The 57671-nt window shown below is 44.9% G+C and carries 46 protein-coding genes (1 of these 46 running past the window's edge); 18 read left to right on the forward strand and 28 right to left on the reverse strand.

The genetic code is table 11. The features are described 5' to 3' along the window. Positions 1–147 precede the first annotated feature (147 nt). The 5 genes from AB4517_RS02710 to AB4517_RS02730 all read right to left on the reverse strand — a co-directional run bounded on the left by AB4517_RS02710 (position 148) and on the right by AB4517_RS02730 (position 7174). Entirely contained in the window at positions 148–1203 is a 1056-nt protein-coding gene (locus tag AB4517_RS02710) for an MJ1255/VC2487 family glycosyltransferase (protein WP_372147860.1), read from the reverse strand. Positions 1204–1257: 54 nt separating this feature from the next. Next, positions 1258–1782 carry a phosphatase PAP2 family protein gene (locus tag AB4517_RS02715; RefSeq protein WP_136982218.1) on the reverse strand — a complete coding sequence of 175 codons (525 nt, stop codon included), beginning with the start codon at positions 1780–1782 and terminating at the stop codon, positions 1258–1260. A gap of 291 nt (positions 1783–2073) precedes the next feature. After that, on the reverse strand, positions 2074–5181 hold the full coding sequence (locus AB4517_RS02720) for an efflux RND transporter permease subunit (protein ID WP_372082793.1): 3108 nt from the start codon (positions 5179–5181) through the stop codon (positions 2074–2076). Then, a complete protein-coding gene (locus AB4517_RS02725; protein WP_372082792.1) occupies positions 5178–6515 on the reverse strand; it encodes an efflux RND transporter periplasmic adaptor subunit in 1338 nt (445 codons plus the stop codon). Before AB4517_RS02725 ends, AB4517_RS02720 begins: the two co-directional genes overlap by 4 nt. Further along, entirely contained in the window at positions 6515–7174 is a 660-nt protein-coding gene (locus AB4517_RS02730; RefSeq protein ID WP_017062933.1) for a TetR/AcrR family transcriptional regulator, read from the reverse strand. The genes AB4517_RS02725 and AB4517_RS02730 overlap by 1 nt, the downstream gene beginning before the upstream one ends. 568 nt (positions 7175–7742) lie before the next feature. Between AB4517_RS02730 and leuA the strand changes: the two genes are divergently transcribed. The 5 genes from leuA to AB4517_RS02755 all read left to right on the forward strand — a co-directional run bounded on the left by leuA (position 7743) and on the right by AB4517_RS02755 (position 13559). Continuing rightward, the gene (gene leuA / locus AB4517_RS02735) at positions 7743–9290 is read left to right on the forward strand and encodes a 2-isopropylmalate synthase (RefSeq protein ID WP_017061391.1); all 1548 of its coding nucleotides are present in this window, start codon (positions 7743–7745) and stop codon (positions 9288–9290) included. A 97-nt stretch (positions 9291–9387) separates the two neighbouring features. Continuing rightward, entirely contained in the window at positions 9388–10479 is a 1092-nt protein-coding gene (gene leuB / locus AB4517_RS02740) for a 3-isopropylmalate dehydrogenase (protein ID WP_372147861.1), read from the forward strand. A 111-nt stretch (positions 10480–10590) separates the two neighbouring features. Further along, a complete protein-coding gene (gene leuC, locus AB4517_RS02745; protein WP_372147862.1) occupies positions 10591–12003 on the forward strand; it encodes a 3-isopropylmalate dehydratase large subunit in 1413 nt (470 codons plus the stop codon). A 14-nt stretch (positions 12004–12017) separates the two neighbouring features. Continuing rightward, complete coding sequence (gene leuD / locus AB4517_RS02750) at positions 12018–12620, forward strand: 3-isopropylmalate dehydratase small subunit (RefSeq protein WP_017062937.1); 603 nt, start codon at positions 12018–12020, stop codon at positions 12618–12620. Between the two features lie 156 nt (positions 12621–12776). After that, positions 12777–13559 (forward strand): DUF547 domain-containing protein, encoded by a 783-nt coding sequence (locus AB4517_RS02755; protein ID WP_137001752.1) that lies wholly within the window; start codon positions 12777–12779, stop codon positions 13557–13559. 95 nt (positions 13560–13654) lie between these two features. Here the strand turns inward: AB4517_RS02755 and AB4517_RS02760 are convergent, their stop codons facing one another. Then, positions 13655–14200, reverse strand: a complete 546-nt coding sequence (locus AB4517_RS02760) for a DUF924 family protein (protein ID WP_017061386.1) — start codon at positions 14198–14200, stop codon at positions 13655–13657. 57 nt (positions 14201–14257) lie between these two features. Next, positions 14258–15112, reverse strand: a complete 855-nt coding sequence (gene djlA / locus AB4517_RS02765) for a co-chaperone DjlA (RefSeq protein WP_017061385.1) — start codon at positions 15110–15112, stop codon at positions 14258–14260. Positions 15113–15261: 149 nt separating this feature from the next. On the opposite strand from djlA, the gene lptD reads away from it, so the two are divergent. The 6 genes from lptD to AB4517_RS02795 all read left to right on the forward strand — a co-directional run bounded on the left by lptD (position 15262) and on the right by AB4517_RS02795 (position 22042). Next, positions 15262–17607: an LPS assembly protein LptD gene (gene lptD / locus AB4517_RS02770; protein ID WP_372082791.1), complete on the forward strand. Its 2346-nt coding sequence runs from the start codon at positions 15262–15264 to the stop codon at positions 17605–17607. Positions 17608–17650: 43 nt separating this feature from the next. Further along, on the forward strand, positions 17651–18949 hold the full coding sequence (gene surA / locus AB4517_RS02775) for a peptidylprolyl isomerase SurA (RefSeq protein ID WP_372082790.1): 1299 nt from the start codon (positions 17651–17653) through the stop codon (positions 18947–18949). Further along, entirely contained in the window at positions 18936–19928 is a 993-nt protein-coding gene (gene pdxA / locus AB4517_RS02780) for a 4-hydroxythreonine-4-phosphate dehydrogenase PdxA (protein WP_017061382.1), read from the forward strand. Before surA ends, pdxA begins: the two co-directional genes overlap by 14 nt. After that, positions 19925–20740 carry a 16S rRNA (adenine(1518)-N(6)/adenine(1519)-N(6))-dimethyltransferase RsmA gene (gene rsmA / locus AB4517_RS02785; protein WP_017062942.1) on the forward strand — a complete coding sequence of 272 codons (816 nt, stop codon included), beginning with the start codon at positions 19925–19927 and terminating at the stop codon, positions 20738–20740. The genes pdxA and rsmA overlap by 4 nt, the downstream gene beginning before the upstream one ends. An 88-nt stretch (positions 20741–20828) precedes the next feature. Next, complete coding sequence (apaG, locus tag AB4517_RS02790) at positions 20829–21209, forward strand: Co2+/Mg2+ efflux protein ApaG (protein WP_004735899.1); 381 nt, start codon at positions 20829–20831, stop codon at positions 21207–21209. Between the two features lie 29 nt (positions 21210–21238). Beyond that, positions 21239–22042, forward strand: a complete 804-nt coding sequence (locus AB4517_RS02795; RefSeq protein WP_017062943.1) for a symmetrical bis(5'-nucleosyl)-tetraphosphatase — start codon at positions 21239–21241, stop codon at positions 22040–22042. Between the two features lie 74 nt (positions 22043–22116). Here the strand turns inward: AB4517_RS02795 and folA are convergent, their stop codons facing one another. From folA to rplU, 6 genes are all read right to left on the reverse strand, one after another. Beyond that, the gene (gene folA / locus AB4517_RS02800) at positions 22117–22596 is read right to left on the reverse strand and encodes a type 3 dihydrofolate reductase (protein WP_017062944.1); all 480 of its coding nucleotides are present in this window, start codon (positions 22594–22596) and stop codon (positions 22117–22119) included. A gap of 36 nt (positions 22597–22632) precedes the next feature. Beyond that, positions 22633–23106 (reverse strand): threonine/serine exporter family protein, encoded by a 474-nt coding sequence (locus tag AB4517_RS02805; protein ID WP_017062945.1) that lies wholly within the window; start codon positions 23104–23106, stop codon positions 22633–22635. After that, a complete protein-coding gene (locus tag AB4517_RS02810; RefSeq protein WP_017061378.1) occupies positions 23106–23873 on the reverse strand; it encodes a threonine/serine exporter ThrE family protein in 768 nt (255 codons plus the stop codon). Before AB4517_RS02810 ends, AB4517_RS02805 begins: the two co-directional genes overlap by 1 nt. Positions 23874–24037: 164 nt before the next feature. Next, positions 24038–25210, reverse strand: coding sequence for an Obg family GTPase CgtA (cgtA, locus tag AB4517_RS02815; RefSeq protein ID WP_017061377.1), 1173 nt, complete (start codon positions 25208–25210; stop codon positions 24038–24040). 323 nt (positions 25211–25533) lie between these two features. Further along, positions 25534–25791, reverse strand: a complete 258-nt coding sequence (gene rpmA / locus AB4517_RS02820; protein WP_004735905.1) for a 50S ribosomal protein L27 — start codon at positions 25789–25791, stop codon at positions 25534–25536. 19 nt (positions 25792–25810) lie between these two features. Then, positions 25811–26122: a 50S ribosomal protein L21 gene (rplU, locus tag AB4517_RS02825; RefSeq protein WP_004740823.1), complete on the reverse strand. Its 312-nt coding sequence runs from the start codon at positions 26120–26122 to the stop codon at positions 25811–25813. A gap of 268 nt (positions 26123–26390) precedes the next feature. On the opposite strand from rplU, the gene ispB reads away from it, so the two are divergent. Next, positions 26391–27362, forward strand: coding sequence for an octaprenyl diphosphate synthase (gene ispB, locus AB4517_RS02830; protein ID WP_372082789.1), 972 nt, complete (start codon positions 26391–26393; stop codon positions 27360–27362). Positions 27363–27487: 125 nt separating this feature from the next. Here the strand turns inward: ispB and AB4517_RS02835 are convergent, their stop codons facing one another. Beyond that, positions 27488–27679 (reverse strand): hypothetical protein, encoded by a 192-nt coding sequence (locus tag AB4517_RS02835; protein WP_017061375.1) that lies wholly within the window; start codon positions 27677–27679, stop codon positions 27488–27490. Positions 27680–27803: 124 nt separating this feature from the next. Then, the gene (gene mdh, locus AB4517_RS02840; RefSeq protein ID WP_009847834.1) at positions 27804–28739 is read right to left on the reverse strand and encodes a malate dehydrogenase; all 936 of its coding nucleotides are present in this window, start codon (positions 28737–28739) and stop codon (positions 27804–27806) included. A gap of 332 nt (positions 28740–29071) precedes the next feature. Here mdh and argR point away from each other — a divergent pair, with 332 nt between their 5' ends. From argR to AB4517_RS02860, 4 genes are all read left to right on the forward strand, one after another. Beyond that, on the forward strand, positions 29072–29542 hold the full coding sequence (gene argR, locus AB4517_RS02845) for a transcriptional regulator ArgR (RefSeq protein WP_004740827.1): 471 nt from the start codon (positions 29072–29074) through the stop codon (positions 29540–29542). A 341-nt stretch (positions 29543–29883) separates the two neighbouring features. Next, entirely contained in the window at positions 29884–30852 is a 969-nt protein-coding gene (locus AB4517_RS02850; protein ID WP_017061374.1) for a TAXI family TRAP transporter solute-binding subunit, read from the forward strand. A gap of 255 nt (positions 30853–31107) precedes the next feature. Continuing rightward, positions 31108–33687, forward strand: a complete 2580-nt coding sequence (locus tag AB4517_RS02855; RefSeq protein ID WP_102428414.1) for a TRAP transporter permease — start codon at positions 31108–31110, stop codon at positions 33685–33687. A 104-nt stretch (positions 33688–33791) separates the two neighbouring features. Next, positions 33792–34229, forward strand: a complete 438-nt coding sequence (locus AB4517_RS02860; protein WP_004740830.1) for a universal stress protein — start codon at positions 33792–33794, stop codon at positions 34227–34229. An 84-nt stretch (positions 34230–34313) separates the two neighbouring features. Here AB4517_RS02860 and AB4517_RS02865 read toward each other — a convergent pair whose 3' ends face one another. Beyond that, positions 34314–35276 carry a D-2-hydroxyacid dehydrogenase gene (locus tag AB4517_RS02865; protein WP_372147863.1) on the reverse strand — a complete coding sequence of 321 codons (963 nt, stop codon included), beginning with the start codon at positions 35274–35276 and terminating at the stop codon, positions 34314–34316. Between the two features lie 36 nt (positions 35277–35312). After that, positions 35313–36047, reverse strand: coding sequence for a bifunctional tRNA pseudouridine(32) synthase/23S rRNA pseudouridine(746) synthase RluA (gene rluA, locus AB4517_RS02870; protein ID WP_017062951.1), 735 nt, complete (start codon positions 36045–36047; stop codon positions 35313–35315). Positions 36048–36205: 158 nt separating this feature from the next. Between rluA and AB4517_RS02875 the strand changes: the two genes are divergently transcribed. Further along, entirely contained in the window at positions 36206–37483 is a 1278-nt protein-coding gene (locus tag AB4517_RS02875) for an NRAMP family divalent metal transporter (protein ID WP_017061369.1), read from the forward strand. Between the two features lie 92 nt (positions 37484–37575). Here the strand turns inward: AB4517_RS02875 and rapA are convergent, their stop codons facing one another. Then, the gene (rapA, locus tag AB4517_RS02880) at positions 37576–40485 is read right to left on the reverse strand and encodes an RNA polymerase-associated protein RapA (protein WP_372082786.1); all 2910 of its coding nucleotides are present in this window, start codon (positions 40483–40485) and stop codon (positions 37576–37578) included. A 474-nt stretch (positions 40486–40959) separates the two neighbouring features. Here rapA and AB4517_RS02885 point away from each other — a divergent pair, with 474 nt between their 5' ends. Continuing rightward, positions 40960–42339, forward strand: coding sequence for a PhoH family protein (locus tag AB4517_RS02885; protein ID WP_017062953.1), 1380 nt, complete (start codon positions 40960–40962; stop codon positions 42337–42339). Between the two features lie 108 nt (positions 42340–42447). Here the strand turns inward: AB4517_RS02885 and tldD are convergent, their stop codons facing one another. The 10 genes from tldD to AB4517_RS02935 all read right to left on the reverse strand — a co-directional run. Beyond that, entirely contained in the window at positions 42448–43893 is a 1446-nt protein-coding gene (tldD, locus tag AB4517_RS02890; RefSeq protein ID WP_372147864.1) for a metalloprotease TldD, read from the reverse strand. Between the two features lie 19 nt (positions 43894–43912). After that, positions 43913–44725 (reverse strand): carbon-nitrogen hydrolase family protein, encoded by an 813-nt coding sequence (locus tag AB4517_RS02895; protein ID WP_017061365.1) that lies wholly within the window; start codon positions 44723–44725, stop codon positions 43913–43915. Positions 44726–44819: 94 nt separating this feature from the next. Next, positions 44820–48695, reverse strand: a complete 3876-nt coding sequence (locus tag AB4517_RS02900; RefSeq protein WP_372147865.1) for a YhdP family protein — start codon at positions 48693–48695, stop codon at positions 44820–44822. Positions 48696–48705: 10 nt separating this feature from the next. Then, the gene (rng, locus tag AB4517_RS02905; protein ID WP_017061363.1) at positions 48706–50175 is read right to left on the reverse strand and encodes a ribonuclease G; all 1470 of its coding nucleotides are present in this window, start codon (positions 50173–50175) and stop codon (positions 48706–48708) included. 20 nt (positions 50176–50195) lie between these two features. Next, complete coding sequence (locus AB4517_RS02910) at positions 50196–50819, reverse strand: nucleoside triphosphate pyrophosphatase (protein WP_372147866.1); 624 nt, start codon at positions 50817–50819, stop codon at positions 50196–50198. Between the two features lie 7 nt (positions 50820–50826). Beyond that, complete coding sequence (mreD, locus tag AB4517_RS02915; RefSeq protein ID WP_017061361.1) at positions 50827–51315, reverse strand: rod shape-determining protein MreD; 489 nt, start codon at positions 51313–51315, stop codon at positions 50827–50829. Continuing rightward, positions 51305–52192: a rod shape-determining protein MreC gene (gene mreC / locus AB4517_RS02920; RefSeq protein ID WP_004735927.1), complete on the reverse strand. Its 888-nt coding sequence runs from the start codon at positions 52190–52192 to the stop codon at positions 51305–51307. The genes mreD and mreC overlap by 11 nt, the downstream gene beginning before the upstream one ends. 94 nt (positions 52193–52286) lie before the next feature. Then, entirely contained in the window at positions 52287–53330 is a 1044-nt protein-coding gene (locus tag AB4517_RS02925; protein ID WP_017062957.1) for a rod shape-determining protein, read from the reverse strand. Positions 53331–53480: 150 nt separating this feature from the next. After that, entirely contained in the window at positions 53481–57395 is a 3915-nt protein-coding gene (locus tag AB4517_RS02930) for a DUF6701 domain-containing protein (RefSeq protein WP_372082781.1), read from the reverse strand. 3 nt (positions 57396–57398) lie between these two features. After that, a protein-coding gene (locus AB4517_RS02935; protein ID WP_029235849.1) for a hypothetical protein crosses the window boundary here: on the reverse strand, positions 57399–57671 show its 3' portion. 171 nt of this gene lie beyond the right edge of the window; only the last 273 of its 444 coding nucleotides appear in the window; its start codon lies beyond the right edge, outside the window — the gene reads right to left on this strand; it ends in the stop codon at positions 57399–57401.

Below are 57671 nucleotides of genomic sequence, written 5' to 3' on the forward strand. Positions count from 1 at the left end.
TTTACAGAGTTATAAAAAAACATAAAATGCGTCACTTATGAGTTTAATTTCGACTTATTTAGCTGTTCTATCGTTTGGTTACATTTGTTACAATTTATTGAGCCCGTGAATTGTTCAACTGGTCAATTCAGAAATAGCACTTATGAGTTAGGTGAGCGATGCATAACTTGGAAAGTCGACCTTGTCCCAAAGTTGCTTTCTTAAATCATCTTGATTAGACCAATTCCCTGCTAATACCCACTCAACGAGTGCACTTGCCACGTCTGGATAGGTGACCACTTCGGCCTGTTTTTCACTGAGCCAAGCGCGCAAGATAGCCGCATCTAAAAACGTCATGGTTTGAGCTAACCCAAGGGCCTCTAGCGTCGCCACATTGCTCTGTTGTTCGAACTGTCCTTCGAGTGGTTTGAGAAGCAATTTCTTCCCCAAAGTTAGGGCTTCAGATGGCAATTCAAAGCCGCCATTTGCGACCACACCAGAGCACTGATTGAGGTCGAATTGAAAGCCCGCATGACTCAGTGGTTTGAACTCAATATTTTCAACTCGGCTATGCTCAATCACATCCGGGTGGTAACAGACAAAGTTTTGCGAAATGAACTTCATCAGCAGCTCTGAGATCGACTCAAGATCCTCAAATGGCAAATAGACCAACGTAAAATCTTGTGTTGTTTTTATTTGTTGATCACCAACCAGCGTGTGAACGATAGGCGGCAAAATCGGCTGTTCAAAGTGATACCAGTGCAAGCCAATAGAGTGCTCGGTTGGGGCGAAATGTTGAATCACTGAATGTTCAATCCAGTTGCCCCCTTCTTTGGGTACATCATAACGAAACGCATTCTGGTGGCTTATCCCAATGCATGGCACACCTTGTCTCTTAGCCGCCCATGCAGTGACAGGCTCAAAATCATTAATCACTAAATCATAAGGCGTAAGATCGATCTGGTTAATCTCACGGAGAAATCGCCAGATGTTGTTCTTCATGAATGTTTTGCCGTATTTAACCTGCCCCTGCTCGCTGTAAAAAGTTAAGCCGCTGCGGGTCTGATAGTTGCCAAACGCTTCCATCGAAAAGTATTTGCTCTCATCTCGCCCAGAGAACAGAAAATCGACATCAATATTTTGCTGACGAAAAGCGACGGCCATTGCTCTCGCTCGAGTGATGTGCCCATTTCCTGTGCCTTGTACGCCATATAAAATTTTCATGCATGTTCCTTTAAATTTACCACTTAAGCTCGGCAGTGGTTGCCAACAAAATAATTACAGGATGAAGCTGATAGCTAGGCTGGTACAAGCGATGCCCAAGGCTGCGCCAATCAGTACGTCCGTTAAAAAGTGCACACCGAGCAGGATTCGAGAGCCTGCAATCGCAGTTGCCCACACCAAGCTAAAGAGGTACAAGCTCGGATAGAAATGCCCGATTAGGGTCGCCATAACAAAAGCAGCAGCGGAATGCCCTGAAGGCAGACTGTATTTATCGGATGGCACAATATGAGAGTGAAGTAGTGAAGAGAATTCAGCTGGTCGACGGCGCTTGAGCGTATTTTTAGCAAACCAGTAAATAGGCAGTTCGATTGCGAAGGCGGTTAAGCCCACCAAAAGAAAGTCTCGACCGGTGTTGCTATCGACCAGCAGTGCAATCAAGGCAATCAAAACATAAAGGTGTCCATCTCCAGTATGAGACACCGCCTTACTGAGTGTCGCCTGTTGTCCGCTATAACGGCTCTTTAAACAGAAAACAGAAAATGCCACATCCCAGCGGACAATAGGTTCGATAGTACGCATACAATCTCCTTAACAATCCTTATTCAGTTAAGGCTCAAGTTATGCTCCTGAAATGACAGTTAAGTGACGTTTTGAATGAACTAAAATGAATTTTGAGGCGAATTGACCGCTTTCGCTAAGCAAGCTGATGAGGCCTAGAAACTGTCGATAAAAATAAAGCGACCCAAGGCCGCTTTATTCTTCTATGTTTTTACTTCTTAGTATAAGTAAGCAAACCCTACTTCTATCGTGTTAATGGTTATAGCGTTCGCTAATAATAGTAGTACTCGCAAATGATAATAGCGCTAAAGGCTATAGGGCTAATGGCTCGTGCTTTTTCACCAAACCGAAATCCGCCAATATTGCGTAAGCCGCTGGGATCATAAACAGCACCAGTAAGGTCGAGGCAAATATGCCGAATACGATCGAAATAACCAATGGCTGGATAACCTGAGCCTGTAAGCTAGTTTCCGTCAACAGCGGTAGCAAACCTGCCGCAGTCGTCATTGAGGTCAAGAATACCGCTCGGAAACGCTCACGACTGGCTTTTACCACCGAGTCATGCACGCTATCTCCCTCATCGACATGGTGACGAATGTACTGCACCAACAAAATGGAATCGTTGACCACAATCCCAGCAAGCGACACAAAGCCCATCATGCTTGGCATACTCAAAGAGTGCCCAAGTATCCAGTGTCCAACGACCACCCCAATAAAAGCGAGTGGAATCGCCAACATCACGACCACAGGCTCTAAGTAGCTTCGGAATTGATAGCTAAGAATCGCAAACACGCCAAATAAGCCGAGTAAGAAGCCTTTGCCCATAGAGGCTCCAGTCTTAGCCGCATCTTTGGCCTCCCCTTCGAAATCAAAGCGTAGACCCGGGTACTTCTGAATAAGTTTGGCGGCTTCATCTTTTTGGAACTGAGCCAAGATCGCGGATGAACTCGCTTTCTTGTTATCAATATCACCAAAGATACTGATAGTTCTCAGCCCATCAATACGCTGAATTCGCACGTAATTACGTTGGAAATCTAACGTCGCCAACGTTGCTAGCGGGATCTGACTGCCATCTGCGGTGATGATCGGGAAGTTGGCCAGCTGCTGTATGTCGCCCGCTTGCTCTTTATCAAGACGCACTTCAATCGAGATATTCTCAACACCGATTTGAATCTCATCCGCTGTCTGACCAAAGAAAGCCGCACGCAATTGGGAAGCAATCATCTGCCCATTCACATTGTAGGTTTCAGCGCCCGGACGCAGCTTCACCAAGATCTCTTCTTTACCCATGCGCATATCATCAAGCACGCCATGCACCCCATCGAACTGATTAAGGTACTCCTGAATATCCAAAGAAGCGGATTTCAATGCGCTCAGGTCATCGTGTTTGGCGCGAATTTCAATAGCACGACCGCCCGGCCCCATAGTAGGTTGCTTGAACACCAATGAAATAGGATCCGCCAAGTCACCGATATCCTCTCGCCATGCATCAATGAAATCATCGATAACCGTGTTACGGCTCTCTGCTCCACGCAGATCTAAACGCACTGTGGCTAAGTGTGGGCCTGATTCGTTGGCATCTGCGTTGGCATTAAATTGGCTAGTAATGTGCTCAACCAAGGTGTTGCCTTCTTCGACCTCTTCGCTCCACTGCGCATTTAAACGCTCGGCTGATGCAACAATCTTATCGACCACTATCTCGGTTTGAGACAGTGACGCCCCCGGCGGAAGAATAATACGCGCCTCGGCAATATCACCATCCAGCTCTGGGAAAGGTTGAAACTTAACAACACCACCAGCAATCAAGGCGACTGAAAGCAACAACAGCGTAATCACTCCGCCCATAAAGGCGTAGCGGAAGGTCACGACTTTCTCAACCATGTTCATCAAAGTGGTATTACGGAAGTTCTCAAACTTCTCAAGCAACACCACTTTAAAGCGCAGCGCTGGCTTGTCATTTTTTTCTTTGTGTAATGAATGAGATAGGTGATTAGGTAGAATCAGGAAGGCTTCAATCAAGCTCAACGACAGCACCAAAATCAATACTTGAGGAACGGCCTTAAGCACAGCGCCCATCTCGCCATCAAGAAACAGTAAGCTACCGAAAATACACACCGTGGTTAAGAAAGAAGACAGTACTCCGGGAAGCACTTTCTTAACGCCGTTGTACACCGCATCATCGACGCTTTGTCCCCTATCTAAGTGGGAGGCTATCGATTCGGCTATCACGATGGCGTCATCCATCATAATACCGATTGCCATTAACAACCCGACCAGCGACATAATGTTGATCGACAAACCAAGGTTGGCCATTAAGAACAAGCCACCAAGGAAGGCCACTGGCAACCCTGCCGCCACCCAAAATGAATAACGTAAGCTGAAGAACAGCCACATGGTGGCGAACACCAGCACAATACCTTGCCAGCCATTGCTCACCATCATGGTTAGACGATCCCAAAGCACAGATGAGAGATCGTTGGTCATTTGTAGTGTCACGCCATCAGGAGCAATCGCGCTTTGATCTTCAACGAATCGTGTTACGTTCTCTTTGATTCGCAGCGCATCGTCTTCTTTGTTCTTACTGATCTTAAGCAGCGCCGAAGGCTTGCCATCAAATAACACCTTCTGTTCATCCAGCTCAAAGCGGTCGGTTATTTTGGCTATGTCTCTCAAACGGATCACCGAGCCATTAGGCGCAGAACCAACCACGATACTTTCAAGTTCAACCGGTGTGATTCGTCTCTCGTCGAAGCGAATCAGGAAGTTTTTATCTGGTGTTTCAACGTTACCACTCGGCAGTTTTACATTCTGTCGACCAATTTGATCCGCGATATCACCGACACTCAAACCCAACTGACGAATAGCTTGGGTATCCAGTTCCACTCGATATTGATGATCCGAGAAGCCGCTAACCTCGACCAAAGAGACATCGTAATCAAGCTTCATGGTGCGCTTAAGATCTTCCGCGTAGGCCTTAAGTTCTGGCCACGACGTTTCGGCTGTTATAGCGATATCGACAACCGGTTCATTCCAATCTAGTTCTTGAACAACAGGCGATTCAATCTCAGTTGGGAAATCATTGATCGAGTTGATCTGGGTTTGCACATCCACCAGCATTCGGCCGATGTCCGCTTTTTCATTTAACTTTAGAATTAAACGAGCGCTGCCTTCGATGGCTTCACACTGAGTTTCTTCAATGTTGGCTAAGCCGTCTACTGCATCTTCCATTCGCACACACAAGCTCTCTTCCACTTCTTGTGGAGAGGCGCCGGGATAAACAATCGCAGCCATAATGTAAGGCGGATCGTAAGCGGGGAAGGTTTCACGTTTGATGGTTGATAGTGAGCTTATACCCAAGATCAACAACCCAAGCATCAACAAGTTTGCTGCTGTTGGGTGCCGAGAGAAAAACTTGATCATGACGCACTCTCCTGAGTATCTGATTCAAGCTCAGCCTCTTCAGAGTTGGACTCTCTCAGTAACATGCCTTCAATGGCTGGTAATAAGTCATTGAGAACCAGTTTGTCGCCCGTTTGAAGCTCCCCGTTCACAACCACTTGGTTGTCTCTACGATAAAGCACTTCAACATTCACCATTTTCAGACGAGAGTTATCGTCCATTAGATAAATTTTGTCACCATGTAGCGCTCGTTCAGGCAACACCCAACTTAGATTCGCGACACCTTCAATCTCAGCTTTGACAAACATACCGTTAACCAAAGGCGTCGCGCTGTCTGGTTGCAATTGTGAGTAATCTTGAGCGATCTCGAGAATAATCCCCGCCGTCGCTTGGTTTTCATCAACTGTTTCGCTGATTCTTGCCACCTTCGCTGGCCAACTGAGGTTCAGGTTGCCGCTGTTAAGTTGAATGCTTGCTTTGATTGGCGCTTCATAAGGATTAGGGATTCCTGCAGCATCGCGAGGAAATTGGTTAAAGCTGGAGGCTAAAGTTTGCATATCGTGAATAGAAAGTTGCGCCTCTACTTCCATGACATTAATCCCGTGAGCAATAAACATCTCCTGCTGAAGGTTAACTACTTGATTTTGTTCGATATCAACCTGAGCAATTCGCATCGCTCTTGGCAAAGTGATCGTGGTCTTATCGAGAGAGCGCTGCGCCTCTTTTACCTTAGACACGTTGACCTTAATCACCGCTTCCGCAACACGCTTTTCATCTGGCATCAACGCGATTTGGTTCGCGATATCTAATACCAACTTCTGCTGAGACAATGCGCTTTGTTGTTGCAGGTCGACATCCGATTGAGAGGTGAGCCCTTTCTTACGCAGATCCTGTTTACGTTGTAGCTCTTTATTGCTGATCACCAAACGATTCTTTTCGATCTTAAGAGTCTGATTAAGGTTGTCTTCTTCTTGATTCAATTTCGCTAATGAGGTTTGGCTTGATTTTAGATCCGCCTCTGCTTGTATCAGTTTCAATTCGTAATCCAATGGATCAACCTTGAGCACGACCGTTCCTGCAGGGATCACCTGGCCTTTTTCAAGATCTGGATGTCGATACACGATCTGTCCTGTCACCTCAGCAATCGCTTTCCATTCAACTTTAGGCACTACTTTGCCAAAGCCGACCGCTAACGGCGCTATCAGTTGTTGTTCTAGGCTCACAGTATCAACTAAGCGAGCCCTATCACCCGCAGGTTTGGTTGGAAGATCCGGCTTCAAGTTAATCGCGGCGACAAGGCCAATAACACCAACCGAAAGTGCTGGAAAGAAGAGTAGTTTTTTATTTATTTTCATTATCTTTGGTCCTGCACGGAAGAAGGGCTCGGTGCGTTAATAAAGCCTTCAGTCATCAATTGAATGTTGTGTTCGATTAAACGATTAAGAAATTCTTCATTAATCTCAATCCCATGAATTGCCAATAAAGGCGGCGGAGCGATGAAAGGAAACACCATCAAGCTTACATACGAAATACGGCACAATTTTGGATCCATGTTCTGTTTTAAGATGCCTTGTTCAACCAACTTTTCAAAAATGACATCTTGGGCTGGCTTTGCAACATCGAGGAAAACCTTTTCGAGCAACTCTCTTTGCACTTCAGAGGGAGGCATATTCATCACTTGGGCTATCAAGCGAGGAAACTTCGGCACTTTGACCATCTCTTTGTAGTAAGTCCGCATTAAATCAAGAAAGTTCTCATGACTGCTTTCATCAACGAGTCTCTGCATTTGTAATTGCATAGGGCGTAATGTTTCACGCAGCATCGCCTCAAACAATCCGGCTTTACTGCCAAAGTAATAGCGAATCATCGCAATATTCACACCCGCTCGCTCAGCAACTAAGCGAGTCGATACCTTGTCGTACGGTTGAACCACGAACAGATCTCGAGCGTGCTCAATGAGTAACTGCCGTACATCTAGATTCTGTTGAGGTCGCCCTGCTTTACGCGCTGCCATCACTGAGACCTATCCCTATAATTAATCACACGATTAATTATAGGGATAAATCGACATGGTTGTAGAAGATTAATTACTCACTATTTAATCAAATGATTAATTAATTTAGCCGCCCTTTTAATTTTATTGGTGAATCGTTCCATCAAAAAGATTTACTACAAAGTTTTAACCTACACATAAGCCAAACGATAAACTAACCACCCAGTACGAAACACTCAATCAGCCGATAACACCAATAAACAACACGCAAGCAGCACAAACCAAACCAAAACACCGCTAATGTATGCTGATATTGGATTTTCTTGTTTGACGCTCAGAATAAATTACGGTACATATGGTGTTAACAGTTTATTTACGGATATTTGTGTAATGATTTTTTCTTCTTCTCGACTGCTGAAACTTCTCCTTATCGTGAACCAATCGCGCGGGTAAGTTGTGGGTCAAGAACTACACAAATATTAAAACCCGCGCTGAGCGGGTTTTTTTGTAACTGGCACTTTTAAAAGAACATCATTCTTAATAATAATTTGGATAGCAATCGATTCATTATCGATATAAGGAAGCACCCATGAACGATCAAGTGATAATTTTTGACACGACCTTACGTGATGGCGAGCAAGCGTTGGCAGCAAGCCTTACGGTAAAAGAGAAATTACAGATCGCTTATGCACTTGAACGACTGGGTGTAGATGTTATTGAAGCGGGTTTCCCTGTGTCATCGCCAGGCGATTTCGAATCAGTACAAACCATCGCAAAAAATATTAAAGATAGCCGTATCTGTGCGCTTTCTCGTGCAGTTGCAAAAGATATCGATGCCGCTGCAGAAGCGCTAAAAGTGGCTGAGCAGTTCCGTATTCATACCTTCATTTCTACATCGACGGTTCACGTTCAAGACAAATTACGCCGCAGCTACGACGATGTTGTCGAGATGGCAGTGAAAGCGGTAAAGCATGCGCGCAACTACACTGACGATGTTGAGTTCTCTTGTGAAGATGCCGGTCGTACACCTATCGACAACCTATGTCGTATGGTTGAAGCGGCAATCAACGCGGGCGCGAAAACCATCAACATTCCAGACACAGTGGGCTACACAGTACCTAACGAGTTTGGTGGCATTATCAAAACGCTATTTGATCGCGTTCCAAACATCGACCAAGCAATCATCTCTGTTCACTGTCACGATGACTTGGGTATGTCGGTTGCTAACTCAATTGCTGCGGTACAAGCCGGTGCTCGTCAAGTTGAAGGTACTATTAACGGTATCGGTGAGCGTGCGGGCAACTGTTCTTTAGAAGAAATCGCAATGATCATCAAAACTCGCCAAGAGTTACTAGGTGTTCATACTGGTTTGAATCATCAAGAGATTCACCGTACCAGTAAATTGGTTAGCCAGCTTTGCCATATGCCAATTCAAGACAACAAAGCAATCGTTGGTGCTAACGCGTTCAGCCACTCTTCAGGTATCCACCAAGATGGCATGCTTAAGAACAAGAACACTTACGAGATCATGACACCTGAGTCTATTGGCTTGAAAAACAAAGCATTGAACCTAACAAGCCGCAGTGGTCGTGCAGCCGTTAAGAGCCACATGGACGCAATGGGCTACAAAGACAATGAGTACAACCTAGATTCATTGTACGAAGACTTTTTGAAACTGGCTGACCGTAAAGGCCAAGTATTCGATTACGACCTAGAAGCACTAATGCACTTCGCAAATCTACGTGACGAAGATGACTTCTATAAACTTAACTACCTAAGCGTACAATCTGGTAGTGTTATGTCTACCACTAGCATCAAGCTGCAATGTGGTGATGAAGAGAAATGCGAAGCGGCTGTCGGTAACGGACCTGTTGATGCTTTATACCAATGTATCTACCGCTTAACGGGTTACGAAATTGCATTGGATAAATTCGACCTTACCGCGAAAGGTGAAGGCGAAGATGGCTTAGGCCAAGCTGATATTATTGCTAACTATAAAGGCCGTAAGTACCACGGTACGGGCGTTTCAACGGATATCGTTGAGGCCTCTGGTCAGGCGCTACTGCACGTTATTAATAGCATTCAACGCGCAGACACCATTGCTGAAATGAAACAGCAAAGAATCGCAACAGTTTAAACACCCAATAACAGAGCCCTAGAGCCGATGTTATTGGCTTTAGGGACAAAATTTAAAACGAGCGAAAGAGCTCAGTAACAAGAATTAAAGGATTAACATGACTGATAAATCATACAAGATTGCCGTACTACCTGGTGATGGCATTGGCCCAGAAGTAATGCAGCAAGCACACAAAGTGCTAGACGCGATTGAAAAGAAGCATGCGATTAGCTTTTCTCGTGAAGAGTATGATGTTGGTGGTATCGCAATTGATAACCACGGCTGTCCACTTCCAGAAGCGACAGTAACAGGCTGTGAAGAATCTGACGCAGTACTATTTGGCTCGGTTGGCGGCCCTAAGTGGGAACACCTGCCACCAAACGATCAACCAGAGCGTGGTGCCCTACTTCCTCTCCGTAAACACTTCCAACTGTTCTGTAACCTACGTCCTGCACAAATCCACAAAGGTCTAGAGTCTTTCTCGCCTTTGCGTGCTGACATTTCAGGTAACGGCTTCGACATCGTTGTAGTTCGTGAGCTAACAGGCGGCATCTACTTCGGCCAACCTAAAGGTCGTGAAGGCGAAGGCGCAACTGAGAAAGCTTTTGATACCGAGGTTTACCACCGCTACGAAATCGAGCGTATTGCAAAGATTGCTTTTGAATCTGCACGCCTACGTAACAAAAATGTTTACTCAATCGATAAAGCAAACGTTCTGCAGAGCTCTATCTTATGGCGTGAAGTGGTTGAAGAGATCGCTAAAGATTACCCAGATGTAACGCTAAACCACATGTACATCGACAACGCGACCATGCAGCTAATCAAAGACCCGTCTCAATTTGACGTAATGCTATGTTCAAACATCTTCGGCGACATCATTTCTGATGAGTGCGCAATGATCACTGGTTCTATGGGTATGCTTCCTTCTGCAAGCTTGAACGAAAGCAACTTCGGTCTATATGAACCAGCAGGAGGCAGTGCACCAGACATCGCAGGTAAGAACATTGCAAACCCAGTTGCACAAATTCTTTCTGCAGCGCTAATGCTTCGTTACAGCCTAGGCGAAGAAGCGGCAGCACAAGATATTGAAACAGCGGTATCTAAAGCACTTTCAGCAGGCGAGCTAACAGCTGACCTTGCAGGCGACAAACAAGCGCTAACCACCTCTGAAATGGGTGACAAGATCGCTGAGTACATCTTAGCTTCATAAGCATAACGCTCTTAAGAAAGTACATAAGAATAATATCAAGCCAAGTCATCCAGAGTGCCTGACTTGGCTAGAAACAAACACTGGGACTGATGCTCCCAAGGAAGAAAAGCTATGTCGACAAACCAGCACGCAAAAACCTTATACGAAAAAGTTTATGACGCTCACGTTGCGGTTGCAGCGAAGGGCGAAACACCAATTCTTTATATCGATCGTCACTTAGTTCACGAAGTAACGTCACCTCAAGCATTTGATGGCTTGCGTGAGAAAGGCCGCAAAGTTCGCCAAGTTGGCAAGACTTTCGCGACCATGGATCACAACGTATCGACACAAACTAAAGACATCAACGCTTCTGGTGAGATGGCTCGTATCCAAATGGAAACGCTATCGAAGAACTGTGAAGAGTTTGGTGTCACGCTTTACGATCTAAACCACAAATACCAAGGTATTGTGCACGTAATGGGTCCTGAGCTAGGTATTACGCTACCGGGCATGACCATCGTATGTGGTGACTCGCACACGGCTACACACGGTGCATTTGGTTCACTAGCATTTGGTATCGGTACTTCAGAAGTGGAGCACGTTCTAGCAACCCAAACGCTAAAACAGGCTCGCGCTAAAACCATGAAGATCGAAGTAAAAGGCAAGGTTGCTCCCGGCATTACAGCCAAAGACATCGTGCTAGCGATCATCGGTAAAACAACGGCGGCTGGCGGTACTGGCTACGTGGTTGAATTCTGTGGTGAGGCGATTACCGACCTTACAATGGAAGGCCGTATGACGGTATGTAACATGGCTATCGAGCTGGGCGCTAAAGCTGGCCTAATTGCACCGGATGAAACCACCTACGAGTACATCAAAGGTCGTAAGTTCTCTCCAGAAGGCGAAGACCTAGAAGCAGCAATCGAATACTGGGATACGTTAAAAACCGATGCTGATGCAGAATTCGATGCAGTTGTTACATTAGATGCGGCAGACATCAAACCACAAGTCACTTGGGGTACCAACCCAGGTCAGGTTATCTCAGTAGACACACCAATCCCTGCACCAGAAAGCTTCGCAGACCCTGTAGAAAAAGCATCAGCTGAAAAAGCGCTGGCTTACATGGGTCTTGAAGCCGGTAAATCTCTATCTGATTACAACGTAGATAAAGTGTTCGTGGGTTCTTGTACTAACTCTCGTATCGAAGACATGCGTGCAGCAGCAGCGGTAGCGAAAGGCCGTCAAGTAGCGAAACATGTTCAAGCGCTTATCGTTCCGGGTTCAGAGCAAGTTAAAGCACAAGCTGAGGCTGAAGGCCTAGATAAGATCTTCATCGAAGCAGGCTTTGAATGGCGTTTACCGGGTTGCTCTATGTGTCTTGCGATGAACAACGACCGTCTAGGTCCACAAGAGCGCTGTGCTTCTACATCAAACCGTAACTTTGAAGGTCGCCAAGGCCGTGATGGTCGTACGCACCTAGTTAGCCCAGCAATGGCAGCCGCAGCGGCTATCGCTGGTCACTTTGTCGATATTCGTGAACTTTAATTAGGGGATTTAACATGTCAGGTTTTCAACAACACACCGGATTAGTCGTTCCTCTAGATACGGCCAACATCGATACTGATGCGATCATTCCAAAGCAGTTTCTACAGAAAGTAAACCGCATCGGTTTTGGTAAGCACTTGTTCCACGATTGGCGCTTCCTAGACGATGCAGGCCAACAGCCAAACCCTGATTTTGTAATGAACGAAGCTCGCTACCAAGGCGCTTCAATTCTTTTAGCTCGTGAAAACTTCGGTTGTGGTTCATCTCGTGAACACGCACCGTGGGCGCTTGCCGATTACGGTATCCAAGTAATGATCGCACCAAGCTTTGCCGACATTTTCTACGGTAACTCGATCAACAACCAAATGGTGCCAGTTCGATTGACTGAGCAAGAAGTGGATGAGCTATTCCAATTCGTTGAAGCGAATGAAGGTGCAGAAATTACGGTTGATCTAGAAGCAATGAAAGTCAGCGCGAACGGCAAAGAGTACTCGTTTGAAATTGATGAGTTCCGTCGTCACTGCTTACTGAATGGTTTAGATAATATCGGCCTTACACTTCAACATGCCGATAAGATCTCAGAGTTTGAAGCTAAGATTCCTAGCTTCCTAAAATAATGAGACGTTTCTGAATAAATCTAAAGGTTGGCCAAGTGCCAACCTTTTTTATTTGGCTAAGCTTTTAACTTAACTTCATATGTTTATTTAAATGAAGGGCAATGAAAGAAAATGGTAAGCCTTAAGGTCTTAGTAGTCAGTCATCAGGAGAATGCCATGAAACAACTACTTTTTATTGTCAGCCTACTTTTCTCAACCTTAGCTTGGTCTGCGCCTAAGTCCGATCTTTGGCCATACTGGAACCAAAGCGACGAAACCAAACTAGAACAGGTATCTCATCAAGATTGGCAGCAATTCCTCGATAGCTACTTGGTTAAACAGGGGCAAAATACGTTAGTTCGCTATAAAGCAGTGAACACCGCCGATAAAACAAAGCTTAAACAATACATCAAGCAACTCGAACAGGTGAATCCGCTCGACTATTCAAAAGCGGAGCAGTATGCCTATTGGGTTAACCTATACAACGCCGTGACTGTCGATTTGATTCTTGATGCCTACCCGATCAAATCCATAACTAAACTTGGCGGACTATTTAGTTTCGGTCCGTGGGGAGATGATGTGGTAGTCGTTAATGGGAAATCACTGACACTCAATGACATTGAACACCGAATCCTAAGACCAATTTGGCAAGATCCTCGCACGCATTATGCAGTGAACTGTGCCAGCCTAGGTTGCCCTAACTTACAACCTGACGCTTTTACCTCTAAAAATACTGAAGCCTTGCTAGAGCAAGCTGCAACTGAGTTTGTAAGCAGTGACAAAGGCGTGATGGTTACAAACAATAAGCTTCAACTATCATCGATTTACGAATGGTTTGCTGTGGATTTTGGTACGAAGAAACAGCTTATTCAGCACTTAGAACAATATCGAATTGAAGCAGTAACCAATACTCAAAACATCAGTTATGAATACGATTGGTCGCTCAACCAAGCAAACTAGCTCTAAGGCTAAAGTTGATCACTAAAGTAAAAAAGAGGCGAGAGGTTTTTATTAACCTCTAGCCTCTTCTCAATTCTTTGACCGTATTTCTACAATTAAAAGCTTGAGCCCGGTTGCTGCAAGAACTCAATCTCTTCGGGAGTCGAAGCTCGCCCTAACACCTCATTACGGTGCGGATAGCGACCAAATCGCTCAATGATAACCTTGTGCTTAAACTCAAAGTCCAGATTATGCTCTAATCCCGTTTGAGAAAAGAGTTCCACGGCTTGTTCATGGACTAACAAAGATTCACTGTGCATATAAGGCATATACAGGAAGCTTTTCTGTTGCTCGTTAAGCTGGTGATCAAAACCACCCGCTACCGCCTCTTGGGCTAGAGCCAACGCCATCGGATCAGCAGAAAATGCTGTCGGACTTTTTCTACCAATATTTCGAGAAAACTGATCAAGTACGATAATCTCAGCCAATCGTCCTTGCGCAGTTTGGCGCCACTCAAATAGCTCGCCTTGAATGGCTGCTTTATGCAATTCAGAAAATCGAGACTCTATCAAAGTGTCAATCTCGGCGCCGCCAGTAAACCAATCTTTAGGCGTCAACTCATCGAACCAAAACTCTAGAACATCCTGATACGTTACCGTCATATAATTCCCTTTAATAAAAAACCGAGTAACTTTGTAATTACTCGGTTTAGTGTTCAATTACTTAAAACCTTTTACTTTCTTTATCAGGTCATAAGCATTCTGAATTTCTTGCGATTTCTCTTTCGCAACATTCATCATCTCAGGCGGTAAGCCCTTCGCCATCAGTTTATCTGGGTGATGTTCATTCATCAGCTTGCGGTAGGCTTTCTTCACCTCTTTACCGTCAGCACTTTCACTCACACCAAGAACCTTATATGCGTCGCCAAGTTGGTTCTGTTGCGAAGCCTGTTGCCAACCTGATGATTGCCCATGACCCTGATGGCCACCAAAGCTTCCACCTTGCTGTTGGAAACGGAACGCAGCTTCTTGCATCTGCAAGCGGCGTTCTAGTTGTGCTGCCGAAAACCCAAGCCCTTGCGCTATTTTATGCAGAACTTGACGTTCACTCGGGTGCAAACTTCCATCCGCAAATGCGGCAGATACCTGAAGCTCTAGAAAGAACTGCAGAAGATCAAAACGACCACCCGATGAGATTTTAACTCGCTCAAGTACGTCGTTCAGAGGGAAGTCGCTCTCTTTGCCGTCACGGAATGCATCTTGCGCTGCTTTACGCTGTTCGCCATGCAGGTTCATACGCTCCATCATGGTAGAAGCGAGTTGAATCTCTTCTGGCGTTACCTGCCCTTTCGCTTTAGCAACGTGCCCCATAACCGCAAAAGCGGATTTAAAAAACTCGTTCTGTCTTTCTGCTTGGCTTGGACCTCGACCAAAACCAGAGCTATTGAAGCCTGATTGGTTCAATCCGCGAGCTTTATCGAATTGGTGTCCTAAAAACAGACCAAAAACTAAACCGAGTGGCCCTCCAAATAAAAAGCCAAAAAACGCGCCCAAAATTTTGCCAAATATTTGCATTATGTGTTCTCTATCTATGAATTTTATCTGAGTAATGCTGTCTGATGATGCTGAATGCTATTATTTCCTTTATCATAAGGAAAATGCTTTATTAATTGGATTGATACTAGATCAACCCTTCACCTAGTGACACAGGATAGTTCAACTTCATGCAATCTTTTTCCCGCACCTTGTTAGCCGCGTCTATAAGTACGGCGTTATACGTGTCGACAACTCAAGCTGAAACAATCACCGATAGTAGTGTGCAGGAAATGCCCTCTATAGATCAATGCTTGATCGAGCCCGCTGCAGAAAACGAGACACAGCTACCCGCTCATGTTGAGTCAGAACGCTTAGAAGCTATCAATGGTGACAAGGCAATATACTCAGGTGACGTAGTCGTTACGCAAGGGAACAAGACCATCCTTGCAGATAACGTAACCCTGCACCAACAAGAAAATATCGTTGTAGCTGAAGGCAACGTAAACTTTAGTGATGGTCAAATCAAATCTATCTCAGACAGAGCGACCAATAATCTAAATACCGATCAAATCGAACTAGAGAACACCCAATACCAGTTTCTTTGTGAACCAGGCCGAGGAGATGCCCAATATATATCCCGCACTGGTAAAGCGGTTTATACCATGGAAGATGGATCTATCACTTCTTGCCCACTGGGTGATAAGTCATGGAGGCTAAAAGCTTCTAGTATCGAGCTAGACCAAGATGAAGAACAAGCCACATTCTACAACCCACGTTTTGAGATTCTAGATGTTCCTGTTTTCTACATGCCATATCTCACTGTTCCAGTAGGAGATAAGCGTAAAACTGGCTTTTTGTACCCTACGATTTCGTACGGTTCAAGTGACGGTTTCGAAACCGAAATACCTTTCTATTGGAATATAGCACCAAACTACGATCTACTTTTCACAACTAAATATATGGCCGAGCGTGGAACACAACTAAACAATGAGTTCCGTCATTTAAGTGATTTTGGTGAAAGTAACTTAAAGTTCGAGTTCCTAGAAAGTGATGATAAATATCCAGAACAAGGCAGTCGTTGGGGCGGGCAGTTCAACTTTGAAGGGATCTATCAACAAGCATGGAAGTTTGACATCGACTATTCAAAGGTTAGTGATGTTAATTATTTTTCAGACGTGGATTCGAACATAGGTAATCGTGAAGATGGTCAACTAATGCAGTCTGGCCAAATAAGTTATCGAGCATTGAATTGGGATGCTTCTCTCGCCGTTCGTGACTTCCAAGTACTCACCGATGGAAATACCCAAGCTTATCGCTTAATGCCACAGCTAACGTTTAACTATTACGCTCCTATTATATGGGACTCTGTAGAGGTTGATATGATTAGTCATGTCTCTCAATTTGATACAGATGCAAAAGGAAAACCGACAGCAACACGATTGCACATAGAACCAGGGTTAAAAGTACCACTAAGCACAACCTGGGGAACATGGACAACCGAGGCTCGCCTACTTGGAACATACTATAACCAAGATTTAAATGGCGTAGATGCAGAATATTTAGAGCTGGAAGAAAGCGTTAGCAGGGTTATTCCTGAGTTTAGAACTCACGCAGGTTTAGTGCTTGAGCGTGACACTAGTTACTTAAATGGTTATACACAAACTCTAGAACCTCAAGTTCAGTACCTTTATGTTCCAGAACAAGACCAAAGTGATATAGGCCTGTATGACACTACACTTCTACAAACAGATTATTATGGTCTTTTTAGAAGTCGTAAATACAGCGGCGTCGACTATATAGCAGCAGCAAATCAAGTCAGTTATGGAGCATCCTCACGTTTCTTTGATGACGAATACAAAGAACGACTTAATATCTCTTTTGGTCAAATTTTTTATATCGATAAAGAAACAAAGCAATCATCTGGCAGCAACGATTCATCAGAAAACTCTAATTATTCATCCTGGGCTGTTGAGGTCGATTTTAACTATGATGACTACCTTTTTTACCATGGCGGCGTTCAATACGATATCGACTCAGCAGAAATGCAATTAGCCAATAGTACGATTGAATATCGTATCGACAATAACGGTTTTGTTCAGGCTAATTATCGTTATGTTACTAAAGAGTATATTGATGCTAACGTTGGTGAATCAATCAACAATATCGATGATATTACACGTGAAGGCATTTCACAGGCAGGTATTGTGAGCGGATACCAATTTACTCCGAAGTGGTATGCAAGCGCTCAGTATTATCATGATCTGAATGAAAACATCGCTATCGAGTGGTTAGCAAACCTACGCTATAAAGATGACTGCTGGTATGTAGGAGTTACCTACAGCAACGAACTCCGAAGCTGGACTGGTAATGGCTACTCAGACATAAATGCTGATCCTGTTTACGAAAACAACTTTAGTGTTAATTTTGGTATTGTAGGCTTCGGTACATCTGCTGGATCTGGGTCAAACGTTTCGGGCTTCGATAGCTCAGGAAACTCTTTAGAGTACGGTCGCCCATTCTTCTTAAACAACTAATTTTCTTTACTGATAAAACATCAGTAAATTTAAAGGATTACACATGACATTGTGGAAACGCACATTAATTGCTATCGCAGCGACTTGTACTTTATCAACAAGCTTTGCAGCGCCAGTCGAGCTAGACAGCGTAAAAGTTATCGTTAACGAAGGCGTTATCTTACAAAGCGACATCGATGCTTCGATGAAGACGCTGCGCGCAAACGCTAAGAAAAGCGGGCAAACATTGCCATCGCAAGATGTGCTCAATGAGCAAGTACTAGAAAAACTGATCATCGATACTATTCAAACTCAAGAAGCAGAACGTATCGGTGTTCGTATTGATGATGCTCGACTTGATCAAGCAATTGAAGGTATCGCTAAAGACAACAACCAAACGGTAGAACAACTTACCGCATCGGTTGCTGAAGAAGGCCTTAGCTACAATGCATTTCGAGAGCAAGTAAGAAAAGAAATTGCGGCAAGTGAGGCTCGCAATGCTCTAGTTCGCCGTCGTATTAACATCCTTCCTGCAGAGGTCGATAACCTAGCGGATATCTTAGCGCGGGAGACTAACGCAACCGTTCAATACAAGATTGGACACATTCAACTTCGCTTCAATGATGACCAAACCAAAGAAGAGCTAGAAGCCCAAGCTAAAGAACTTGTCGAAGAACTGAACTCAGGCAAAGATTTCAGCACCATGGCATATACTTACTCTAAGGGTCCTAAAGCGCTGCAAGGTGGTGATTGGGGTTGGATGCGTAAAGAAGAGATGCCAACCATTTTTGCTGACCAGATCAAAATGCAAAATAAAGGCAGCATCATCGGTCCTTTCCGTAGCGGTGTAGGTTTCCACATTCTAAAAATTGAAGATGTGAAAGGCTTAGAAACCGTAGCAGTAACGGAAGTGAATGCTCGTCATATCTTGATTAAGCCAACCGTAATCTTGAGTGACGATGGCGCGAAAGAACAACTTGAAAAGATCACGCGCCGCGTAAACGCAGGTGAAGCGAGCTTTGGCGACCTTGCACAGCAATACAGCCAAGATCCAGGTTCTGCAGTACAAGATGGTGAGCTAGGCTACCAAACACCAGATTTGTATGTACCAGAATTCAAACACCAAGTAGAAACGCTACCAGAAGGCAAAATCAGTGCGCCATTCAAAACCGTACACGGTTGGCACATTGTTGAAGTACTAGACCGTCGCGAAGTCGACCGTACCGATTCAGCTTTGAAAAACAAAGCTTACCAAATTCTATTTAACCGTAAATTCAACGAAGAAGCTGGTGCTTGGCTACAAGAAGTAAGAGCAAGTGCCTTTGTTGAGATGGTTGAGGACGACCAAGATGACAACAACTAAACGTATTGTCATAACCGCAGGTGAACCAGCAGGGATAGGCCCAGATTTAACTTTGGCTCTATCTCAAGAAAGTTGGCCTCATCAACTCGTGGTTTGTGCTGATAAAACACTGCTATCCGAGCGAGCTAAAATTCTTGGTATCGAAGTCGATCTTCTGGACTACGATGCAAATGCAGCTAAGCAACCGCAACGCGCTGGCACACTGGTAGTGAAACACGTTCCACTTGCTAAAACGGCAGTTGCAGGTCAACTCAATGAGGCTAATGGTCATTACGTATTAAATACTTTAGAAACCGCAGCAATTGGCTGTATGAATGATGAATTTGATGCTATTGTCACCGGCCCCGTTCACAAGGGTGTAATTAACCGAGCTGGCGTTGCTTTTAGCGGCCATACCGAGTTCTTTGCAGAGAAGTCCAATACACCACTGGTGGTGATGATGTTGGCAACTGAAGGGCTGCGTGTTGCGCTAGTAACAACGCACATCCCACTAGCTTATGTATCTCAAGCTGTGACCGAAGACAGATTAGAGCAAATTATTGCTATTCTAAATAAAGACTTGGTTGAAAAATTTGCTATTGAGAAACCAACTATCTATGTGTGTGGCTTGAATCCACATGCTGGTGAAGATGGTTGTTTAGGGCGTGAAGAGATTGAAACTATCACCCCGACGCTAGAAAAAATTCGCCAAAAAGATGGCATCAATTTAGTTGGCCCATTGCCAGCAGACACCATCTTTAATGAAAAATATTTGCAAGATGCAGATGCTGTTTTAGGTATGTATCACGACCAAGTACTCCCGGTATTGAAATACAAAGGGTTTGGTCGCTCAGTGAACATCACGCTTGGCTTACCGTTTATTCGCACATCAGTCGACCACGGTACCGCCTTAGACTTGGCAGGGAAAGGCCAAGCCGATACAGGGAGCTTTAGAACAGCGCTCACGCACGCCATTGAATTAGTAGAGAAAAAGCAATGAGAAATGATGTCCACTTAGGGCACAAAGCGCGTAAACGTTTTGGTCAAAACTTCCTTAACGATCCATATATTATTGATGGCATCGTATCGAGTATTAACCCACTACCAGGTCAAAACTTGGTAGAGATCGGTCCTGGTCTAGGCGCAATTACTGAGCCTGTGGGTAAGCTTGTCGATAAATTTACTGTTATCGAATTGGATAGAGACCTTGCAGAACGTCTTCGTAACCATCCAGATCTTGCGGACAAGCTAACGATCCGTGAAGGCGATGCGATGAAGTTCGATTTCCAAGAACTGGTTAAGCCAAACAATAAGCTACGCATCTTTGGTAACTTGCCATATAACATCTCTACACCATTGATGTTCCACCTTTTTGAATTCCATAAAGACGTGCAAGACATGCACTTTATGCTTCAAAAAGAAGTGGTTAACCGTCTAGCTGCTGGCCCTGGCAGTAAAGCTTACGGTCGTCTTACTGTAATGGCTCAATACTACTGTAAAGTAACGCCTGTGTTAGAAGTTCCACCAACGGCCTTCGTTCCGCCACCGAAAGTAGACTCAGCAGTCGTGCGCCTACAGCCATACGAAGTGCTGCCTTATCCGGCAAAAGATCTGAAATGGCTAGATCGCGTATGTCGTGAAGGCTTTAACCAACGTCGTAAAACAGTTCGTAACTGCTACAAGAGCTTAATCGATAAGGAAGTGCTTGAAGAGCTAGGTATCAACCCAAGCATGCGTCCTGAGAACTTAACGCTCGAGCAGTTTGTCGACATGGCAAACTGGTTGTACGACAGTCATAACGCTGACAAATAAATAAAAAAGGCTCCTACACTTCGGTTAGGAGCCTTTTTTATGTAATACTTTAATTACATTAAGTATATCAACAACAAAAGGTGCGAATATGGATATATCTACGCCTTGTATCAAATGCCAGGTTCACTCTAAGTACATAGAAGAACAATCTGAGCCAACGAAGAATCGTTATGTCTTCGCCTACATTATTACCATCAAAAATCTAAGTAAAACAACGGTGCAACTTATGTCTCGCCGCTGGTTAATTACCGACTCTAACGGCAAGCAGCTCACCATTGAGGGTGATGGTGTAGTTGGCCAACAACCCGTGATTGAAGCCAACGACGAGTACACCTACACAAGTGGTACGGTCATCGAAACCCCTGTTGGCGTTATGCAAGGTCACTATGTGATGACCGATAACAAGGGCATTGATTTTATTACCGAAGTTGACCCATTCAGACTCGCAATCCCTAATATTCTTAATTAGCCGTACATCCGTATCTACAGGAAATTATTGTGTCGAATTACATTGTCGGAGACATCCAAGGGTGCTTCGACGAACTTCAAGGACTACTTGAAAAAATTAACTTTGATAAACACCAAGATACTTTATGGGTCGCCGGAGACTTAGTTGCTCGAGGCCCTAAATCATTGGAGACGTTACGCTTTATTCGTAACCTTGGTGACGCAGCTAAGGTTGTATTAGGCAACCACGACTTACATCTTCTGGCGGTGTCCTTAGGACTATTTCCAGCGAAACCAAAAGATAAGACTCAAGCGATTCTTGATGCTGAAGATCGTGAACTGCTAATCGAATGGTTAAGACAACAGCCTTTGCTTCAAGAACACCCAGAGTTCGTGATGTGCCATGCGGGTATCTCACCGCAGTGGAATCTAGAAAGAGCACGTGTTGAAAATCGAGAGATCGTATCCTTGTTAAAGTCCGATAAATGGCAATGGCTAATCGAAAACATGTACAGCAACGCGCCTGATTTATGGCATCAGGATTTACATGATATTGAGCGCTATCGCTATGCGATCAATAGCCTGACAAGAATGCGTTTCTGTTTTGAAGATGGCCGTCTCGACATGGCATGTAAGCTACCACCGAATGAGATTACCGATGAACCATTAGTGCCATGGTTTGACCTTCCGCAACGCATAAAGCTCGATAAAACCGTTGTTTTTGGACACTGGGCTGCGCTTGAAGGCTATAACGGAAAAGACGTAATTGGACTTGATACTGGATGCGTCTGGGGAGGTGAATTGACAATTCTTCGCTGGGAAGATAAACAGTTTTTCACTCAGAAAGCGCTATAAAGATACGAGAAACTTGCGCTACCTTGGTAGGGTAACGCAAGCATTTTTCAGAGACTAGCTATTGATAACCACAGTTAACGCTCGAGAATCACAAACTCCATGTTGTGTTTGTTTTTCTCGTCAGCTTGATAGCTCTCGTTAAAGCTCTGCTTCCAACCTTCACCCCAGTCAGGAAATTGTGTATCTCCATCGACGGCGAAATCGATGTAAGTCAGATACAACTTGTCCGCTTTAGGTAAGCAGCTCTCATAAATAGAGCCGCCACCAATGATCATCACCTCTTCAACATCACTGAGTAGCTCTAGAGCCTGTTCAATAGAAGTTACCGTCGTTACACCTTCAATCTTTAAACTCTCATCACGGCTGATTACGACATTCAACCGACCCGGCAAAGGGCGTCCAATAGAATCGTAGGTCTTACGTCCCATCACGACTGGTTTACCCATAGTCGAGCGTTTAAACCATGCAAAATCCGCAGGTAAATGCCAAGGCATCTGATTGTCTTTACCAATTATACGGTTGTTTGCCATTGCCGCTATCATGCTGATGATCATAAATCGAAAGTCCTGTCCCTAAAAAGAAAATTAACGCTAAACGATAGGTCTACGGCGATAGAATAACAGCCCTGGCACAGCTAAGCCAACCGCCAACCCTGCGATAATGAACATCGATTTTAAAAAGTTCTCCATCAACATTGCCAACAACTCAGGCGTGTAGCCTGCCCTGTTAATCTCCACCATCGCAATCATCGCCTTGAAGGCGAACACACCTGGCACCATAGGAATTAGAGCTGCAACCGTAAACACCTTCGGATGTGCTAACAGTTTATGTGACCAATGAACCCCTATCATACCAACCACGGTTGCGGCGAAGAACGTCGCCCATTCGATTGGAATACCAAAGTGCATCATCAGATACCGGCTACCATGACCGATAGAACCACCGAGTGCACAATAAATTAAAGCACGTTGCGGAACGTTAAACACCAATGCAAACCCAACCGCAGGAATAGCGGCGAAAAACATATCGTTGAGCAGACCTAAAAACAGTTCGAAAATACTCATTAGCTTGCCCACCCCCAAACATCTGATAGACTCATCGCCGCGACAATGCCCAAGCTCGTCGCCAGAGTTAATAAGCTGGCCATGGTAAAGCGCGCTAACCCCATATTAATATGGCCTTTAAGCATATCAGCGACGGAGTTAATCAGAGGAAAACCAGGTACTAACATTAATACAGATGAAGCCATCACGATCGTGGGTTGGCCGCCAATATTGTAAAGTACGGCTTGAGCTGAAATGGTCGTGGTAACGAATGCTGTGATAGCAAAGTTTAATAGCGGATTGAAATGGCGGTGCCCAATCTCTTGCCTGACGATCATACCGCAAGCTGAAGCAATAAAAGTCATCATGAAGACTTGCCAGTCTCCGCCCGCAAGGTGGCTAAAAGAGGCGCACGACAACCCTATCATCACAACCACTAACCAACGGTTGTAGCGCTCGGGGCTGATGTTTTGAATCTTTTTATACGCCAAATCATAATCGAGAATTCCCTTCTCCATCATGATGCAAATGCGTTGAATGTCGGTGATAACCTGCATGTTAATGCCACGATCAGCACAACTTCGAGTAGTGGTAATACAGTGATCATCCATTACGGTAGTTACAACAAGCGCATTGGCTGACAGTGCGACTTCAACCTCATTCACCCCACAAGCAATACCGATGCGACGCATGATATCGCCGACCAGTGTGCTCTCTGCCCCGTGCGCCAATAACATTTGTCCTGATTGAGCGACGAGTCTTGAGATCGCTCTTTGCTTTGATGCCATGATTTCCTTCCCATAGGCGTTAATTATCTAAAGATAAATTTTGCATAAAAAACAGTAAGACGTCATGATTTAGATACAAAAAAACCGCAATTTTCATTGCGGTTTAATAAAACTATCAGTGTACTTGTAAGAAGCGACCGATGCGTTATGAGAAACTAAGAGGATTAGTCACGAACATAGATAACATGGCCGTCATCCTCTTCGTCATCCCAATCGTCCCAATCGTCGTCATCTTCAGTAACGACATTCTTACCGCTCATCGCATCTTTATGGTAGTCATCCCACATAAAGTCTACTTTTTCTTCTTCTTCAACTTCTACAACTTCACGAGGTAGGTTTTCCATAAACTCACCTAGTTTGAAGCAAAGATCTTTGGTGCCGATTTTATTCACAGCAGAGATCTTGAAGTACTCGCCTTCCCAGCCCAAAGCATCGATGATTTCTTGAATCTTTTCGTCTGCTTCGTCTTCTGGCATTAGGTCAACTTTATTGAACACTAACCAGCGAGGTTTTTGTGAAACTTTTTCACTGTATTGCTCAAGCTCATCGATGATCGTTAGTGCATTCTGAATAGGATCAGATTGATCGATCGGCATAATGTCGATCATATGCAGAAGAACACGACAACGCTCAAGGTGCTTAAGGAATCGGATACCAAGGCCAGCGCCATCAGCTGCGCCTTCGATTAGTCCTGGGATATCGGCAACAACGAAGCTCTTTTCAGGGACAACACTTACCACACCCAAGCTTGGGATCAAAGTAGTGAACGGGTAATCAGCCACTTTTGGTTTCGCAGCAGATACTGAACGAATAAAAGTAGATTTACCTGCGTTTGGTAGGCCAAGCATACCAACGTCAGCTAATAGAAGAAGCTCTAAACGCAGTTCACGAACTTCGCCTTTAGTACCCATTGTCTTTTGACGAGGAGCGCGGTTAACAGACGATTTAAAACGCGTGTTACCAAGACCGTGCCAACCACCTTTACCAACCATTACTTTCTTGCCGTGTTCAGCAACTTCAGCAACGATTTCGTTGGTGTGGATATCAACTGCACGCGTACCAACTGGTACTTTCAGCGTAATGTCTTTACCACGTTTACCAGTACAGTTACCGCCGCGACCATTCTCGCCACGCTCTGCATTGTAAAAACGTTGGAAACGGTAATCGATCAGTGTGTTTAAGTTCTCATCCGCTTGGATGTAAACATCACCGCCGTCACCACCGTCGCCGCCATCAGGACCACCTTTAGCGACGAATTTTTCGCGCCAAAAGCTAACTGTACCATTACCGCCATCACCGGCTTCTATTTTTACTACCGCTTCATCAACGAATTTCATTTTTTAACTCCGCACTTACGTTGCGTTACCACTCATCAAGGAGTGATATAAATTCTAGCAGATCCGTGTTTAGATCGATCACCTAAGATCTAGGCCGACCTGCAACCAAGGAACAAATAAGGAGAGGTTCTTTGCTTCTTATTTCTTAAAAACAAACGGCTTCTTAAAAACTAATCTGTTTATCAAAAAATAAAACGGCTTCTCAAAACCAAAACAAGAGCGTCTGCTTTTTTATTCTTGCTATAAATAAAAAACCCTGCCGAATCGGCAGGGCTTTTGAATTCAGCTTGAAAGCTAATAAAATAATCTAGTTAAAGATTAAATTACTCAGCTTCGATGCTTACAAACTTACGGTTTTTAGGACCTTTAACAGCAAATTTCACTTTACCTTCAGTAAGAGCGAAAAGAGTGTGGTCTTTACCGATGCCAACGTTTGTGCCAGCGTGGAACTTAGTACCACGTTGACGAACGATGATGTTACCTGCAAGAACAGATTCACCACCAAAACGCTTAACACCAAGACGTTTGCTTTCTGAATCGCGGCCGTTATTAGTAGAACCGCCAGCTTTTTTATGTGCCATTGTTAAACTCTCCTAATACTTAAGCGTTAATGCCAGTGATTTTCACTTCAGTGAACCACTGACGGTGACCAGCTTGCTTACGCGAGTGCTTACGACGACGGAACTTAACGATTTTTACTTTATCGCCACGACCGTGTTGTACTACTTCTGCAGTAACCTTGCCACCTTCAACAAGAGGTGCACCAACAGCGATTTCTTCGCCGTTAGCAACAAGAAGAACTTTATCAAATTCAACAGTTGCACCAGTTTCAACGTCTAATTTCTCTAAACGAAGTGTTTGACCTTCGCTTACTCGGTGTTGTTTGCCACCAGATTGGAAAACAGCGTACATATTTTACTCCGCTTTTTCCGCACAGCCTATGGTTGTTAATTGTACAACTCGGGTGTGCGCTAAACTAATCAATAGGGCGCAGATTCTACGGGAATCATGGCGCTATGACAAGCCATATTTTTAAAAAATTGGCGAAAACCTGTTCGCCAAAGAAAAGTGTGGCAATCATGCCCTTTAGCGATGTATTAATCAACGTTTTTTAGTGTATTATTCAACAATTGAATACAACGTATAAGCCTTACAGGGTCTAACTTCAGCCGGATGAACAATGGATTTTAAAGCTATCCAAACGCTTACTGCCAATGATATGGCAAAAGTGAATGAAACAATTCAAGCCCAACTTAATTCTGACGTAAGTTTAATCAACCAGCTTGGTTTTTATATCGTTAGCGGTGGTGGAAAGCGCCTACGCCCTTTGCTTGCTCTTTTATCTGCCCGCGCACTTGGTTACCAAGGTGAAGCTCATATCACCTCTGCAGCCTTTATCGAGTTTATTCACACCGCAACCCTGCTTCATGACGACGTTGTCGACGAATCGGACATGAGACGTGGTAAAGCGACGGCCAATGCCGCTTTTGGTAATGCCGCTAGCGTTTTGGTGGGTGACTTTATCTACACACGCTCATTCCAAATGATGACAACGCTAGGATCCTTAAAGATCCTTGAGTTAATGAGTGAAGCGGTAAACGTGATTGCCGAGGGTGAAGTTCAACAATTAATGAACTGCAATAACCCAGACACCACAGAAGAAAGCTACATGCAGGTGATCTACTCTAAGACTGCTCGTTTGTTCGAAGCTGCGACCCAAATCGGCGCGATTCTTACTGAGTCATCACCAGAGATCGAAACAGCAATGCAGAACTATGGTAAATACCTAGGCACCGCATTCCAACTGATTGACGATGTGATGGATTACACTGCAGATGGTAAAGAGATGGGTAAAAACGTTGGTGACGATCTTGCCGAAGGCAAACCAACGCTTCCTCTACTTTACGCAATGCATAATGGCTCTCCTGAACAAGCAAGCATGATTCGTGAAGCGATTGAGAAAGCGAACGGCATGGAACGTCTTGACGACATTATGGCTGTAATGAAAGAGACAGGCTCTTTAGAGTACACAACAAATAAAGCCTACGAAGAGGCCGATAAAGCCATCGCTGAGCTTTCTGTACTTCCTGACTCTGAATATAAGCAAGCGCTAGCCACGCTCGCACACTTAGCTGTTAAACGCAGTAAGTAAGCAGGTTAATAGACAACTCGCTTCTAGCTTCTAGCTTCTAGCTTCTAGCTTCTATATAAATAACAAAAAGAGCCTCAGGGCTCTTTTTTTTGGTTTTCAACAAATATTTGTAGGTGAGCCAAGGTTCAATATCGGCTCGCTTCTAATGATAGTGGCAGTTGAGCTTCAATTTCTTCAAGCTCTTCCATTGGCACTGCGTATTGCTCATGCCCGTTGTAAGTCTCTACCAAGGCATACTGCTCTTGCTCATCAATTACCAATACTTTTCCTAAGTGCCCCAAATATTCGACATTCATACCCTTCTGAACAGTAGCCATAACATTTACCTTCACCTTGGTTGTGGAGGTGTATACGAGTAGCTTGAACTTCAGGATCAAAAAAGCCGATCATAATGACCGGCCCTTATTAATTAGCTTTAGGCTGAGTTAAATAGCGTCTCGCTTATTTAGCGAATTCAACACCAATCTCGATGTCGCCATTTAGCGTCTCAAGCATGCTATCTAAAGCGTTACGTTCGAAGTCACTCAGCTCACCGTAGCTAAGGATCGCTTCAGCGCCCTCTTTGCCTAGTTTAACTGGCTGTGCGAAGAATGGAGCGTGCTCGCCTTCACCTTCAACGTATGCACATTCAATCACGTTTTCTTCACCTTGAAGTGCTTTAACTAGTGCAAGACCGAAACGACAAGCCGCTTGACCCATAGACAGTGTCGCACTGCCGCCGCCAGCTTTAGCTTCTACTACTTCTGTACCTGCATTTTGGATGCGAGTCGTTAGTGCTGCGATTTCCTCGTCAGTGAACTCTACACCTTCAACTTGAGAAAGTAGAGGAAGAATCGTTACGCCTGAGTGGCCACCGATAACAGGAACACGGATGTCGCCTGGATCTTTGTCTTTTAGTTCAGCAACGAACGTTTCAGAACGAATCACATCAAGAGTCGTAATACCGAATAGACGACGCTTGTCGTAAACGCCCGCTTTCTTCAGTACTTCAGCCGCGATTGGCACTGTTGTGTTTACTGGGTTCGTGATGATACCAACACAAGCAGTCGGACAAGTAACTGCGATTTTCTCTGCAAGAGACTTAACAATGCCAGCGTTCACATTGAAAAGATCCGCACGATCCATACCAGGCTTACGAGCAACACCCGCTGAAATAAGTACAACATCCGCACCTTCTAGTGCTGGTGTTGGATCTTCACCCGCGTAACCTTTGATCGAAACAGGCGTTGGGATATGGCTAAGATCGGCAGCAACACCCGGTGTTACCGGAGCGATGTCGTAAAGTGCAAGATCTGAACCAGCAGGTAGGCGGTTCTTAAGTAGTAGGGCTAGGGCTTGACCGATGCCACCAGCGGCACCAATAACAGCTACTTTCATTGTTATTCTCCTTGAGAGCTTTCTCTTATAGATTCTTTGTAGGGTAATTCTTGAGCTAAATCTAAGTTAAAAAACTATATTAATCACAAAGTGATTACAATCAATTAACGCTAGCTTTGCGACTTCGCGCAAGTCAATAAAACCGTGCTACACAGCAAGTTCGCATTATGGCGATAATCGACTGAAATAACAAAATAAGTCGTCGCAAATAACACATTATTCTATTAAATATTTACAGTGATATGACTAACAAATTACAGGGATGTTTTGGCTAAAATTGAATATGTATGCGAGAATATGCAAACATCTTTGTTAATGAATAAGAATGACATATGCGCAATACAGAAAAGCAAGACAACTTAGTTCGTGCATTTAAAGCCTTACTAAAAGAAGAACGTTTTGGCTCACAAGGCGAAATTGTTGATGCTCTAAAACACGAAGGTTTTGAAAGCATCAACCAGTCTAAAGTCTCGCGTATGTTAACCAAGTTTGGTGCCGTTCGAACTCGTAACGCAAAAATGGAGATGGTTTACTGTCTTCCTGCTGAGCTTGGTGTTCCGACCGTTTCTAGCTCTCTAAGAGAACTAGTACTAGATATTGACCACAACAATGCATTGGTGGTGATACACACAGGTCCTGGTGCGGCGCAGCTGATTGCTCGTTTATTAGACTCACTAGGTAAGTCGGAAGGTATACTGGGCGTAGTCGCAGGTGATGATACTATCTTCATTACCCCAACGTTATCGGTTACCACTAAGCAACTGTTTGATTCAGTGTGTGAACTGTTTGAATACGCAGGATAATTGATCGCTGTTTCATAACTATCAGCCTTATTAATGGATCACGAGTATCTATTTGCTTCGTGATCCAAATCACATCCTAGAATATCCATACCTCCCTTCCAAAATCACACTAAACCATTGATTTTAAAAACTCAGTAGCAAATCAAACACGAGATCAAGACATCATTTGTTAGATTTTTTAGCTATATCTTTTAACATTCGAGTAATTTTCTGCCAATTTTTGATATTATTCAGCCACTTTTTCATCACATGGATTGAAAAAGGTGCCGTTTCCAAATAGGAAACTCCTGAAGCAACTACACTTGTTTCAGGGTTAATAATGAATAAAGGAAGGGAAATTCATGGCATTTACCAAACTTATTAAAGTTGGTGCTATTGCAGCTGCTGTAATGGGCGCTGGCGCTGTTAACGCTCAAGAGTTCATCACGATTGGTACTGGTTCAGTTACGGGTGTTTACTACCCAACTGGTGGTGCGATTTGTAAGCTAGTGAACAAGGGCCGCAAAGACCACAACATTCGTTGTTCTGTAGAGTCTACTGGTGGTTCAATCTACAACGTTAACACCATCCGTGCTGGTGAACTAGATTTCGGTGTTGTTCAATCGGACTGGCAATACCACGGCTACAACGGTACAAGTAAGTTCAAAGATCAGGGCGAATACAAGAAACTTCGCGCGATGTTCTCTCTACATACAGAACCGTTCAACATCATCGCTCGTACTGATGCTGGCATCAACAATGTGTCTGACCTAGCAGGTAAGCGTGTAAACATTGGTAACCCAGGTTCTGGTGACCGTGCAACGATGGGTGTTGTAATGGACGCTATGGGCTGGACTAACGACAGCTTCAAGCTTGCTTCTGAACTTAAAGGTTCTGAGCGTTCACAAGCACTTTGTGATAACAAGATTGATGCATTCATCTACATGGTTGGTCACCCGAACGGATCAATCAAAGAAGCAACAACGTCTTGTGATGCAAAACTGGTTTCAGCAACAGGTCCACAGATCGACAAGATCGTAGCTGAAAACCCATACTACGCTTACAGCACAGTTCCTGCTGGTATGTACCGTGGTACTGACGCTGACGTAAACAGCTTCGGTGTTGCAGCTACTATGGTAACAACTTCAGACGTTTCTGAAGAAGTTGCATACAACGTTGCTAAGGCAGTATTTGAAAACTTTGACACTTTCAAACGCCTACACCCAGCATTTGCTAACCTGAAAAAAGAAGACATGGTTAAAGCGGGTATCTCTATCCCTCTTCACCCAGGCGCAGCAAAATACTACAAAGAAGTGGGCCTTCTAAAGTAACTCTACTTTAAGCCTACTACACCAATAAGGAGGCTAGCCCTCCTTATTGGCTTTTCACGTTTTATAAAAATAATTTAAGTGAAAAGAACAGCCCTTTAAGTTTCTCCAATTTGGAGGACTTACCTTCGTATCAAGCCTAAGACAAAGACGAACAAAAAACGCATTTCCCTATCCATTCACTACACTAGATAGGAAATAAATAACGTTTGGTTGTTCGTAAGAAAAGGCAGACCATCAATAATAAGGATAAAGTACATGACGCAGACAACATCACCGTCTCCAGATGTGCAAGAAATGGTGGCACAATCAGATACTGGTGCGCGTAGCCCTCGTGGTATCCAAGGCCGTATTTTATGGTTTGTGCCTCTATGTTGGTCACTGTTCCAACTTTGGTATGCATCTCCGCTGCCGTTCATTTTTAACTTCGCAATTTTAAACGACACTGAAGCTCGAGCAATTCACCTTACGTTTGCTATTTTCCTAGCCTTTACCGCTTATCCAGCCATGAAGAATTCGCCTAGGGATCGCATCCCCGCAGTCGATTGGATATTAGCGCTTGTAGGTAGCTTTTCAGCTTCTTATATCTATATTTTCTATACTGAACTCGCTGAGCGATCGGGCGCACCAACAACATTCGATATTGTTGCGGCTGTATTCGGTATGGTTTTACTGCTTGAAGCAACACGACGCGCTTTGGGTCCACCTCTTATGGTTGTGGCAGCAGTATTCCTACTTTATACCTTTGGCGGCCCTCACATGCCGGACGTTATTGCCCACAAAGGTGCGAGCCTGAACAAGGCAATGTCGCATCTGTGGCTAACAACTGAAGGTGTATTCGGTGTGGCACTTGGCGTATCAACGTCATTCGTATTCTTGTTCGTACTGTTTGGTGCAATGCTAGAACGTGCTGGCGCCGGTGCTTACTTTATTAAAGTTGCATTCTCACTGCTTGGTCACATGAAAGGCGGCCCAGCGAAAGCAGCCGTTGTCGCATCAGGTCTGTCTGGTTTGGTATCAGGTTCATCTATCGCAAACGTGGTAACCACGGGTACCTTTACTATCCCGCTAATGAAGCGTGTTGGTTTCCCGGGCACTAAAGCAGGCGCAGTAGAAGTCGCGGCTTCAACCAATGGTCAATTAACACCACCTATCATGGGTGCAGCAGCCTTCTTGATGGTTGAGTATGTGGGCATTTCGTATGTAGAAGTAATCAAAGCCGCGCTACTGCCCGCTCTGATCTCTTACATCGCTCTGATTTACATTGTTCATCTAGAAGCATGTAAAGCAGGTATGACTGGCCTACCTCGTCGCCACACACCAACTATCGTACAAAGCTTACTGTCTTTCACGGGTACCATTTTAGGTCTGTGTGTTATCAGTGCCGCAGTTTACTACGGTGTCGGTTGGACGAAAGATGTCTTTGGCGATGCGGCAACACCAATCGTAACGGTGGCTCTATTAGTCGCTTATGTCGCTCTGGTTCGTGTATCAGCAAAATACGCAGCTGAAGGCGGCATGGAAATCGATGCGGATCTCAAAGAAGTTCCGGATCCAGGTCCAACAATTAAGTCTGGCCTGCACTTCCTATTGCCTATCGTGGTGCTTGTTTGGTGTTTAACAGTTGAACGTTTCTCTCCGGGTCTGTCGGCATTCTGGGCGACCGTGTTCATGATCTTCATTCTGATCACTCAGCGTCCGTTAATGACTCTGATGAACAAATCAGACGATCTTGCAGAGCAAACTAAAGCTGGCTTCGTTGATCTCGCAGAGAGCTTGGTTTCAGGCGCACGTAACATGATTGGTATCGGTGTCGCGACAGCGGCTGCAGGTACGGTTGTAGGCGTGGTGACTCTAACGGGTATCGGTCTAGTAATGACGGACTTCGTTGAGTTTATCTCAGGCGGTAGCATCATTCTTATGTTGCTATTCACTGCAGTAATCAGCTTGATATTAGGTATGGGCTTGCCAACAACGGCGAACTACATCGTTGTATCAACGCTGATGGCTCCGGTAATCGTGACCCTAGGCGCTGCGCACGGCTTGATCATTCCATTGATTGCGGTTCACTTATTCGTGTTCTACTTCGGTATTCTTGCGGATGATACACCTCCGGTAGGTCTCGCGGCGTTTGCAGCAGCGGCAATTGCGAAATCAGATCCGATTCGTACTGGTATCCAAGGCTTCACCTATGATATCCGTACCGCAATTCTACCTTTCATGTTCATCTTCAATACTCAACTACTACTGATGGGCATTGATTCTTGGTGGCACTTAGCACTAACGATTTTCTCATCTGTGACTGCGGTACTTATCTTCGCAGCTGCAACACAAGGTTGGTGGTTCACCAAGAACAAGTGGTGGGAAACGGTGCTGCTTATTGCATTAACCTTCACTTTCTTCCGCCCTGGCTTCTGGTGGGACATGATTTACCCAGAGAAAGTTCTTTCACCTGGAGTTGAGATTGCTCAAATCACGGAAAAGCTGGATGTGGGACAATCACTTGAACTTAGAGTGGGTGGCGAAAACTTAGAAGGTGACTATTCTGAAAAGACAGTTCGCCTGCCGTTTGAAGATTCTGCGACCTCAAGTGAAGATCGTATTGCCTCTATGGGTCTAATGCTGACTGAATCAGAAGGCAAGATGATTGTTGATATGGTTGAGTTCGGTAGCCCAGCAGAAGCGGCTGGTATTGATTTCGATTGGGAAATCAAATCCGTTATCCAAGATGCAGATCGACCAATGAAAGAGTGGGTATTCTTACCAGCTCTGATCATTTTGATTGGTTTAGCGATGAACCAAAGAAGACGTGCTCGTAAGGATGAGATTAGCGCGTAATGGATAAGGCTGAGTAGTGCTTAGCGCTATTTGGCTTTATTACATGGAAAGGATAATTACAGTGCTAAGTGAAAGCTTAGCGCTGATTAAAAAGAGACGAATACATGTATAAACAAATCCTTGTTCCTGTTGATCTTAATGACAAAGGCTTTTCTGATAAGGCAGTCGAACTGGCGGTATGGCACGCAAAACACAGCAATGCTGAAATCCACATTCTGAACGTACTACCAGGCATTCACATGTCGATGGTGGCGTCTTACTTCCCGAAAGATGCAGCGAACCAAATGAAGCTTGATGTTAAAAATCAGCTCAAAGAGTTTGCCGACAAACACATCGACGATGAAGTGGTTTACAAAGTTCATGTTGCTGAGGGTAAAACCTACGCGACGATTCTTGATTACGCAGAAAAGCTTGGCGCCGACCTTATCGTGATGCCTAGCCATAAGCGTTCAAAAATCGACAAAGTTGTGCTTGGTTCTGTTGCAAGCAAAGTGGTACAGAACTCACCAATCAATGTATTGGTAGTTAAGCCGCAAGGCTAAATCACTTAATCGACACAACGATCTAAAAAGGTTGGCCTAAAAGCCAACCTTTTTGTTTTTCGTTCACGCAATTTAATTCTTCAATCAACTCACTAAGTTCTGCGGATTACCCGCAACAAACCCATCAATATTGTCGATTAAGATATCAGACAGCTTTTGAATTGAACTGTCACTGCCCCACGCAACATGAGGTGTCAGCAATAAGTTAGGTAGGTGACTGTTGGCCAATAGTGGGTTCGAATTGTCTGCAGGCTCTTGTGTGAACACGTCCATGCCCGCGCCTGCGATTTCATTACTTTTCAAAGCCTCAACTAGGGCTTGCTCATCGACAAGTCCACCACGGCCAGCATTAATTAACACCGCACTTGGTTTCATCATTGCTAGCTCTCGCTGTGAAATCAGATTACGGGTCGCTTCAGTCAATGGACAATGCAAGCTGATCGCATCGGCTTGCTGCAACACTGTATCAAAAGGCAGATACCCCTCTCGACAAGACTCCGCCCCTTTTCGCTCAGCAAAAATCACCTTCATACCTATCGCTTTAGCCAGTATCGCAGTCGCTTGGCCTAAGCTGCCACTACCGATTAAGCCCAGTGTGCTGCCTGCAATATCTTGAATCGGATGTGTAAAAAAACAGAACTGCTTGTCCTTTTGCCACTCCCCGACTTCAATGTCTTGATGATAACCAACAAGGTTTCGTTTTAGCGTAAACAGCATAGCAATCACATGTTCAGGAACCGATTGAGTCGCATAACCTTGTACGTTTGTCACTGCAATGTTTTTAGATTTGCAGTATTCCACATCGACATTATTGACACCGGTCGCTGAAACCGCGATCAACTTGAGTTTTTTCGCACCAGCGAGATTCGACTCATTGAGCACTACCTTGTTAGTGATCACCACATCAGCTTCTTCAACTCGCTCTGATACTTGCTCAGGAGCTGTGAAATCATACTCTACCCATTCATGCTCAAAGCTCAGAGGCTTTAAATGAATTTGAGATGGGATAGTCGCTCTATCGAGAAACACAACATTCAGCGTTGGCATTCTTCTTCCTTGGTTAGATCTATGAATCAGTCCATTCTAAGCTTTTAGCTTACTGTAGTCTGGAAGCTCAAGCGCAATTTCAAAGTGCTGTTCGATTTGTGGCGATGCTTGAGGATAAAACTCACACGGAACAAAGGCTTTAAACAACTGATTATTCGCTGGATGATAAAAGCTCAGCTCACACGCATGCAAAGCCAACCTATCACTGTATTCAAATGCTTCTGATGTTGCGTAAAACTCATCGCCCACAATCGGTGCGCCTATTTCCATGCAATGCACTCTCAATTGGTGAGAACGCCCGGTAATTGGCAGTAACTTAAGTAAAGTCGTTTGGAGTTCTTGCTGTTCTACCACATAACGAGTCTGTGATGATTTACCATCCTCGAAACACACTTTTTGCTTCGGCCGGTTTGGCCAATCGCAAATAAGAGGGAGGTCAATCAAACCTTCAGCTTCTTCTACTGAACCCCATACTCGGGCGTAATAGAGTTTGTGTGTCAGTCGATATTGAAATTGCTTCTTCAAATGACGCTCAGCTTGTTTGTGTTTAGCGAGCAGCATCAAGCCCGATGTCGACATGTCTAATCGATGCACGACTTGAATCTCTGGAAATTCGACAACCAAGCGACTCCACATACTGTCGTAATGCTCAGGTAACCTACCCGGAACAGAAAGCAGGCCTGCAGGCTTGTTCACCACAAGAATATCGTCATCTTGATAAACAATATCAATCCACGGTTCACGTGGTGGTGTGTACTGTTCTAACGCCATTGAAGCCTCTTAATTGCTAGTGAACAAATAATTCACGGTTGATTCGTTTATAAATAAATACAATTTTCAATATTTTCGTACATAAAAGTTGACGGCTTTACAAAACATGGTATTGATAGGGTAACAGATAATAAGAAGTCAGCATCAAAGGAAAAACGATGGACAGTACGGTTAAAACCACCAACACAAAAACACCAACCTCAGCTCCCCTATCAAGTTTAATTAAGTCTCTTGGCCCAGGCATTATGATGGCCGCAGCGGCTGTAGGTGGTTCTCACTTAGTCGCCTCAACCAAGGCGGGTGCGATTTATGGTTGGCAGCTTGCCGCTCTCATTATCCTCGTTAACGTATTTAAATATCCATTCTTCAGAGCCGGCATCCAATACACGCTAGGAACGGGTCAAAGCTTGGTGGAAGGTTACTCTAACCTAGGCCGCCCATACCTTGTGATCTTTTCGATCTTGAGTGCCATATCTGCGGTCGTGAATACCGCTGCCCTGCTATTATTCAGTGCAAGCCTACTCAGTTACTTTGTTCCTTTCGATTTAGCCACTAGCACCTTGTGCATGATCGTTTTAGCGACCTGTTTGATCATTCTGTTTGCTGGCCATTATCGTGCTCTAGATACACTATCTAAAGCGATCATGGCGATCTTAACCATCACAACCTTAGCTGCAGTCGCCATTGCTATCGGCTCTCCAGTCGAACCTGATGCTGCTTTTGTTCCACCGTCGCCTTGGTCATTGGCTGCTATTGGTTTTATCGTGGTGACCATGGGTTGGATGCCTGCGCCTATCGAAATATCAAGCATCACCTCTATGTGGCTAAAAAGCCAAAAAGAGAAGCAGGAAGTGACCGCACAATCAGCGCTGTTCGACTTTAACGTTGGCTACATTGGTACGGCGCTGCTTGCTTTAGTATTCGTTGCGTTAGGCGCGCTAGTACTTCACGGTTCGGGAGTTGAACTGTCTCGCTCCGGTGTTGGCTTTACTCATCAATTGGTCGGCATCTACGCTTCGACAATTGGTGAATGGTCTCGCCCGTTAATCGCTCTTATCGCTTTCTTCTGTATCTTTGGTAGCACCATTACCGTTATCGATGGCTACTCACGCGTGCTTGCTGAATCACAACGTCTATTATTCAAAAAAGATTCAAGCCCAAGAATGCTGCAAGGCTGGATAATCATTGTCTCTATCGCGGCACTCGCGATTGTGATGTTCTTTAGCGCAGCACTGATGCCTATGCTCGATTTCGCAATGGTACTCGCGTTTGCAACAACGCCATTCTTCGCTCTGCTTAATTTCATCTTGGTCAACAAAGCTAAGCTTCCAGAAGCGCTAGCCATTGGCAGCAAACTAAAATGGTTGTCTGTAGCAGGTCTTGTTTACCTATTTGGTTTCCTAGCGGTATTTGTTTGGTGGAAGTGGTTAATGTAACCAGCTACTTGAATTGTTAATTAAGCTACAGATACAAATAAGGCCTTCATAATGAAGGCCTTATTTCGTTGAAGCATTTCGCTAATTCAAAACTAGTTGTGAGAAACCACAATCAAGCGTAATGAATCTAGCTGAACCTGAGCTTTGCTGATGTAACCGGTCAGTTCATTGATTTGAGCTTCGATTACCTCTAGCTCTTCATCACGAATATTAGGATTCACGGCTTTAAGCGCTTGTAGACGCTCTAATTCACCGTTCAGGTTAGTCTGCATATCTCGTTGAGCTTGTTCACGCACTTCTTCCACTTTAGGAAGTACGTGCGTCTCACCCGCTTCGATTAGCTTGTGAATTTCACCTTGTACCGAGTTAACTAGCTTGCTCGCTAGGTGACGGTTTACAGGGCTTAATTGACGGTTAAAGCTGTCGAACTCAACCTGAGCTGATAAGTCATTACCACGGCCATCCATCATCAAACGAATTGGCGTCTTAGGCAAGAACTGGCTGATACCACTGCGTTTCGGCGCTTGCGCATCCACAAGGTAAACCAGCTCAAGCAGGATAGTACCCACTGGCAGCGCTTTGTTTTTCAGTAGTGATACCGCTGATGCACCAACACCTTCACTCAGTAGCAGATCGATACCGCCCTGAATCATTGGGTGTTCCCAGCTAATGAAGTTCATGTCTTCACGAGAAAGCGCAGTATCACGATCAAACGTGATGGTTGCGCCTTCGTATGGTAAGCCTGGGTAGCTTGGCACCATCATGTGCTCAGACGGCGTTACAACCAGAGCATTCTCACCCTTGTCGTCTTGGTTCAAGCCAATCGTATCGAACAGGCTTAGTGCAAACGTTACTAGGTTAGTGTCGCCGTCAGTCGAGGCAATCTTCTCTGCAATTTCATGCGCTTTTTCGCCGCCGTTTGAGTGCATTTCTAATAGGCGATCACGGCCTTTTTCTAGATCTGATTTCAGGCTTTGATTTAGCTTGGCAGACTCTTCAATCACTTCATCAAGTTGCTCAGTGTTACCAGAAGCCAGCATCTCGATAAGAACATCTGAGTACTTATCGTAAACCGTGCGACCCGTTGGACAAGTTTCCGCAAATGCATTCAGACCTTCATCGAACCAACGCGCAAGGATCGCCTGTGATGTGCCTTTTAGGTAAGGAACATGAATGTCGATATCACGCAGCTGACCGATACGGTCCAAACGGCCAATACGTTGCTCAAGCAAGTCTGGGTTGAATGGAAGATCGAACATCACAAGTTGGTTAGCGAACTGGAAGTTACGACCTTCAGAGCCGATTTCACTACAGATAAGAACCTGAGCGCCGCCCTCTTCTTGAGCAAAGTAAGCCGCAGCTTTATCACGCTCTAGAATCGACATGCCTTCGTGAAATACGGTTGCACGCACACCTTCACGCTCACGCAGTGCTTGCTCTAATTGAAGAGCCGTACTTGCACGAGAGGCGATCACTAGGATTTTCTCGCTGCGCTTGTCTTGGATCTTTTCAATCAACCAGTTAACGCGTGAGTCGAACTGCCACCAGCTTGAATCTTCACCTTCAAACTCTTGGAAGATCTCTTCTGGATACAGCATCTTCATTGCACGAGCTTCGGGAGCCATTTTGCCACCGATCATGCCAGATACACGCATTGAGGTTGTGTACTGCGTTGGAATCTCCATCGGCAGTAGGTTTACATTACGCTTAGGGAAGCCTTTGATTGCAGCACGTGTGTTTCTGAAAAGAACACGGCCGGTACCATGGCGATCCATAAGGTTATCAATCAGTTCTTGGCGAGCTAACGCTTGCTCTTCTTCGCTGCTATCACCTTCAATCACACGGAACAGAGGCTCAACATCTTGCTCAGAAAGCAGTTCCGTAATCTGGTTCTTCGCGCTGTTTTCAAGCTTCACTCCAGAGAACAGAGCCGTTACTGCATCAGCAACCGGTGCGTATTGGTCTTCTTCTTCAACGAATGCTTCGTAATCGTAGAAGCGATCAGGATCAAGCAGACGCAGACGTGCAAAGTGGCTCTCACGACCAAGCTGTTCAGGCGTTGCTGTTAGTAGTAGCACACCAGACGTATTTTCCGCTAAGCCTTCAACCACTTGGTATTCACGGCTTGGTTTGTCTTGGCTCCACTCAAGGTGGTGCGCTTCATCGACAACCAACAAGTCCCACTCGCCTTCAAGTGCTTGCTCGTAGCGCTTACGGCTCTTACGTAGGAAGTCCAAAGAACACAGAACGTACTGCTGGGTATCAAACGGGTTGTCTGATTCAGCAAACGCTTCAATACAACGCTCTTCATCGAAGATAGAAAAATGCAGGTTGAAACGGCGCATCATCTCTACTAACCATTGGTGTTGTAGAGTTTCAGGAACCACAACCAGAATGCGTTCAGCACGGCCAGACAGCACCTGTTGGTGGATGATCATGCCCGCTTCGATGGTTTTACCTAGGCCCACTTCATCAGCCAGTAAAACGCGCGGAGCGTGACGACGACCCACTTCATGAGCGATGTATAGCTGATGAGGGATCAAGCCAGCACGCATACCACACAAGCCACGCATCGGGCTCTTGTGTTGTTGGTACTGGTTGCTTAGCGCACGGTAACGCAACACAAAGTTATCCATACGGTCGATTTGACCTGCGTATAGCTTATCTTGTGGCTTGTTAAAGCGGATCTGGTTGCTTAAGAAGATTTCACGCAGAGTGACTTCTGTTTCTTGGGTATCTTCGCGAGTACCTAAGTAGGTTAGCAGCCCTTTGTCTTCGATAACTTCTTCGACAGACAGAGACCAACCTTCTTGGCATTCGATGACATCGCCTACATTAAACGTTACTCGGGTTACGGGAGCATCAGTACGTGCATAAACACGGTTTTCTTCTGACGCTGCAAACATTAGTGTCACTGTGCGAGCATCCATTGCTACAACGGTACCTAAACCTAAATCGCTCTCCGTATCGCTTATCCAGCGTTGCCCCAAAGCAAATGTCATGAATCGACTACCTCAATCTTATAGTTGGAATTTGGTCTTCTTAACTGCAGTTTTAAACAAGAACATTATCGCTCCTGAACTAAAAATATAGCCAAAAATGTCTAGTTTGCAGCCACTTTTTAAGTGCGCTCTCAATAATAAATATCTCGAGAAAATGGTGCAGAAAAAGGTCGCTAATCTTACTCGATGCTGTGATTTAGGTCACGCCTAAAGGAGATGATTTCATGCTTTTTTTCTGTTTTCGCCAGTGCAATCAAACTGTCAAAAATTCATGGTTAATCTATAGGTAGCAGATTGCTGCTCTCAAACGAATACACCATATTCACTCGTAACGATATGGTGCTGTTCCTCTAGATGAAGTTTAGGTGAGTAGGTGAGTAGTTGACTATCACCAGAATCAGATACTAATCTTTATATGAGCTTTATCTACGTTCAATGAATGCAAGGCAAGCCGCACGTCGGCAAGGAGATGCTATGGGCGAGACCAACCGGAAGCTATTTGTTTTAGACACCAATATCCTACTTCACGAACCCTTCGCTATATTTTCTTTCCAAGAGCACGATGTCGTTATCCCCATGACAGTGCTAGAAGAACTCGACAGAATCAAAGACAGTAAAAGAGACGTTGCTCGAGATGCGAGAATTGCGATTCGAACGCTCGAAGACCTGTTCAGGGAAGCCACACCAGACCAAATATCGGAAGGCATCCCTTTTTCTAAAGACATAAATGCATCTGGCAGTATTTCAATACTCGCTGACTACGAACTTCAAGAAAGCATCAAAGCCTTTGCCGATGACAAGGCGGGCGATAACCGAATCCTCAACGCTGTCCTCTATCTTCAAAATAAACGCGCACCACGCGAAGTGGTTCTCATCACCAAAGACATCAATATGCGTTTACGAGCAAAAGGCGCCGGTGTACGTTTTGTTGAAGACTATCAAACTGACCAACTGATTGATGATATCCAATACCTCACCAAAGGCTTCCAACAACTGGAAGGCTCATTTTGGGATGGTATCGATAATGTCGAGAGCAGAAGTTTAGGCGGCAAGACGCTGCACACCTTAGCAAGAGCGCCGTTCGAGCCAACCTTCCTCAACCAATATGTGATTGACGAAGAAAGTGACTTTGCCGCTCGAGTCGAGGAGATTGAGCCGGAAAGCATTACCCTGAGAGACCTCAGCCGCGAAAGATTGATGAATCGCAGAGCATGGGACATCACACCAAAGAACGTCTATCAAGGCATGGCGATTGATGCGCTGCTCGACCCTGATATTGATCTTGTGATTCTCACTGGCGCCGCAGGTAGTGGTAAGACACTGCTTGCTATGGCTGCTGCACTTGAACAAACCATTGAACGTAAGCAATTCGATAAGATCATCGTAACCCGCAACACCCCTGATATTGGTGAATCGATAGGTTTCCTTCCGGGTACAGAGGAAGAGAAAATGTTGCCTTGGTTAGCCGCAGTGACCGATACACTGGAAGCGCTGCACAAGAACGACCACTGCACAGAAGGCTCGATGAAGTACATCTGTGACAAAGCCAATATCCAGTTCAAATCAATCAACTTCATGCGTGGCCGCTCGATTCAAAATGCCTTTGTGCTTTTGGATGAGTGTCAGAACCTCACCGCTTCACAGATAAAAACCATCATCACCCGTTGTGGTGAAGGTACTAAGATCGTCTGCTCAGGTAACTTAGCGCAGATAGATTCTTCTTACCTAACCCCTGTGACTTCAGGCTTAACCTACATGGTTGAGCGTTTTAAAAACTTCGAAGGCAGTGCCAACATCCACCTCAATGGTGTGGTGCGTAGCCGACTAGCTGAGTTTGCGGAAGAGAACATGTAGTGACTCTATACGCTCACTGAATCAGTAATCTAAAAACAAAAAGCGCCTCACATTGGAGGCGCTTTTCAATTTAATATTTTGAAGTAAGTCGGCAGAGGTTAGTCTGAATTACTCAGTACCACCAACGGTTAGCGAGTCTAGTTTCAATGTTGGTTGACCAACACCCACTGGCACACTTTGACCAGCCTTACCACACACACCCACACCACGGTCGATGCTTAGGTCGTTACCCACCATAGACACCTGCTGCATCGCTTCGATACCAGAACCGATTAGCGTCGCGCCTTTCACTGGGTGAGTGATCTTACCGTTTTCAATCATGTACGCTTCAGACGCTGAGAATACAAACTTACCTGATGTGATATCGACCTGACCGCCACCGAAGTTCGGTGCGTAGATACCTTTCTCAACCGTCGCGATGATCTCTTCCGGTGTGTGTTCGCCCGGTAGCATGTATGTATTCGTCATACGTGGCATTGGAAGATGCGCGTATGACTCACGACGACCATTACCTGTCGGTGCTACACCCATTAGACGAGCGTTCAGCTTATCTTGCATGTAACCTTTTAGGATGCCGTTTTCGATTAACGTATTGTACTGACCGTTAACACCTTCATCATCGACGTTCAATGAACCGCGTAGATCCGTTAATGTACCGTCATCGACAATCGTACATAGGCTTGAAGTTACTTGCTCACCAACTTTGCCGGAGAATACTGACGACTCTTTACGGTTGAAGTCGCCTTCTAAACCGTGGCCTACCGCTTCATGCAGCAGAACGCCCGGCCAACCAGAACCAAGAACCACAGGCATGGCACCAGCAGGCGCAGCCACTGCTTCAAGGTTAACTAATGCTTGGCGAATCGCTTCATCCGCAAATTGGTAAGCAACTTGAGTGCCTTTGTCATCACTTAAGAAGAAGTCGTAACCAAAACGGCCACCACCACCAGCGCTACCACGCTCACGACGATCACCCTTCTGTGCAAGTACGCTAATAGACAAGCGAACCAGCGGACGAATATCACCAGCGTAAGTGCCATCAGTCGCAGCAACCAGCATCTGCTCATGCACACCACTTAAACTCACCGATACTTCAGTCACCATCGGCTCTTTAGTGCGAATGTAAGCATCTAATGATTTTAGTAATTCTGTTTTCTGCTGTTTTTCCCAACTCGCAAGCGGGTTAACTGCATCATAGTAAACTTGATTAGAGTTGCGTTTGAACGCTTGAACCTTGCCGTTTTGACCTTGTTTAGCAATACCACGAGCCGCAATTGCGCTCTGCTTAAGACCATCCAATTGGATTTGGTCAGAGTAAGCAAAACCAGTCTTTTCACCAGATACTGCACGAACGCCAACACCGCAATCGATATTGAAAGAGCCGTCTTTAATAATGCTGTCTTCTAGCACTAAAGATTCGTGCCAGCTTGACTGAAAGTAGATATCAGCATAATCAATTTGGCGGGTAGCAATACTCGCCAATGTATCTGCGATATTTTGCTCCGTAAGCCCTGTCGGGTTCAGTAGCGCTTCTTCAATTTGATTAATGCTCATAGATGGCTCTTGTTTGTAATTAAAATTGATTGGTAAATCGAGAGTGTTGCGCGATGGGCATATTTTGCCTAATGGACTCGCAACTGGATGTGTCTATCTCAACCACCATACTTTTAGGATCTTGGTCTAACTGTGCGACCACTCGTCCCCATGGATCAACCACCATTGAGTGTCCCCATGTTTCTCTTTGGCAAGGGTGTTTTCCGCCTTGACCTACCGCGACAATCCACGACTGTGTTTCAACCGCGCGGCATCTTAATAGTACTTCCCAGTGCGCTTGACCCGTTACCGCTGTAAAAGCCGCAGGCACCACAATGATTTGTGCCCCTTGCTTACGTAACTCTGAATACAAGTGTGGAAAGCGCACATCATAACAAATACTCAAACCTAAGCGACCAAAAGGCGTTTCCGCTGTCACAACTTGGTTGCCCGGAGTGAAAATATCCGACTCTCGATAGCACTTATGGGCGTCAGCGACATCCACATCAAACATGTGTAGCTTGTCGTAATGAGCAACGAGGCAACCAAAATCATCAATCACCAAGGTGGTGGTCGTCACTCCGTTAGTTGTGCTTATCGGCATACTGCCAATGACGATCCAAATTCTGTGAAGCTTTGCTAGCTCAGAGATTTTCTTTTGCAGTGGGCCATCATTAAAAGGCTCAGCACACTGGTGATAGTCGGCTTTACTGCCAAAAACTAACGCGTTTTCAGGGCAAACAACCCACTTAGCCCCCAACTCTTTGCACTTTGCAACTTCTTGAGCAAGGTACTCAAAGTTCAATTCAGGGCTAGGGCCAGATGTCATTTGAATCAACCCAACACAATCCATGTGTATCGCTCCTCCATTCATTATGATTCAGAAATCAGCATTTCACCGTATATTCGCTGACTCGGGCATAAGGTCTTTTCGGCTAATTTAAGGCCTATTCGGCTAATTTTCTCAGCTTCTCTGGCAGCTGAAACTCGCCAGAGCTACGAGAAAGTTCGCTCACCGTTGGTGAATCCAATGGTCCTTTCACCGAATAATTTACTTGGGTAAAGACTTCCACAACTGGCGAGATAACCGTGGTCACCGCCAATACGTACAGCGCCGTTTGAGGGGTTACCGCAAAGGCCGTTAATACGGGAATACCCGAGGTAATATCTGGGGTAAAGTTCACCTCAGCATCAACCTGACGCGTGTTGAGGTTAGCGATACCTTTGATTTTCATCTCACCTGCGACCGCATCCATGTTCAGATCATTGGTCAGGAAGATACCATTTTGAATCTCGCCCGTTCCGGTGATGCTGTTGAAGGCCATACCTTTATCAAACACATCTGAGAAATCGAGCTGCATCTTACGGATGATCGAATCTAGGCTAAACAGGCCAAGTAATCGAGCTGCGCCGCTCACATCCGAGATAATGCCTTTACCAAACTTGGTTTTAACGTTGCCATCAAGGGTATCCATTTTGATTCCCCAAGGCGAACCATCCCAATTTAGTTGACCTTCCAACGCGAATGGCGCTTTTTGAATCCCGGAAGTAATACCAAAGCGCTCCATGAGCTCACTGTTGTTTTCGCCTTCAACATCAACCGTTAGCGCGGAATGACTCTTGTCACCGTCCAGTTCCCACCAACCGCTGACATCCGCTTTATTGCCGCCGCTTCGAACCTGAATCTTCTTCCAATCAATGCGATTATCTTGTCTGGCCATCTCAACATCGACTTTACCGACCTTATAGCCTTGCAGCCAAAAGTCGTTCAGCGTCAGGGTCAGGTTTGGCATCGCATCGTGGATCTCTCTATCCAATTTGGATATCAATGGCGCAGCTTGTTCTTTACGTTGCAGCAGTTGCTGATCTTGGTTGTTCTTATCACTCCACTCAGGAACAAACAGATGCAGACGATCCAGTGAAACTGTCAAATCATAAGGAGGCAGGTAGTTAATATCCCCTTCTAGCTCTTGGCTAGACACTTCTATTTGCCACGCCTGTTTGTTCTTACTAGCACTAAAATCGACGTCATTCCAAGAGATACCACCCAAGATCAGCTCTTTACTCTCAAAGGTAATACGGCTTGGCGCAGGTATGGTTGGCGTGTTCATTTGACTAAGTACAGCCGTTGAAGGCTTTACCGGTTCCATTACAACCGATAACCAATCATCGGCATTGAATTTGTCTGTACGAATCAGGGCGTGATGGCCCACCACCGGGCTAATTTTGTAGCCACCGCGACCAAGCACTAAGTTGGTCGCCGTTAACTCAGGCACGTCGCCTGTGATATCAATCTCAGCTTGGTACTTGGTGTTTGGCAATTGCAGGCGCGCGGTAATCGTCTCTTGGTTACCCGATGCCTGTAGCCTTGCAGATCCACTTTCTAGTGATTTTTTCGCCAATGGATATGGGTAATCACTCGCCAAGTATTTTAGGTCTGACTGTAAGTCTAGTTGGTAGGTAAAGCCGATATCATTCAGCTGGATATCAATCTGGCTTTGCCATTGCGCATGACCTGATAAGCGGCTTAACCATTGCTCACCGATGTAAGGTTCTAGAGGCTTGACGTCCCAATCACCTAACACATCAATATCAACTGCATAGCCAGGACCATCATTAAGGCCCTTAAAATCAAGCGAGATACCTTGGTTAAGCAGATCCGCAGCGAGGCCATTTGCCGTCACTACGTCATTATCAAATTCAATTCGACCCGTGGTGTTCTCGAGCACCATTGGCGGCGCTTCAATCTCAACATGGTTGCCACTTAAGTCGGCGTAACCCCATGCTCTTGCTTCTTTTTCAGAATCAAACGGAATATTCAGCTGGAACTCAGAAGAGACATCACCACTCACTTGAAGTGCGGTTAAGGCTGCGCCTACCGAGCCCACCAGTGGCGAAGACGTCATGTAATCGCGTACTGCGTTGCCAGACGCCGTCGCTTTAGCTTCAATTTCAATATGGCCGCCTTCCCCTAAATAAGGAATGCGTCCTGTGATTCGATCTGCCGTCACATCTATCAGTTGAGCTGAGCGAGAATCCAGATGCATCGCATCATTTTCAAACAACAGATCAAGCTGAAGATCAGTAATCAGTGGCCACGCGGTATCAAAGCTGAATTTCGCATCTTCTAAGCCAACCCAAACCTGGAAAATACCATCGTGGTTAGTGTATGGATATTGAGACAAATCACCATGCCACAACAGTTTTACGGTATCCGCTTTACCGGCTTGAATCGCAGTTGAAAGGTAGTCTGTTAGATCTTGCCCAAGAGCCAGTGTAGGTAAGTAGCGCCATGTTTCACCGACATTGTAAGCGTCCGCTTCGCCGTAGAAGGATAAAAACGGGCTCGCATCTTTTGGGAAGTCTAAGCGGAATGCGCCTAGTACTTGTAAATCGGGGGTGGCAGCTGTGATTTTGTCTGACCACAGCTTCCAGCCGTTTTCATCTTGCTGCCAAACAATATCAACCTGACCTTGTTTGATATTCAAAGGCGCTTGGAATACGTCACCATAAGGGAACACATCGTCAATAACATGCAGGCTAGCTTTCGCTTCCGAGGCCGAACCAAACACACTACCAGACACTTGGCTAAAGCCTGGGACTAGTTCCCACTGCTCGATAGCAAGATCAGAAAAACTGGCTGAATAACGTAAACTGTCAATTCCCGAACCCATGGAAACACGGATATCAGAAACAGAGCCGCCCGGCGCCAATACGTTAATCATTTTGGTTGATTGTTCAGAGTCAGGCAGCAGCTTAATCAACGGAGTAATAGTCGCAATATCCAGCTCAGAAATGTTGAGTTGCCATGGACCTTGATTCCACTTGAACGCTACGTCGAGTTCCGGCCAAGGTGTGTCATCCGTTCTAAGGTTTAGTGAGTGACCATTTACTTGCCAACCATCATCAGTCGGCGACAACTTAAAGACACCGGACTCAAGCATGAGGTCATGCTCGCCATCTTCGTTCCACGCCAGTTCTGAGGGTAAAACCTCAACATAAGCGCTCACTGGCTTGCTATTTCGCAGCGTAAGCCAGCTATTCAAGCTCACAGTACCTGTTTCAATGCCGGATTCCGCCTGCATATAATGCGTAAGCCATGGCTTAACAGAAATGCTGTCGGCACTGACATAAAACTCACCAGTCACATCAGTCAGTGACCCACCATCAATAAAGTTAGCACTCACTGACAGAGAGTTTAGATTGGCATCTTTGATACTCACCACACCTTCAGCAAGGTGATGTTTGTCTGAATTTTGCCATTTTAAGGTTTCTATATCGAGCTGACGTTCTTCACCCGAAACAGAGTGATAAAGAATAGAAGAATCTTTTGCAGTTACATCGACGAGTGTTTTTAGCAGTAAATTATCGAGCTCTTGTATCACTCGCTTGGAAGACTCGGGATCTGTAGGTTCGTCTTTGCCATTTTGTCCGGCAAACAGATCAATTGAGCGGATATCAAGATACATTTGATTCATGACTAGATCGGCCACAACCGGGCGCATCTGCACGAGCGATTGAATCAAGTCAAACTCGACTTCAACACGCTCAACAGAGAAGGTCACATCTTCTGCATTGGGGAGGCTAGCTTTAACGCCTTGCAGAGCAATAGAGGGGTGAGTGTTACGCCAAAAACCGCCCACATCTTGAATCGAAAAATCAAAACCGGAGTGTTGGTTTACCCAAAGCTCAATTTCAGATTGATACTTGTTTAAATTGGGCAAGGCTACACGCAGTGTAGTAACGGCAATGGCTAGCGTTACTAAGAGAGTAACCACTAACCATAAACATGCACGTAGAATCAGAGTAACGCTTGAGCTCACAAAATTTCCATTACATCATAACAACATCAAACTGCTCTTGTATGTACAGAGGCTCAGCCTGGATTTTAACTTGCTTACCAATAAAGACTTCAAGCTCCGCAAGCGCATGAGATTCATCGCCCTCTAACGCCTCAGCTACGGCAGCTGCCGCATAGACCACAAATTTATCGGCGTCGTACGCACGATTCACTCGCGTGATCTCTCGAAGAATTTCATAACAAACGGTTTCAACTGTCTTCACACTGCCGCGGCCTTCACAAGCAGGACAGCTCGAACATAGGATATGCTCAATACTTTCACGAGTACGTTTACGAGTCATCTCAACCAACCCAAGCTGCGTGAAGCCATTAATATTGGTTTTCACACGGTCTTTGTCGAGCGCAGCCTCTAAAGAAGTTAGTACTCGCTTACGATGTTCCTCAGACAACATATCAATAAAGTCGATAATGATGATGCCACCTAAGTTACGTAGACGCAGCTGACGAGCAATCGCTTGAGTCGCTTCTACATTGGTGTTGAAAATCGTCTCTTCTAGATTACGACGACCAACAAACGCGCCAGTGTTGATATCAACCGTGGTCATCGCTTCAGTTTGGTCGATAATCAGATATCCACCAGACTTTAATTCGACTTTACGATCCAATGAACGCTGAATTTCGTTCTCGGTATCGTACATATCAAAGATAGGCTTATCACCTTCATACAGCTCAAGCTTGTCTGTCAGCTCAGGCACGTATTCAGAGGTAAACTCTTTTAGGTTTTCATATTCTAGACGAGAATCGACCTGAATCTTGCTCAGCTCAGTACCGACGAAGTCACGTAAGATACGTTGGCTTAAGCAAAGCTCACCATACAAACGAGTACGCGCCTTGTGCTTACCACGACGCTCTAATACTTTTAGCCATAATCGCTTCAAGAATGCGGCATCTTGTGCCAACTCATTTGAATCTGCACCTTCTGCTGCTGTGCGGATGATGAAGCCACCGTGTTCGTCACAGTAACGAGACACGACTTTTTTAAGACGGTTACGTTCAGACTCGCTGTCGATACGTTGAGATACACCAACATGACTTGCGCCCGGCATAAATACCAGATAACGAGACGGTAGAGTGATATCAGTGGTTAAGCGAGCACCTTTAGTACCAAGAGGGTCTTTGACCACTTGCACCACAATGTCTTGCCCTTGACGGACAAGCTCTGAAATATCACGAACCTGAAATTGTTTCTTTTCGTTTTCAGCGACACATTCAGTGTGTGGGACAATATCAGAGGCGTGTAAAAAAGCTGCTTTCTCAAGGCCTATATCCACAAAAGCCGCCTGCATTCCCGGAAGAACACGGCTTACACGTCCTTTATAGATATTTCCTACGATACCGCGTCGAGCATCTCGTTCGACATGGATCTCTTGAAGAGCCCCCCCTTCAATCATGGCCACACGAGTTTCACTCGGGGTCACGTTCAGCAACAATTCAGCACTCATGGTGCACCTCAGGTTAGTAATTATAAGAATTCTTGCAGTAGCTGGTCCGTTTCAAATAAAGGTAAGCCGACAACGGCGTAATAACTACCTTCGATTCGGGTGACAAAGCGTCCGCCCAAACCTTGGATCCCATAGCTACCGGCTTTATCGCATGGCTCCCCTGTTTGCCAGTATTGTTCTATTTCTTTTTCACTGAGGGGTTTAAACCATACGTCGGTAATAATGATTTCTGTTCTTTGTTTTTCTTCTGAAACCACAGAAACCGCCGTCATCACTTGGTGACGTTCATTCGCTAACTGAGTAAGCATGCGCTTAGAGTCAGCAAAATCGGTGGGTTTCTCAAGCACTTGCCCTTGGCTTACGACGACTGTGTCAGAACCAAGAACGACTATATCAGAGCCATGATCTACAGTATCAGAACTAGGAACGACATGCTGCCTTTCAGAAGGGTTATCTTTCAATAAAGACAACGCAGCTAAAGCTTTATCTAAAGATAGTCGCTTAACATATTCTTCGGCGGTTTCTTGAGCGTGTTTACACTCTTCAACATCGGTTACGAGGACAGAAAACTCATAACCGAGTTGAGATAGCAATTCTTTGCGGCGTGGAGAGCTGGATGCCAAAACTAAATGTTTCTTTTCCATCGTCACGCTACCTCACATGCCAATGGCGACGCACGCGTCTCATTAATAAAAACATCCAAGGCCAAAGTATACAGTTTATCAATGCGCTCCATAACGATAACGGATTGAAAACAACATCTTGGATCAAATATTCACCAAAGAAGATCAACACCTCAAACAAGACCGTTAACGCGGCAATGATCATCGCTTGCTGCCATAACGCCATGTTACGAATGACGAGGAAGTTCATCGCAATAATGTACATCACTATTGCCATCATCATGCCTCGAATACCCAGAGTAGAGCCGATCAAAAGGTCCCACAATAAGCCTAAAATCAAAGCACTACCCACGTTAACACGATGCGGTAGAGCCAAAACCCAGTAACACGTAACCAGCAGTAACCAAGATGGTCTAAATAAATCTAAGCTACCAGGCCAAGGGATCGTCTGCAGAATCAGTGCTATTAAAAATGAGCAGAAAATTACTACCTTGCTTCTCAAAACGCTATTGGCCATCTTCGCCCTCTAACAATGCTTGTTCTATGCTCGATTGATCCGCTTGCATCTGTTTGTTTTCATCAGGCCATACAAGCAGCAGGTATCTGAGCTTATCGAACTCAACCACAGGCTCTGCTTTAATCACAGCGAACTCACGTTTCGGGTCGTAATCAACGGCCGTAACATAGGCGACTGGATAACCTTCTGGATATACCCCACCAAGACCTGATGTCACCAACAGATCTTCTTCTTGTATATCGGTACTGGTTGGAATGTGCTCTAGCTGGATCTCATCAATCATGCCATTGCCCGAAGCAATCACACGGATGTCATTACGAATAACCTGAACAGGAATCGCATTGTTTGCATCAGTGAGTAGTAATACACGACTATTATGAGCAGCAACGAAAGTGACTTGGCCGACAATGCCTTTTTCGTTGATCACCGGCTGACCTTCATATACCCCATCAATCTGACCTTTGTCGATCACGACTTGATGGCGATATGGTGAAGTGTCTACCGCCATAACTTCTGTGACGACTTTCTTCTCATCACGGATAAACGGCGAGCCTAACAGCTTACGAAGGCGCTTGTTTTCTTCTTGATATTGCTCAAGCAGAATCAGCTCGCTCTTCAGACGCAAGACTTCTCGTTTAATATTATGGTTAGATTCAATTAACCCTTTGCGAGTGCTAAAACGGTCGTAAACACCATCGAACATAGTGCGAGGCAAGTTGGCTGCATATTGAATAGGCGCAACCATGCTGTTTAATAGATAGCGAACATTTGAGAAAGCATCTAAACGACTATCAGCCAGCATAAGGCTGGCTGATAAAATTACAGCAAAAAACAGGCGCAATTGTAGAGAGGGACCTCTACCAAAAATTGGCTTCATTCTATATTTGGTCCTAGAGCTACATTTGATCCTATAGACAAGGTCCTAGGCTCTTTACATAAAACTAGATAATAAAAGAGCCTAACACTAGATATTATTCTTCGCTGAACAGATCGCCGCCGTGCATGTCGATCATCTCTAGAGCTTTACCGCCACCTAGAGCAACACACGTTAATGGCTCTTCTGCAACAACAACAGGGATACCTGTTTCTTCAGTTAGCAGACGATCAAGGTCTTTAAGCAGTGCACCACCACCTGTTAGTACCATACCGTTTTCTGAGATATCAGAAGCCAGCTCTGGTGGACACTGTTCAAGTGCAACCATCACTGCAGACACGATGCCAGATAGAGGCTCTTGAAGTGCTTCAAGGATTTCGTTTGAGTTTAGGCTAAAGCTACGAGGCACACCTTCAGCAAGGTTACGACCACGAACTTCGATCTCTTCTACTTCATCGCCAGGGTAAGCTGAACCGATTTCGTGTTTGATCTTCTCTGCTGTCGCTTCACCGATCAAGCTGCCGTAGTTACGACGAACGTAGTTGATGATCGCTTCATCAAAACGGTCACCACCGATACGTACAGAAGACGAGTAAACCACACCGTTTAGTGAGATAACCGCAACTTCAGTAGTACCACCACCGATATCAACAACCATTGAACCTGTTGGCTCAGAGACACGGAGGCCAGCACCAATCGCAGCAGCCATAGGCTCATCGATTAGGTAAACCTCACGAGCGCCAGCACCTAGCGCTGATTCACGGATAGCACGACGCTCAACCTGCGTTGAACCACAAGGTACACAAACCAAAACTCGAGGACTTGGTTTAAGCACACTGTTGTCATGCACTTGTTTGATGAAGTGCTGAAGCATTTTTTCCGTTACGTAAAAGTCGGCAATTACACCGTCTTTCATTGGACGGATCGCTGAGATGTTACCAGGCGTACGACCAAGCATTTGCTTAGCAGCGTGGCCAACAGCAGCGACACTCTTTGCAGAACCCGCACGATCTTGGCGAATAGCGACAACTGAAGGCTCATCAAGAACAATGCCTTGGCCTTTTACATAAATAAGGGTATTGGCTGTACCTAAATCAATCGATAGGTCGTTTGAAAACATGCCACGAAGTTTTTTAAACATATTCTTCGCTCATCCTGCAAGAATTAGAAGACAAAAATTGCACTAAATGTACCAATGCCTTGCTGTTACGGCAAGGCATTGAAGTGCAAACATGGACTGAAACCCGCAATTTCTTACAGATTCCTAACTTAAGGGGCAAAAATTATATTATTACTGACCTGTTAAGCCACTTTCACCTCGGTAGATCACACGATCGTTACCACGGTAGATACCAAATGTGACGACGGTGGATGGATCTTCATCACCCAGTTGGCGCCAGTTGTAACGTAGCCATGGTTGATCTTGATCACTGCCACTACATGAGATGTTATTTCCGCCATCGCTATCAGGCTCAGAGTCATCCATTCTTAACCACAGACGAACTTGCTCACGTGGCGCGTCTGTTCCTGCTGGCGTATTTTGATTTGCTGTGACCTCTTCTTCTCCATCATCCACATTTCCGCTACCGTTAAGTGAAACTAAAGTGGTTGCCGCCCCTTCACTGTGCCAAATAACTTGTTTACAAGTATTAGCCCCATTGAAGGTACTGCGGTCATCATCCTCGTTAACAATAAACTCGCTGCCATCCCAGAACTCAGCGCGCAATGGAATAGTTAGAGTAGTATCAGAATTACCACCAATATCATCGAGCGCCATTCGACCATATCGGGCAGGAGGTTGAACTGGGAATGCAGCTGAATCGGTAACAGGGTCTGAATCCGTAAATGACACAGGATCAACTCCTGTCACTGTTAAACCAAAATTAGTGGCTATTGAGCTAGCATCACTGGTATTGAAAGGACCATCTCTGCGGCTAACGTCATCTGAATCCGTAACTCTTTGCAGCTCAGCTGCATTGTCATTCAGTAACCAATGTTTACGATCAACAGACCAAGACCCAGCGTCCGTATCTAGCAAGAAATCATTATCTATACTGGTGTCATCCAGAATACCAAAACTAGCTTGCAGGTCTGAACTGAAGAATCGGTAGTTATTGAGCGCATCATCCGTATCACTCTCACCTGATGCCATTGGATATACTTGGTGAACTGTAGAGTCATAAGGTTGACTTAGGTACGCAATATTATTTTGATTTGTAACATTCCACTCAGGGTCACCTTGCATGAAGTATTTGGGGTAAAAGCGGCCAATAGACTTACTACCAGAGAAGCCGCCAAGGATACTCCCGTAGAAGCTGCCAGTTTCAGTTGCAACAAAGTTAAAACTACCCACCTCTGAGTATTTTAAACTTTCAAATTTATAGCCTTTGTTAGACTGATCATTCGATGAAATTTGTTTAATTAGCTGAGTTTCAGGGGTTAAATCACCTAAATTAGCGTCAGGATAATCCGTAATTGAAGGGGTATCTAAAGTTGTTGTAACTTTCACGCTTGCTGCCGACTCAAAGTAATTATTCGTCAACAAATTATCATCAGTACAAACCGAAGATGAGTCGGTATGCTTTATCGGGCGGGCATAAACATCAAATGGAGATCCGGCAGCAGCAAAACTATCTGAGTCTTTCTCGTTGCTGTTTCCATCGGAGCTCTTGTTGGTGCAAATCGCAAATTTCCAAGGGCGAGAGTAGACCGAGAAACTTCCCTCTACATCATAATTCCCATCTTCGGGACAACCAGCGAAACCAGTACAATCAAAACTATTGTCTTTTAAAGTGACGTTGAAAAGCCCTGACTCAGAGATAGTTAAGTCAGTTGAGGCGCTACCTTTTTTGAACTCAGGTAAGTAGGTCAGCGAGCCATCGGAGCCACTCCAAGAACTATCAAGCTCATGAGCAATGATAACTTCATCCCCGGCTTCACCTATATAGTTCTCAGCAACAACAATTGAGTCACCAGAATCACACGCTAAAACTTTAGTTACTGTCGGTGTGGCCTGCCCTGCAATAACGTCAAGACGATTGGTTGGAGTATTGCCATCCACTAAAGAGAATTTAAATGGTACGAACTTAAACTGGCTTTCAACCTCTTTACCAGAATCATCGATTAATGTCGCCGTTAGCTTATAACCTGTATCAAAATCAATATTGGCAGTATCTTTAGCGACAACTTTTAAAGTTAATTCACCATCGTCATTTGAAACATAATTAGGGTAAGTACCTGAACCTTGTCCTTGCAGTACAGAAACGTCGAATTCATCAGCGTCTGGCGTAATACTCACCGTAACACCTAGGCTTCCCGCCACACCATTATTAGAGGTATTAATGGTAAATTGAGGGGAGTCGTCGCCACACATCAAAGCTAAATCGGTTGCTGGGGAAATATCAATTTCATAGTCATCCGAAGGTTGAAAACAATGATTGTCAGTCGCAATAATCTTAGAAGTATTCCTCAGGCTAATAGCCTTAGCAGTAACTGCACCATAGACCGTTGACTGGTTTCTCATAATGACATCGACTTCGCTATATAAAAGACCTCTAAACTCACTCCGGTTGGCAAAGTTAACAGTAGAGTTTTGCAATGCGTGGATAAAAACTACTAGTTGCCCATCACCTTCTTCACCGAAAAATGAATCATTATTACTTAAATTCACTTTTCCTATGTGAATAATAACTTTTTCTCCGTCAGGGATAATGACTCTCCCTGCGTTATTAATATCCAAACTACCGACCCAGTATGTGCCGCTATAAAATGTTACAGAGCCTTTTCCAACACTCAAACTTCCTATTGATTCATTATTAGAAAATTCTGCATCATCCTGCCATACATTTACAGTCTCCAGTCCATTATCAGGAGATTGGAAGCTTTCTAGTTCTTGCTTATTAACCAACAATCCTTCTTCACCATAACACTCCGTACTATCACAAGCGCTCTCCTTCTTATTTCCTGTTATCGTATTTTGAGGAAACCCTATATACCTCTTTCCATTTGATACTAACGCTCCTTCTATCCCCTCCGATGTATCCAACAAAATATAAGTATTCTCGTTATTTTTCCATGTTTGAGCTGGTGAAGGGAATAACTGACAAATTTCACTCGTTGGCGGCTTATCAAATAAAAAGTACGAATAGGGCTCTACAACATGCGCACGTTCATAATCTTGAGTCATGTCTTCTTCGTTGATTAAAGCAACACCAGTTTTCGATACTGAACAGCGCCTCAACCAGCCGCCATTGTTACCATTACGTGTACGCTTTGACGCGAGTAATGTAGGGATACCCGAAAAACCAGAAGCTGAAAAATCTTGTACAAGCTGACAACCTTCTGTGATTGGTTTGATAACCCTATCATCGATATTCAGCGTATTTGATGTTGACCCTTGGCCAAGCCAAAATTTCTGCCCATTTATAAACCCTTCTCCTAGCCCTGCGACAAAAGCAACTTGTTCATTACTAGTAAGCTGAGCATTAGATGAAACTTCTGAACGATCAAGGACTAGATTAAATGCATTTGTTGTCGGGTTTAGAGCTATTGGGGTTAACCAAACAGGAGCGCTGCCTTGCATATTGCTCAAGCTTTGAATCTGTACTAAAACGCCCGGAGAAGAGCTAAAGTTGGATGACAAGCCAAAATCACTGAATTGCACCAACTTACTATTATTAGACCCACCACCAACATTTGAATAAGTACGGTTATAATCAACTGTTCCTGCGACTAACTTCGCCCCACTATCAAACTCCAGTACGCCAGGTTCAATGACCAAATAATCGATATTTTCCATTGGAGCATCAACGTACTCCACTAAAGGATCGCTGGCATTGGTGCTACATCGCCACTGCCCTTTATCATTCTGCTTCAAGCGAACACACGCCGCATCATGGGGCGGAAGTAGCTGCTTTATCGTTGCCTGACTCGATGAAATAGACCAAACACGGAGATCAGAAGGGTATTCTGTCGTTTTACTATTAAAGTTTGAGCGGGTCGCATTAACCGTTGACATAACAAACACCAAAGGCGCTGAATCATAGGTTTTTTCAAACTCAATTACACACTCTACTTTTGATCCGGAAATAGTACATTTATCGGCGGGAATCGTACCGAACTCAAACTGAGGGTTAGTATTAACATTAGCTTGAACTAATGGAGATAAAAAAAGCGCAACTAATAATACAGAGAAATGCTTTATCATCGTTTATTCCCTCACCCAAACTTCTTGAATACGCTGTACTTGATTGATACCTGAACCACAAACAACCGAAGACTCTAAAACATAAAAAACAAAACCACCTAATTCACCACGACTTGAGCACTCTAAACTATTAAGAGAGCAGTTCATTGGTACTCTGGATATCAAAGATTTAGCTTCAGAAACTACACCAAGTGGCTCTAGGTTAGTACACGCGGCGGAAACAGCAGAAGAGGCAAGTGGGTCAAGGCTCGGATAAAACTGAGTCATTACATACTC

Origin of the sequence: Vibrio sp. 10N.222.52.C3, assembly GCF_041474195.1 — a bacterium.
Taxonomy (GTDB): domain Bacteria; phylum Pseudomonadota; class Gammaproteobacteria; order Enterobacterales; family Vibrionaceae; genus Vibrio; species Vibrio crassostreae_C.

Coding starts and splice junctions, on each gene's coding strand:
- leuA (WP_017061391.1), top strand. CDS start 7,743: ATGAACGATCAAGTGATAATTTTTGACACGACCTTACGTGATGGCGAG.
- leuB (WP_372147861.1), top strand. CDS start 9,388: ATGACTGATAAATCATACAAGATTGCCGTACTACCTGGTGATGGCATT.
- rng (WP_017061363.1), bottom strand. CDS start 50,175: ATGAGTGCTGAATTGTTGCTGAACGTGACCCCGAGTGAAACTCGTGTG.
- folA (WP_017062944.1), bottom strand. CDS start 22,596: ATGATCATCAGCATGATAGCGGCAATGGCAAACAACCGTATAATTGGT.
- mdh (WP_009847834.1), bottom strand. CDS start 28,739: ATGAAAGTAGCTGTTATTGGTGCCGCTGGTGGCATCGGTCAAGCCCTA.
- pdxA (WP_017061382.1), top strand. CDS start 18,936: ATGACAACAACTAAACGTATTGTCATAACCGCAGGTGAACCAGCAGGG.
- AB4517_RS02715 (WP_136982218.1), bottom strand. CDS start 1,782: ATGCGTACTATCGAACCTATTGTCCGCTGGGATGTGGCATTTTCTGTT.
- AB4517_RS02720 (WP_372082793.1), bottom strand. CDS start 5,181: ATGATCAAGTTTTTCTCTCGGCACCCAACAGCAGCAAACTTGTTGATG.
- tldD (WP_372147864.1), bottom strand. CDS start 43,893: ATGAGCATTAATCAAATTGAAGAAGCGCTACTGAACCCGACAGGGCTT.
- AB4517_RS02865 (WP_372147863.1), bottom strand. CDS start 35,276: ATGCCAACGCTGAATGTTGTGTTTCTCGATAGAGCGACTATCCCATCT.
- mreC (WP_004735927.1), bottom strand. CDS start 52,192: ATGAAGCCAATTTTTGGTAGAGGTCCCTCTCTACAATTGCGCCTGTTT.
- djlA (WP_017061385.1), bottom strand. CDS start 15,112: ATGCAAATATTTGGCAAAATTTTGGGCGCGTTTTTTGGCTTTTTATTT.
- leuC (WP_372147862.1), top strand. CDS start 10,591: ATGTCGACAAACCAGCACGCAAAAACCTTATACGAAAAAGTTTATGAC.
- AB4517_RS02885 (WP_017062953.1), top strand. CDS start 40,960: ATGGGCGAGACCAACCGGAAGCTATTTGTTTTAGACACCAATATCCTA.
- mreD (WP_017061361.1), bottom strand. CDS start 51,315: ATGGCCAATAGCGTTTTGAGAAGCAAGGTAGTAATTTTCTGCTCATTT.
- AB4517_RS02895 (WP_017061365.1), bottom strand. CDS start 44,725: ATGGATTGTGTTGGGTTGATTCAAATGACATCTGGCCCTAGCCCTGAA.
- leuD (WP_017062937.1), top strand. CDS start 12,018: ATGTCAGGTTTTCAACAACACACCGGATTAGTCGTTCCTCTAGATACG.
- rluA (WP_017062951.1), bottom strand. CDS start 36,047: ATGGCGTTAGAACAGTACACACCACCACGTGAACCGTGGATTGATATT.
- apaG (WP_004735899.1), top strand. CDS start 20,829: ATGGATATATCTACGCCTTGTATCAAATGCCAGGTTCACTCTAAGTAC.
- AB4517_RS02760 (WP_017061386.1), bottom strand. CDS start 14,200: ATGACGGTAACGTATCAGGATGTTCTAGAGTTTTGGTTCGATGAGTTG.
- AB4517_RS02725 (WP_372082792.1), bottom strand. CDS start 6,515: ATGAAAATAAATAAAAAACTACTCTTCTTTCCAGCACTTTCGGTTGGT.
- surA (WP_372082790.1), top strand. CDS start 17,651: ATGACATTGTGGAAACGCACATTAATTGCTATCGCAGCGACTTGTACT.
- AB4517_RS02835 (WP_017061375.1), bottom strand. CDS start 27,679: ATGGCTACTGTTCAGAAGGGTATGAATGTCGAATATTTGGGGCACTTA.
- AB4517_RS02875 (WP_017061369.1), top strand. CDS start 36,206: ATGGACAGTACGGTTAAAACCACCAACACAAAAACACCAACCTCAGCT.
- cgtA (WP_017061377.1), bottom strand. CDS start 25,210: ATGAAATTCGTTGATGAAGCGGTAGTAAAAATAGAAGCCGGTGATGGC.
- AB4517_RS02860 (WP_004740830.1), top strand. CDS start 33,792: ATGTATAAACAAATCCTTGTTCCTGTTGATCTTAATGACAAAGGCTTT.
- rplU (WP_004740823.1), bottom strand. CDS start 26,122: ATGTACGCTGTTTTCCAATCTGGTGGCAAACAACACCGAGTAAGCGAA.
- lptD (WP_372082791.1), top strand. CDS start 15,262: ATGCAATCTTTTTCCCGCACCTTGTTAGCCGCGTCTATAAGTACGGCG.
- AB4517_RS02850 (WP_017061374.1), top strand. CDS start 29,884: ATGGCATTTACCAAACTTATTAAAGTTGGTGCTATTGCAGCTGCTGTA.
- AB4517_RS02810 (WP_017061378.1), bottom strand. CDS start 23,873: ATGGCATCAAAGCAAAGAGCGATCTCAAGACTCGTCGCTCAATCAGGA.
- AB4517_RS02855 (WP_102428414.1), top strand. CDS start 31,108: ATGACGCAGACAACATCACCGTCTCCAGATGTGCAAGAAATGGTGGCA.
- rpmA (WP_004735905.1), bottom strand. CDS start 25,791: ATGGCACATAAAAAAGCTGGCGGTTCTACTAATAACGGCCGCGATTCA.
- AB4517_RS02910 (WP_372147866.1), bottom strand. CDS start 50,819: ATGGAAAAGAAACATTTAGTTTTGGCATCCAGCTCTCCACGCCGCAAA.
- AB4517_RS02805 (WP_017062945.1), bottom strand. CDS start 23,106: ATGAGTATTTTCGAACTGTTTTTAGGTCTGCTCAACGATATGTTTTTC.
- rsmA (WP_017062942.1), top strand. CDS start 19,925: ATGAGAAATGATGTCCACTTAGGGCACAAAGCGCGTAAACGTTTTGGT.
- AB4517_RS02710 (WP_372147860.1), bottom strand. CDS start 1,203: ATGAAAATTTTATATGGCGTACAAGGCACAGGAAATGGGCACATCACT.
- AB4517_RS02730 (WP_017062933.1), bottom strand. CDS start 7,174: ATGGCAGCGCGTAAAGCAGGGCGACCTCAACAGAATCTAGATGTACGG.
- argR (WP_004740827.1), top strand. CDS start 29,072: ATGCGCAATACAGAAAAGCAAGACAACTTAGTTCGTGCATTTAAAGCC.
- AB4517_RS02925 (WP_017062957.1), bottom strand. CDS start 53,330: ATGTTTAAAAAACTTCGTGGCATGTTTTCAAACGACCTATCGATTGAT.
- AB4517_RS02930 (WP_372082781.1), bottom strand. CDS start 57,395: ATGATAAAGCATTTCTCTGTATTATTAGTTGCGCTTTTTTTATCTCCA.
- rapA (WP_372082786.1), bottom strand. CDS start 40,485: ATGACATTTGCTTTGGGGCAACGCTGGATAAGCGATACGGAGAGCGAT.
- ispB (WP_372082789.1), top strand. CDS start 26,391: ATGGATTTTAAAGCTATCCAAACGCTTACTGCCAATGATATGGCAAAA.
- AB4517_RS02755 (WP_137001752.1), top strand. CDS start 12,777: ATGAAACAACTACTTTTTATTGTCAGCCTACTTTTCTCAACCTTAGCT.